Origin of the sequence: Acinetobacter higginsii (genome assembly GCF_000369525.1) — a bacterium.
Taxonomy (GTDB): domain Bacteria; phylum Pseudomonadota; class Gammaproteobacteria; order Pseudomonadales; family Moraxellaceae; genus Acinetobacter; species Acinetobacter higginsii.
Genome location: NZ_KB850072.1, coordinates 672,102 through 729,772, shown reverse-complemented (window position 1 = coordinate 729,772; position 57,671 = coordinate 672,102). Strand labels below are relative to the sequence as shown.

Below are 57,671 nucleotides of genomic sequence, written 5' to 3'. Positions count from 1 at the left end.
TCATGTGCACGCTCTGGTGCTAAAGTAAACAACAAAGGGCGAGCCAATGAATATAACATACCAATCACAGTCTACTGATTTTCAAGTAGGCACATTATAGGCATAGGCGTATCAAAACGCCATGCCTGACATAGGGTTTTTAATTGCTTACTGTACTGTTGCAGTTAATTTAATCTGATTATTGTTAGAGACCATATCCATTTTTTGGATACTGATACCCATTTGAGACAACTGCATCAAAAAGTTAGCCAACACAGCATAATTCTGGTGTTCTGCAACAAGCTGAATCTGCTCACCATTTTGCTGTGAAGAAACAGCCAAACCTTGTTGTTGGGCCGTTCGTTGTATTTTATCTGCTGCAGTCAATCCCACATCATTTGCAGGCTTCATTGTCGCCGCATTACTCTGCATCCACACGGTTAGATCTTTTAATTCATTTAACCGTTTTTGTTGTTGGTCTGCCAATGCATGCGTTTTCCACAAAGCAAAACCAATCACGGTCACAATGACAAAAATGGTGGTAAAAATCACCATTACCCGTTCACGGACAGATAAGCCTTGTAGATATTCATTTAACGCTTCAATTTTCTGATCAAAGCTATTTTGTAATCGTGTTAATGCTTTCATTATTTTACTTTTACCACCCCAATTGCACCAACTGTATCCGCCTGAATATTGCCTAATTCAGCTTGGAAACCTTGCTGGTTTAATTGTTGAGTTAATCCTTGTAAATCATCCGCAGATTTTGCTTTGAGTGACATAGCCAAAGTTGAGGCATCATAACTCACCTGCTGAGCAACGATTTGTTTTTGCATCAAAATTGGTCCAACGCGGCTTAACAGCGAAAGTGCTTGCGTATCACCAAGTTGACTCATACGCAATTGGCTTTCAAACTGGCTTTTAATATTTTGTTCGGTGACACGGCTATTCTCACCAAACCAATATTTATATTGCTCAATCGCTTGGCTTGCGGTTTGATCCGCAACTTTTTTCAGCTTCGACCAACGCAAGGCATCATAACCAAGCTGTACAACAATCACAGCCAACAATACGGCAGCCGCAGCTTTCCAATATCCTGACCATTGTGTTTCAGCATTTTTAGCTTTAGGTAAAACATTGAAAGGATGCTGTTTAGGTCTTAATAGTTGTTCAAATTGATAACTAAATTCGGTCCGCTGATCTTTACTAGATGCGGTAGCTAAACTTTCCAGTTGGCTGGCATTAAGATTGGCAAATTTATATTGTGTTTCTGCAGTTTGAAATTCAAGGTATAACGCGAGGTCATCGACTGAGTTTCCAAACCAAGTATTTTCTCTCACCAGCAAATGATCATAAAGATTGAGTAGTACCACTTGATCCTGTTCTGGTTCAGGTGCAATCAAAAAGTCAGGCAAGAATGCTGTAATCTGGATCGGCAAAAGACTCAGTGCATGTTGCCATGTTTCAATCGAATATTGCGCCACCCCCAAGATATTAAGCTGATCATTTTGAAAATGATGAACTACTTTCATTTGATCAATTGGCAAGGTGACAAACTCTTCCAAGAGGTATTTAACGCCCTCCTGTCCCAATTGTTTGTAATGTGCCTTGGTCATTGGTTGCTGTAATAATTGCGCATTTCGGCTTGGAAAATAAACCACAGCCTCTTTTCCATGATGCTCTTGCAAGTCCTGAATCAACTGTTCAAGACTTTGTGCCTGCAACCAATTTTCCCCTGCCGACCAATACCATGTTCCATTGGTTTCGGGCATCCATATATACAGCATCGGTGTTCAGTACCCTTATCCTATTGCGGATATATAAAAATTATAATGTTGGTGTAAAACGATTCTTTTGTGTCGACAAACCATTCGCGATCACAGCTTGATCATAAATACGTGCTTCTGCCAATGCAAATGGATTAAAGCCTTCATGCGTCAATTGTTCTTCAATATGTGCCACAACATTCATATGACACACCACTGCAATTGACTCATACGGTAATTTTGACAACCATTCAATTGCATCCTTGGCATCATCATCTGGCTTAATCTTATCGCAAATTAACACAGGAATGCCGTGAAAATGTGCCTTGATATGCGCCAAAGTTTCTTGAGCACGTAACAGTGGACTCACCACAAAAATCTCAGGTTGAATCACATCTTTTAAGAAATGTCCTGTTTGCTCAGCTTGTTGATGTCCACGTGGTGTAAGTGGACGCAGTATATCATTTCCATTGATGGCTGGAGATGCTTCACCGTGACGAACTAAAGTTAACTGCATAAAACGACCTTATTTTTTATAGCTGCATCATAACGCGAATAGATGACAGTTTTTTGATTAGACTTCATGATGAGGTAAAACAAATTCCACATCACTGCGATGACCATTTTTCATCAAAGACAACGCAATGGTCATTGGTGGCGCACCTTCAAAAATCACATCATACAGTGCATTGGTAATTGGCATATATACATCCAGCTCCTCCGCTTTGGTTCGAACTTGTACGATGGTATTAATCCCTTCCGCAGTTTGACCCAACTCTTTAGTCGCTTGGTCCAAGGTTTTCCCAGAACCTAATGCGAAACCGATTTGATAGTTACGACTTAATGGACTGTTACAGGTGGCGAATAAATCACCAACACCTGACAATCCCAAGAAGGTCAATGGATTGGCACCCTGCTTCACTGCAAAACGGCTCATCTCTGCCAACGCACGCGTTAGAATCATACTTTTGGTGTTTTCACCAATCTTATAAGCCCCACCCATACCCATGGCAACTGCATAAATATTTTTTAACGCGCCACCCAATTCAACACCGTGTACATCATCACTACCAAACACGCGGAATAAAGCACTATGTAAAGCATGTTGCACCGCATAACGAACTAGTTCTGACTCACTGGCGATAACCGTTCCTGAAGGCATACCCGCCATGATTTCTTTGGCAAGATTTGGACCAGATAAAACACCGTACGGCACTTCTGGTAATTCTTTGCGAATAATATCACTCATAAAACTAAAGGTTTTTGCTTCAATGCCTTTGGTCAATGAAACCACAGCCTGAGAAGTAATAAACGGCGCAATCTGTTTGAGCACATCACGGAATGAATGACTTGGAATGGCGACCAGAATAATGTCACGATCGCGTACAGCAAGCTCTAAGTCAGCCACTGCACGCAAAGCAGGTTCCAATGGATAATCAGGTAAATAGCGTTTATTGATATGCGTTTGATTAATTTCTTCCGCAACAGCAGCATCACGAATCCAAATCATGGTATCGCAACCATTTCTGGTCGCTAAATTTGCCATCGCTGTACCAAAACTACCACCGCCCAAGACCGTAATTCTTAATGCTGTTTTCTGATCTACGGCAACTGGTTCAACTAAATCACTAAAATTTAACTCTGTCATTTTTTATCCTGAAACGAATTTCTTTCTTTAATCATGCAAAACAAAGCTTAGGTTACTTGCCATACTTTTACAAAATCTTGACTATCTATTTCTGCTCTTGGCGCAATCGCTTTCGCTGCTGTTCCGATATAAATAATTCCAGAAATAAGATCCTGTTGTTTTAATCCCAATTGCTGTTTCAACCAATTTGATTCAACCACAGCCCCAGAACGCCACATGGTTGCAAAGCCTTGTGCTTGTAATGACAACAAGAAGTTTTGAATTGCAGCACCTGTACTTAAAATCTGTTCAAAGTGTGGAACTTTAGGATGATCTTGAATCGTGGTTAAGGCTAAAACCAACAGAGGCGCACGAAACGGATGCTGTTTCACTCGATCAAGTTGTGCAGGATCTGTTTCACCTAAATCTGCTAAAGCACTCGCTAATTGCTCACCAAAAGCCGCACGTAGTTCAGGAGTCACAATCACAAAACGAGTTGGTTTTAAACGATGATGATCAGGTGCAGTCAATGCAGCTTGCACTGCTTTTTCGAGTTGTTCTGTATTTGGTGCAGGCTCAATCAGTTGCCCAATAGATTGACGTTGATGAATATTTTGATGAATTGTCTCTATATTTGAGTCCGTCATTGAAATGAATCTAACTAACACAAGGATGGCGCTAGATTAGCATAATCTGAATGATTTCCACTATGCTTAATTCTTGCTTGTCACAGATGTCTATAATTGAATTTCGTTGGTAAATAACAAATATCATCATCGCTAAACTCATCATTCATTTGAGAAAATTTACAGAGTGTCTGCACAAACTGTACATAACCTGCAAAAGCACTCAGAAATTCTATGTTCCAATAATACAATTATGTAACGACTTGAGAACAAGTAATGAAAAAAACCTTAATCATGAGTTTAGTTGGTGGCTTGGCACTCGGATTGACAGCGTGTGCATCTACACCAACCAACACGTTGGCGATTCAAAAAGAAAATAATCAATACGAAGTCACAGGTATTGGTAAAACCAACCTGATTGCAAAAAACAATGCAGTAACTGCCGCTCAAAAAACCTGTACCCGTAACACAGCCCCAGTTGTTGTTGACGAAAAAACCGCGTACCAAGGTGTATTAAAAGGTGTGGTCAATGAACAAACAGGTAAAATGGTTGAAGCTGCAGCAGGTGTACTCGGCACACTTACGGGCAAGAATGCCTCTTTAGCTCGAGATGATGATTATCAAACCACGCTTACCTTCTACTGCAAAGCTAATTCATAAATACAAAAAAAGCCGATGTTTGAAACATCGGCTTTTTTCTGCGTTGTCACTTAGTGCGCTTCGCTCGTAGCGACTTCAGATGCTGCACCTTGTTCAGCAACATCAGTATTATTTTCATCTAAATTCGGTTTATCAATCGCATCAATTGCAGCTTGTTGCTCTGGGGATGTCTGTGTTGATACAGCAGCAGCTGTTTGGTCTTGCTGTTCAGCATTTTTCGCTTCTTCTTTCTTTGCACATGCAGTCAGCATGATTGGAGCAATAATTAGAGCGGCAAGGGTTAATTTAAATTTCATCACGGCTTTCCACAGTTACTTGGTTAAGTTATGACAAGCATATTTCAGATATATGACATTTTAATGACGATAACGTTGTACAAAAGTAAAAAGAGCCGATAAATATCGACTCTTTTTAAATTATCTTATTATTAATCAATAAATTAAAACTTGATTAAGCACGCTCAAGTAAAACAGCAACAGCAGGTAAAGTTTTGCCTTCTACGAACTCTAAGAATGCACCGCCACCTGTTGAGATATAGCCAATTTGATCAGCAACTTGATATTTATCAATCGCAGCAAGCGTATCACCACCACCTGCAATCGAGAAACCAGCAGATTCAGCAATCGCCAATGAAAGTGTTTTAGTGCCTTCACCGAATTGATCGACTTCGAAAACACCCACTGGGCCATTCCAAAGAATTGTTTTAGACGATTTTAAGATGTCTGCAAATGCTTTAGCCGTTTCAGGACCAACATCCAAAATCATATCGGTATCAGTGACATCAGCCACGTTTTTCACAACAGCTTGTGCACTTGCCAATGAACCAAGGAAATCTTCAAAGTTGATTTGGCTTGCATCTGCAACCACAACATCTGTAGGTAATGGAACACTCACTTTTGCCGCAATTTGTTTTGCCGTTTCAACCAAATCCGCTTCGTAAAGTGATTTACCCACATTAAAACCAGCTGCAGCCAAGAAGGTATTGGCAATACCACCACCCACGATCAATTGATCACAGATGGTAGACAATGAAGTCAACACATCAAGTTTAGTTGATACTTTAGAGCCTGCAACAATCGCAACCATTGGTTTTTCTGGTGTTTGCATTGCACGGCCAAGCGCATCTAACTCAGCTGCCAATAAAGGACCCGCAGCTGCGATTGGCGCAAAACGTGCTGCACCTTCAGTTGATGCTTCTGCACGGTGCGCTGTACCGAATGCATCCATAACAAATACATCGCATAACGCAGCGTATTTCTTCGCAAGCTCTTGGTTATTTTTCTTTTCGCCGTGGTTGAAACGAACGTTTTCAAGTAACACAACTTGACCCGCAGCCACTTCAACGCCATCTAAATAATCTGTGAATAATTTAACATCTTGACCCAACGCTTTGCTTAAGTAAGCAGCAACTGGTGCAAGTGATTGTTCTGGTTTTGGCTCACCTTCTACAGGACGACCAAGATGAGAAAATACCATCACTGCCGCGCCTTTTTCTAAAGCAGCTTTAATTGTTGGCAATGCAGCACGTAAACGTGCATCACTGGTAATTTCCCCATTTTTTACAGGAACGTTTAAGTCTTCACGAATAAGAACTCGTTTACCTGCTAAATCAAGATCAGTCATGCGCTGAAAATTCATGGATGGCTCTCTAGTTGATTTTAAAAACGGCGTAATTTTAAATGATTCTCTGAAATAAAGGTGAGTTTTTTTGCAGAAAAGCTGCCGAAAGCTTCAGTTTTGATTATGATAATCACCGTCACTAAATCTTTCTATTATTATGTCAATTCATCCAGATCCAAAAATTAATCGTTTAAACGTGCTTGGCGAACCTTTAGCCAGTTGTTGTTATGACCCAATCACTGGGTATTTTCGTAATGGCTTTTGCCACACGGCGGTCACCGATTTAGGTCAGCATACAATGTGTGCACAAATGACTTCTGAATTTCTAAATTTCTCGCAAAAAGTCGGCAATGACCTCATTACACCGTTACCCGAAGTTGGCTTTCCTGGGCTTAAACCCGGAGACTTCTGGTGTATCTGTGTAACGCGTTGGGTCGAAGCTTATCAAGCAGGACAAGCACCACCGATTAAGTTGAATGCTTGCCATAATGCCGTACTGCATTATGTTCCCTTGAATATCCTTGTGGAATACGCTGTCTAATGCTTCAACATCAACTGATTTTAGCCTCAGGCAGTCAAACCCGTAAAGATCTGATGGATCGTTTAAGGCTGGATTATCGTTGTATTTCCCCTGATATTGATGAATCTGCATCAGGTGAAATACATGCCGATGATTTGGCCAAACGTCTTGCTTTTGAGAAAGCAGGTGTGATTGCTCAGCAACATCCTGATGCAATTGTGATTGGTTCAGATCAAGTGGCTTGGCGCGAACATGCTCCGTATGACTTTATTGGCAAACCACTGAGTGTTCAAAATGCCATTCAACAATTGCAGGCAAACTCGGGTCAAACCGTGTTTTTCAGTACCGCGCTCAGCGTCCAACATTTGCAATCTGGCTTTGAAACCACACTGGTCGAACATTACCAAGTCAAATTTCGCCAGCTGACATTGCCAGAAATTGAGCGTTATATTGAAATTGACCAACCCTTGCATTGTGCGGGTAGTTTTAAATGTGAAAGTTTGGGGATTAGCTTATTTGAAAAAATGGTGGGTGATGATCAAACCACCTTGATGGGCTTACCCATGATTCAATTGTGTAAGATCTTACGTGAATTTGGGATAACTATTCCTTAAAAAATGCCCTGACCTAAACTCAATTTAGATCAGGGTCAATCATTATTCCTCGACCACAGTGACTCTCTTTGGTAAAGCAAACCAGATAAAGATCGACAAGATCAAGAATAATAAGGCTGCTACATTCAACACCGAACGATGCGACTGGCTAAAGGCCTGCTTCGCAGCTGCAATGACATGTTCAGCAATCATTGGCTGTAATTGCTTAGCGGCTTGAACGGCCTCACCAATCGAACTACTCACCTGTTCAATGATGTTATGTGGTACATCGGCTGGAACCACAATCGAGTTAGCATAAAACCATGACAACATCAGACCGAAAAAGGCAATTCCTAGACCCGCCCCCAGTTCATAGGCCATCCCTTCAATTGCCCCTGCTGCGGTCGCCTTACTTGGCGGTACTGAAGACATAATTGCAGAGGTTGACGCCAGTAAAGCAATTTCCACACTTAAACCTAAAACAACCATCCAGCTCCAGACCTGCATCTTCGCCTGCATAAAATCAGTATTTGCCAATCCCCATAAGCTTAAAGCACTCATCAACATACCAAGCGATGCAACTGAGCGCAGACCGAAACGATTGACCAGCATACTGGCAATTGGACCACCTAAACTGATCGCAATCATAAACGGTAAAATAAATGCGCCCGCAGCCAACGGTGAGAGTTGGTAAACAAATTGTAGTTCCTGAGAAATCAGCAACTCGAATCCGACTAAGGCCATCATTGATACAATTGCCATCACAACACCTGTCGCAATCACAGGATGTTTGAATAATTGAATATCAATCATTGGAGACGTTGATGTGAGCTGTGTACGAATAAAGCCAATCAATAAACTAAAACCAACTGCAAATATCAGAACTGACCAGATACTAAAACCGTGCATCACAGTCTTAATCGCATAGATCATACTCAGGATTGCAACCACCAATACAATGGCCTGTAATAAGTTAAGATTTTGCTTTGGTTGCCCTGCCTGCTTTGGAATCACAAAGACCGTTAAAGCAAGTACAGCAATCATAATCGGAACATTGATCAGGAACACTGAGCCCCAATGAAAATGCTCAAGCAAAAAACCACCAAGCAATGGGCCAAAGGCTGCACCACCACCACCGACAGTTGCCCAAACACCTAAAGCAAAGTTACGCTGTTTTTCATCAAGGAAAGTATTACGAACCGCAGATAAAGTGGCAGGCAAAATCATGGCTGCACCAACAGCCAATAAAGCACGAGAACCAATTAATGCATATGCAGTAGAAGAAAAGGCTGCGGCCAATGATGCTAGACCAAATAAGATACCACCAATAATCATCAGCTTTTTAAAGCCAATACGGTCTCCCAAGGCACCCATTGGCAGAATCAGACCTGCCATGACCAAGGAATAAATATCAATAATCCACAGCAATTCATTTGCGGATAATGAAAGTGACTCACTCAATGTCGGTGTTGCCACATGTAAAACGGTTGCATCAATTGATACAGGAAGATAAATCAGTACAACGATTGCAAGAATTAACCACTTGCGTGACATAAATGCCTCTAAATTGGACAATTGTTCAAGTTGGCGTTATTATAACCATAATTGAACGCTTGTCCAACTTTTAAAGTTGAGTTAATTTGTCTCTGATTTGTATGTACTCATAGGTGCTAAAAAAGAATGGCTTATTTAAACCGCGAACAACGTCGTGAAATGATTTTACAAGCTGCGATGCAGGTCGCATTAAACGAAGGTTTTTCTGCAATGACAGTTCGTCGTATCGCCACTGAAGCCCAAACCTCGACAGGACAAGTACACCACCACTTTGCTTCCAGCTCGCATTTAAAAGCAGAAGCCTTTATCAAATTGATGCAACAATTAGACGAAATTGAAAATCAGGTCAGCACAGCCAACGCTTTACAGCGCCTCTCCCTGCTACTCGGTTGCGAAAATATTGAGCAAATCCAGCCTTATTTAAGATTATGGAATGAAGCTGAAGTCCTTATTGATCAAGATCAGGAAATAAAACGGGCCTATAATATTGCCATGCAAGACTGGCATCGTTCAATTGTACGGATGATTGATGAAGGCCAAGCATTAGGTGAATTTCATTTTGAGACCAATAGCGATGACATCGCATGGCGACTAATTTCATTTGTCTGTGGCTTGGAAGGGATTTACAAACTGGGGTTGATTGGCTTAAATGAAAACGATTTTAAACGCCACACCGAAGCCATTATTCAAGCAGAATTATTTAAGAAATCAAAATGAGTAAACAATGAAACGAGCACTCTTACAAACGGCAAGACTCGATTTATTTGTATTTAAAATGGATGATCTTGTTGATATCTACCCTTGTGTGACAACAACATTAACCCGTTATATGGCTTGGGAACCTGCTCAAAACTTCGCAGCTCAAGAAAAAATTGGGCAACAATGGCTGATCGCCGAAACAAACCATACCGATCGCCATTTTGTGTTACGTCGTAAACTAGATCAGCTGTTTATTGGTCTCATCGGTGTGCATCGAATGCAGACATCAACACCTGAACTGGGATTATGGATTCGGGAAGATTGCCACAATCAAGGTTTTGCCAAAGAAGCGATTTTAGAAGTATTTCGTTGGGCTTCTACTCACATATCCGCCCAATATTTCCTATACCCTGTTGCAGTGGATAATCAGCCAAGTCGTAAACTGGCTGAATTTTTAGGTGGAACTATTGCTGCATACAAGACTGAAAGCAAATATGAAGCAGTGATTTACCACATTCCACCCTATCAAATTAAGGCAAATTAAAACCAGCCTTTTCGACCTGTTAATATTTCATCTGCACAGCGGAGCGTTTCTTGGCTCAAGCCCCATAGACGATAGTCCCCTGTTGCCGAGGTAATATTAAAATTATGGGTATAAGCAAAACTGAGTTCACGATCAAAATCACACCATGCTCCTGAGCCATTAAAGCCAACATGTCCAAAACCATGCGGTGCACGCTTACCCATCGTTAAAATACGGTGATAACCTAAACGCCAATGCATTGGAATCGGCATCACGCGATCACGTACTTTGCTTTGTACCGTACTGAGTTGCTTAAACACTTCTGGGCGAATCAGTTGTTGCCCCTGCCATTGCCCTTGATTGGCTAGCATTGCATAAACTTTTGCCAAACTATCGGCAGTAAATACGCCATTGGCCGCAGGAATAACAGCTTGCAAACCTTCATTACTATAGAAGCTAAAATGACGCATGCCTTTTGGAATCATGGCATCTTGGAAATCTTGTGGATTTTGCCCAGAAAACTCCAATAAGCGTTCTGATAAGGATACTTTACGTGGTTGACTGTTTTTCTTTGGCTGCGGTTTAGCTTGAGATGCCGTTTTCGGTTTTTCCAATAGCCGTGCAACACGATTTAATTCTGCTGTTGGTGTCCCAAAATATGTGCCATCCAGTTCAAGCGGTTGTACCAGATAACGTTGCATCAGCCAACTCAGAGGTTGTTTGGCTGCTTTCTCAAGTACACCACCCAAAATCCAGCCATAGGTCAAAGGCTGATAAGCAAAACTTTGTCCAGCTGCAAAACGTGGTGTCGCTGCGGCAATCACATCCAGCATATGCGACCAATCCAGCATTTCTGTTGCGGTTTCAATAGTATTGCGAATGTCAAATAAACCGCTTTGATGTGATAAAACATGACGTAAAGTAATATTGGCTTTACCATTCTGAGCGAACTCAGGCCAATAATGTGCAATCGGTTGCTCATAATCCAGCACACCTTCACTCACCAAAATATGGGCAAGTGTCGCTAGAATGCCTTTCCCCGTTGAATAACACATGGCTAAAGTATTGGATTGCCAATCTTCTTCTTGAGATTTCTTACCCGTATAAATATCAACAACTTTTTGACCTTGGAAATACACCACCAATGCTGCACCACCTTGCTGGGTTCGTGCATCTTGCAGACGGCTAAATTGGCTCGCCAAATCTATAAAGCGTTCATCAACACTGCCGTGATAATGATGTGTATCAGCAAATAAAAGTTCTTTAATCAAAGCTCAAATCCTTATGATATTTATACTTGTTAGAAGATCCCTGTTGCGAACAACAGGGATTATTTACATTATATGATAGTACTAAAGGGCTTTTACTGTACCGGCAACATGTGGCTTTTTAGATTTCACATTACGAATTAAGAAATCTGTTTGTTTTGGCTCGGCTGCAGTTAAAAACTCCACCGTAGATGGTAAGAACATCGGTAGTTTAAACCAAACATCTGCCTCATAAGCCGCAGGTAATTCGATACTTGCCAAAGCTTTAGCTTTGCTCCACATCCCATGTGCAATCGCCTGTTTAAAGCCAAACGCTTTTGCAGTCACAGCATGGATATGAATCAAGTTAAAGTCACCCGAAATCACGGCATAACGACGGCCGGTATTTTCAGAAATATTCCATTCTGCTTGTGGTTGGTAAGCAGGTTCTTTCACTTCTTTGGCTTTTTCAACTGCTTTTTTCTCAGTTTTTTGGCGTGATAAATAAGTGGTTAAACTTTCCATCACCACTTCACCACCGACTTTCGCAGTCGTGATGAAATCAAACTGTAAACCTTTGTCATGCGGTTTTAGCTCACCAAACTTGCACGATAAAGTAATTTGCTCATTCACAGCAATTTTGCGAGTTTGTTTGATCTGATTACGAATATGCACCAAACCCAAGATCGGGAATGGAAATGCTTCACTGGTCATCATGTGCATTTGCAGACTTTGCGACAAAACTGCCAAATAGATTGCTGGCACGAAACCATCATTTTTAAAACCACAAATCTCGTTATAGCTTTCTAAATGTTTGCTATCAATCTTAAGTGTATCCACCACATACTCAACTTGTGGCAGAACCTTTTCACCTTTTGGTTTTTTGAAAATGAGACCTTGAATGACTTTTGGATAAGCTAAATAAGGTTTTGGCAACTGACTAAAATGACGTGTATTCATAATAAACCTTTCAATATTTTTATAAAAAAGGGATGCACAAGCACCCCTCTTCAAAACCCTAATGCTTAGGCACCTAACAAGCTTTGACCGCAGACGCGAACAACGTTGCCTGTTACACCTGTTGAACCAGTAGATGCATACCACGCAATTGCTTCAGCCACATCTACAGGTAAGCCACCTTGGTTCATTGAGTTCATACGGCGACCTGCTTCACGAATCGCGAATGGAATCGCGGCAGTCATTTGTGTTTCGATAAAACCTGGTGCAACTGCATTGATGGTAATACCATTTTTCAATGTCGGCGCAGTAAATTTAACCAGACCAATCACACCTGCTTTAGATACTGCATAGTTAGTTTGACCGAGGTTACCCGCGATACCACTGATTGATGATACACAAACGATACGACCATTGGCATTTAAACCATCATGAGAAAGTAAGTAATCATTAACACGCTCAATTGCAGACAAGTTAATATTGATTACTAGATCCCAAAGCTCAGGCTTCATATTCGCCAAAGTTTTGTCACGGGTAATTCCAGCGTTATGTACGATCACATCTACGCCGCCTTGTTTTGCAGCAGCAGTTTTGATTTTCTCACCCGCATCAGCAGCAGTGATGTCGATTGCCAATACTGAACCACCAATTGAACCAGCAACACGCTCAAGATCAGCTTGTTGTTGTGGAACGTCTAAACAAATGACATGTGCACCATCACGCGCCAATACATGTGCAATCGCTTCGCCAATACCACGACTCGCACCAGTCACTAATGCTGTTTTACCTGCAAGTGGCTTCGCCCAATCTAAATCAACCACATCTGCTTTAGACACACGGATCACTTGACCAGAGACATAAGCAGAACGTGGTGAAATCAAGAAACGTAAAGTTGATTCAAGATTTGCTTCTGCACCTTGGTCCACATAAACCACTTGAGCAGTAATACCTTTTTTGAATTCTTTACCAACAGATTTGATAAAACCTTCAAGCGCACGTTGTGCAATCGCTTGTTTGACTGTTTTTGCAGTTTCAGGTGTAGTACCAATCACGATCACACGACCTGAACTTGAGATTTGACGCGCGATTGGATTGAAGAAGTCGTATAACGCTTTTAATTGTTCAGAATCTTGAATGCCAGACGCATCAAATACAACCGCTTTAAACTTAGATTCTTTATCATCTGCGTTAAGAGGACGAAGATTTAAACCGACCTTTGCAGCCGTTTGTTGTAATTCAACATTATTACCGACATAGCTATCTGCATGAATATTGCTAAGAACTTGAGCAATCGCAGCAGAAATTGTGCTTGATGGTGCTGCGCCAAGCAATACTGCACCATTTACAACTGGTTGAGCACTTTCAAAACGATCTAGTGCTACTGGTGATGGTAAACCTAGATTTTTTACGACAAACTTACCTAAAGGTGATTGTGTAAATGCTTGGTACTGATCAGTCATGGTTATTATCTCTCATACAAATGAATTTGTTACAAACACATGAATCATGTTGGGATATGGCATGAAATCAATGTCTGATTGACTCATAGCAAATCATACTTGAGTTCATGTCTAGATGTCTTGACCTGAATGTGGTCTCAAGCGTCATTCTAGTCAATACAGCACTATTGGAAATATGGTATGTTTGTAGCAAGAATTTCGCAATTATGCTTGGAAAAGCCTTATGAGCAAAACAACTCAAGAAAATCCAGCAGTCGAGACTTCCGCTCAAGAGACTGTGTCAAATACATCAAAAGCAGCTTCAACTTCACGTAAAACTGCAAGCACAACATCGAAAGCGGCAACGACGACACCTAAAACAACGCGTGCTCGCTCTACAACACGTAGTGCGGGGACTACAAAAAGCACTGCTGCATCATCTACTACGACGAAAGCAGCTACAGCTAAAACAACCAAACCTTCTGTTCAACAGGATAAAACCATGAGCCAAAACACTGTGCGCCGTGTTGCCATTATCGGCGGTAACCGTATTCCTTTCGCTCGCTCTAACGGCGCTTATTTCACAGCTTCTAACATCGACATGTTTACAGCTGCGTTAAACGGTTTGGTTGAGCGCTTCAACCTACAAGGTCAACGTCTAGGTGAAGTGGTTGCTGGTGCAGTATTAAAGCACAGCCGTGATTTCAACATGACTCGTGAGTGTGTTTTAAATACTCAACTTGCGCCAGAAACCCCTGCATATGACATTCAACAAGCATGTGGTACTGGCTTACAAGCAGCCTTCCTGGTAGCAAACAAAATTGCTTTAGGTCAAATCGAAGTAGGTATCGCAGGCGGTGTTGATACCACTTCTGATGCACCAATCGCTTTCGGTGACGGCTTACGTAAAGCCCTGCTTGAGCTTAACATTGCTAAAACAGGTAAAGACCGTTTAAAAGCTTTAGCAAAAATTAATGTTAAAGATCTTATGGATGCACCTAAAAATGGTGAGCCACGTACAGGTTTATCTATGGGCGACCATCAAGCAATCACTGCGCTTGAGTGGGGTATTCCACGTGAAGAGCAAGATATTCTTGCTGCTTCTTCTCACCAAAAAATGGCAAAAGCATATGAAGAAGGTTTCTTCGATGACTTAATTACACCATTCTTGGGTTTAAATCGTGACAACAACTTACGTGCTGACTCGACTGCTGAGAAATTAGCAAAATTAAAACCAGTCTTTGGTAAAGGCGAAGCTGCAACCATGACAGCGGGTAACTCGACTCCACTGACTGATGGTGCTTCATGTGTACTTTTAGCGTCTGAAGAATGGGCTAAAGCAAATGGTCACGAAGTACTTGCTTACTTAACTTTCTCTGAAACTGCTGCGGTTGATTTCGTTGGTAAGAAAGAAGGCTTATTGATGGCACCTGCGTATGCAGTTCCACGTATGCTTGAGCGTGCTGGTCTTAAACTTCAAGATTTCGACTACTATGAAATCCACGAAGCATTTGCATCACAAGTTCTTTCTACATTGAAAGCATGGGAAGACGAGAAATTCTGTAAAGAGCGTTTAGGTTTAGATGCACCTTTAGGTTCAATTGATCGTAGCAAGCTCAACATCAAAGGTTCTTCTTTAGCTGCGGGTCACCCATTCGCTGCTACAGGTGGTCGTATCATCGCGACTGCTGCGAAAATCTTAAATGAAAAAGGTTCAGGTCGTATCCTTGTTTCGATCTGTGCTGCTGGTGGTCAAGGTGTAACGGCGATTATTGAAAAATAATCTCTAACCTGATCAAAAAAAGGGATTAAATCTTTGGATTTAGTCCCTTTTTTTATTATTATTTTGGTTATATAAACAACAACTCAAAATAACACTTATCCTATGCAGTCATTCTTATTCTATCAACTTTTTTATATAGGTGCTTGGCATCCAGTTTTACTGGTTCTATTATTTTTATTTGGGTTTTATCTTGCGGAATTATCTTTTAAAAAAGCTTTAGCTAAATATCCAGTGGAAAGCCTACAAGGCTATAAAAGGACAATCAACAGCATATTTTTTAGTACTCTATTTTTTGCGATGAGCTATGTCTTTAATTTTAATTTTATCTTTTTCATTTCTTCATGCATTGCTCTACCCTATATGACAACTCGAAAAATAAACTATCAAATTACCAATGGGTATTAGAGATGTGGTTATTCATAATAAATATCTTCCTATTTTTAGAGCTATGCTTTGTACTACTTCACTTTTTAGCAGGTGAAGAAAGGCATTTATCTATTATTATATTTTTCGCTTCTTGTCTTTGGTTTATGAGCTTTATAGTTTGGATGTTATACTTTAAAGACCATCTTCCCACTTAGGCTATTTAGCTCGCTTAAACTTCACATAATAGTCGTTTAACACTTTAATCACTTGCTTCAACTCTTTTAGATTTTCTTCTGTATTTCCTAATCGCTCAACAAAGTGTTGTGAATGAATTTCCAAGTCAATCTTTTCATTGATTTGTGGTGCAATCCGAAATAGCTTTTCTAAATCATCAAATCGATCTAATTTTCGATTAGAAAAATATTCCAAACGAACGCTCAAGCCATTCAACACCACGCCATTTAGAATCGCGCCCTGCTCTGTATCAAATACTAAAGCATGTTCTTTTAAAAATAACTGCTCAGGCGTTTCTTTGGAACTTTTGAATAGGTTGCTCAGCTGGCTTAACATCGATCAATCACATCACTCTACTTTTCACTATATTAAACCGCTAAAACGACCAATCAAGCAACACTCACATCACACAACCACCTATAAAAAAGCATCTTCTACAAGATGCTTTCTCAACATTTATTTTCCGTACTGCGTTTTTAAATATTCAACAATTTTAGCCGACTCAAACATTTTCACGCCTGTGTTCGGATCAAGCAAATACGGAACTTGAATATCTCTCCCCATCACCTCAACCACCTTTTCGCGTTTGCCATTGGGCAATGGAATATACTTGCCTGGTTTTAAACGTAAAGCTGCAGGCCCCATATCCTGCCAACGTTCTTTAGGCACATTATGCAGAATGTATGGCAGCTCTAATTCTGTCAAGACTTCACGAACCAACCGTGTATAAGGACTCGCCTCAAAGCTCCATAACTCCAATAACTGTGCTGGTGCAGGACGATCAACAATCTGCTGGTTAATCCATACACCACGCGCTGAATTGGCAACTGTTGCTAAAGTAGAGACATAAGGGAGTTTTGGGTAATGACTAAATTTCTTCGGTGTCTTCCCACTGTTCCCATAATGTTTAAACAAGTGATGAATAATTTGTTGTGACTCATATAATTGGTCACCTGTATTTTCATCAATCAAGAATGGAAATTGGCGTTTCCCACCTTTTGCTTTGACGATTTGGCGGTACTTTTGACCACCTTTAGGACATGGATAAATTTCTACATCCAAATTCAACAAAGTGATGACTTCGCGGACACGACGACAAAATGGAGAACCTTCGAATTCATAGAGCTTAAGTGCTTTTGCAGGTTGATTTGGAAATGGTGTACCAGAAACACCTCTCCCACCTTCAATCACACTTGCCACCACAGATTGTAAAACCTTGAATTGATGGTTCACCATTTTCAACATAACGCTATCCTTTTAGCAATCGACTAATTTTTCTTTTGCAATCACAATACCGTTATTATCTGCATAGAGATAATCACCAGAATTGATCGTCACACTGCCAAAATACAATGTGATATCAACTTCACCTATGCCTTTACGATTACTTTTTTGCGGGATTGCAGCCAATGCATGTACGCCTAAATCCAATTCTGCAATCGCATCGACATCACGTACGCAACCATAGATCACCACGCCATTCCAGTGATGCTTTACCGCAGACTCCGCAATCAAATCTCCCATCAATGCACAACGCATTGAAGCACCACCATCAACAACCAAGACTTTGCCAGTACCATCAGTTGCCAAAAGTTCTTTCACACGGGAGTTATCTTCAAAACACTTTACAGTAACCACTTGCCCACCAAAGGTCTTACGCGCACCATAACTTTTAAAGAATTTACCATCGAGTGAGGGTATTACCACTTGTAGGTCTTTTTCAGGATTATCATCTAACAAATCACACGTTACGAAAGGGATCGTTGTCACTGAAATTCTCCATTATTTGCTTTGTTGTATGCTTAAATTGTCATAGAGTTTGAATGCAGCTGTCTGCGTTTGTGCCGCAAGCAACATAGTATGCGCCAATTGCTCAGCCGTTACAGGTTTAAGTTTAAACGGTCTGGTCCATGTCTTTTCAACGAGCTTAAAAATCGTTTGAGCCATATCTTCCAAGACCCGCACTTCACTTCGTTTACCAATTAATAGTGACGGCTGGAAGATCGATAGCTTATAAATTGACAGGCTTTTGAGGTAGTTTTCCAGCTCACCTTTTACTTTATTATAGAAAACTGGTGAATTAGCATTCGCTCCCAACGCACTGACCACTAATAAATGAATATTTTTATCCTGAACTAAATCAGCAAAATGGGCATTGATTTCATAATCAATCGCGTAAAATGCCGCTTTCGATCCTGCTTGTTTTATGGTGCTTCCCAAGCAGCTGAATGCATGTGTATAAGCACTCACATCTTCATCATTGAGTAATAAGAAATCTTCTAAAACAAGCTGATTAACTTTACTGTAAGTTTTTAATGTATCTGATTTTTTTCTGACAACAACGGTAATCGCATTGAAGTCATCCGAATGTTGTAACTCATCAATGAGTGCTTGACCAACCAAACCTGTAGCACCAATGACGATTGCCTTTTTATCACCTATTTTCATTTTTATTTATTCCAATCAATATCTAAGGCTAATGTAACGTTTTCTTGCACAGTTTTCACCTGTTAAATGTACTTAAAAGTATCACAAGACTTGACTTCGCGGCTTAGTTTCCTCAAAATATGGCACTTGTTTACGGGCTGGTGAATGTTGCTAATGTTTTATTGGTTTTAACTTCAGCCCGCCCAGACCAACTTATTTTCAAGGAGTGCACGAGTGGCAAACTCTGCTCAAGCTAAAAAACGTGCTCGTCAAAACGTTAAAGCACGTAAACACAACGCAAGCTTACGTTCTATGGTTCGTACTTACATCAAACGTACTGTAAATGCGATCGCTGCTGGTGATTATGCTGTTGCTACAGAAGCTTATAAAACAGCTGTACCTGTAATCGACCGTATGGCTGATAAAGGCATCATCCACAAAAATAAAGCTGCTCGTCATAAGAGCCGCTTGAACGCTCAAGTTAAAGCATTAGCTAACTAATTTGATGCACATAAAAAAGCCCGAATTTTTCGGGCTTTTTTATTGCCATTAATTTTTCACATAAGGCTGTAAGCCCGTTCCCGCCTCTGTCACGATCTTGAGCAGCTTTTGGCATAATATATAACTCTCCTCCAACAAACCCAAATCGCTCGCTCGGGCATTGCTCTGCATCAACAAAGCCTTATGCTGTTGATAGCGTTCTTGCAAATACAACTGATCTTGGCTTAATGCAATCATCATCAACTCAAAGCGAAAATCCAAATCGATTTTAATATCTACAGGCATATCACCGTAAGCCCATGCCTGTAATACTTCTAACCGACCTTGCCCTAGATTTGAAAAAATAAAATTGATATAAGCATCTAAGTTAGTAAAGAAATCCTGAATATCTGTTTGTGTATCCCAGCGCCCCATCAACGCAAAACTCGGTTCTACATTATTTTTTTGCCCCGTATTTTTATGCACATCCATTGAACGTAGACGAAAAATCAGGCGTTCAGGCAACTGCTCTTGCAATTGATCAGGAATAAAACGATCCGTAAAATCCATCGCAAAAGACAGCATTGGACTGACTGTTAATTTCCTAAGCACCATTTTCAACTGATAGAAAATACCAAGCTGCTTTTGGGTCAGTAAAAAGCATCGATATCCTGCATCCAACGCCAATTCAGGCCGTCCAATATTGCCCCAATTTGAAATAAAATCATGTGCAACATTAAATACATCCAACTTTAAATGCTGGGCATAACTTTGCTGCTCAAACCATTGACTAATCAATTGTTCCGCTTCAGGCATGCTTTGTGGTATTTGAAAATAATTTAATTGCTTTTTAGGCTCAGAAATTGGTTCAGTCACTTTGATTTTTAAAGGTTCTAACAAATATGGCTGCAACATATTTGAAACCGCATTTTCAGGGGATTGTAACTCACCAACTCCCCACACATTATAATTTGACTCATAGAAGCCAATTCCTGTTTCATGCGCGGCCTCATAAAAGACCCGATAGACCGCATCATTTTGTGCTTCATTTGCTAGAACATCTACTTGCACACTGGCACACAATCCTTGAGCGAACTTAGTCTTAATCCCTTGCACCCATTGTTGCGTCTGTTCAGAAAAATAAGATTGGTATTGCGGATCACAAATCTTGTTGCTAAATAAGTTCAACCATGCTTGCAAAGTTCTACCATGACTAGAGATATGGCAATATTGTTGATGCAGTTCAAAAGCAACTTGATGTGAATCATCTTCCGAAGGGACTTTACCTGTAAAAACCTCAGGCTCCCATAAGTAAATCGTGTTTAATAACATCTTTTTATCCAATTATGCGTCAAGTTTCTCTTTTTATAAGCCTATCATGACGAAAATTTCTACATTTTAAAAGTGCACTTTTATTATTTTTTTCAACTTTCTAAGAAAATACTCTGCATAAAAAAATATGAAGTCCCGAAGGACTTCATATCATCAACTTATGACGTTGAGATAAACTACCCAAATCATTAAGGACTAGATTGTAAAAGCTTAGTCGCCAATACCAGATTCTTTGCAGACAAACCAGCAAGAACGAGGCTGTTATTTACGACTGGAATCGTCCATTTTTGATTGGCACCACTGGTACAACGATAGCGAATTAGACGTGCACGATTATTGGTTAAGTAGCCACCCTCCAAATCGAAGCACTGATTCGATTGCTTAATCGCCAGCGCAGTTGTATCAAGCTCCCACACTTGACTACTTGCACTGCTACAAGGTGTGAGATTGATAACATTACCAGCTGTAGTCGTTAAACACTGATCTATATATTGCTTATTATGGATTTTACCCAATGCATCATAAATCCATTTCTCAGAGTCATCACCGACACAGCCTGTTGATCCACTAATAAATGCATTTAAATCACCATTCGCCAACTTCTCAGCTTTTAAACAATTGGTTCTGTTTAATAAACTGGTGCTTGATGCAAAATTCAAATCACCTTTGAGTTCTAACTTTTCAACAAAAGCATGGAATGCAGTTAATGCATCGGAATTTAAATTGGTCAAATCCGAACGATATACATTGATCCAGCGATTGAGTCGATAAAGCTTAATTTGCTGCTGGGTATAACGTACCATCTCATTCTGAGCATCAGGTGATAGTTGATCTTTAAAGGTTCTATATGAATCAAATAGTAACTTTGCATCCGTCGAAAGATTTACAACTGGCTTGTTTTTATTCTCGACTAAGGCCTGCTCTAATTGAGGCAACTCAATCGCTCTAAGAGCTGAGTATTCTGCTTCTTTACCAATTTCAACTGCAGGTGCTAGAGCCACTGTACTCGCAGGAATAGATGTACTTGAAAGTAGCACAGCTGCTTGATTGGCCTTTTTACAATACAAATTCACTTGCTGCGGTGCTTCACTTTGCGCAAGGTTGACATGGAATTTATTGGCGTTGCTATTCGAGTTCATTCGTTGTGGTGCTAAAGCAATATTTTGACTCGTACTGGCAAACTGCACATTCAGCCAACAACTTGCTGTTACTGAATTTGGATTGGCTTGTGGTAGATCAAATACATTACCCCAATTCCCTTTTGCAGCAGGATAAACCAAGCCAACCTGCGCCTCTGGATCATACCCCCCCAAAATCGTATAGACTGGCACACCAAACATTTTTGGTTTCAAGTAATTACCATCAGCACGGTTATACCAAACATTACTTGAGTTTGGTGTTTTAGGCTGAGCAACCTCCATCATCCGAGTTGTGGCATTCCATTTTTTATAACCCGTTGGAGAAGTTGCATCCCAAACATAACGATCAAATGCAGGCTGAATTTTTAAATAGGTACTATAGCCGGTGTAATGAGTATATTTAGAAATGCTACTTGCCGTCGCACCACCAGACATCGCATCCCAACCATAGGCATATTTATTCAGAAAATTCGGTACACCATTTGCACCATCACCTAAATTAGTGGTAGTCCAATTGAGATTACCGCGCATTTTATTTCTAAACGCAATATAGCCCCAGCCACTATCAGCATGATGCGCTGCCCAGAACATATTATCCCCGACAGAACCAGGATAATGCCCCAATCCATAATGATGACCAATTTCATGACTAAACTCATTACCTACAGAGTCAATCAAGGTCAGCATACCATTCCCACCACTGAGGCCATGAGTTGCCTCACCGTTGCTGTATTTGCCGCGCGCATAATGGGCCACAACACTTTGCGTAATTTGTGGCTGTTCTTGGCTCGCCATTGAAGCACTGGTGATCCCCCAATTGGCCAAGTTAATCCCCACACCAAAAGTCGATTTAGCCGTGTTTTCACGCATATCACCACTATAAACATCACCCGTGGTTGCACTTGCCGAGTCGTAGATCACACCACTTGCGACCATGACTTTATTCAGCTTTAAATCCTCATATTTGGTCACGATCATACGTGCAGCAGGAATGGTCTGAAAATAATCTGTCCCCGCTTTGGCAGGTTCAAGCAACATATAGTGGCCTGTTGACTTCGGAGGGTCCGTTAATAAGCCCAAACGGATATTTTGCACCACCAATTCACCTGGTGCAGCCAAATCAATATTTTCGGAAGTTAAATCACCGCTACGATTATTCAGTGGATCAACCACGCGGAGATGTAAACCGGCACGAATTTCATTCCATTTTAAGGCAACCGTCCATGCTCTTTTAGAGTAACTCACAGGCGGACGCCCATCAGTATTGGATTGATCAGAGGCTGCAATTCTTGACGGCTCTTTCAATTTAACCGTTCTGAGTAGTTGATTGCCTTGATAAATTTCGACTTGTAGCTTCTGTAAATCACCCATTTCTGCCAATGGTGTCACCAACAACAAGGCATCTTTTTCTGTGGTTAGACGCGGCATTGAGTCTTTTTCATTATTCTTAGGATTGACCACATGATTTTGTGCAAATTGCAACATCGCAGCAAAACTGCCATTTAGATCATTACGCAGTAGACGTGGCAGTCCAAGCTTATCGTAATCATAAAAACCAAGTACCGATTCATCTATTATATTTTTACGAGGTTCTGGATACTTTTCTACCACAGGTGGAATGGACGGTGTTTCTGTATTTCCTCCTCCACCTTGGCTCGGTGTTTCTGGTGTCGTGTTCCCCGAACCATTATTGCCATTATTCGGTGTTTCAGGTTTTGTATTTCCTGAACCATTATTGCCAGTATTAGGCACTTCTGGTGTTACACCACCTGAACCAGTATTACCGCCATTTGGCGTTTCAGGTGTTGTCGTTCCTGAATTGTTATTACCATTATTCGGTGTTTCAGGTGTTGTCGTTCCCGAACCATTATTGCCAGTATTCGGAACTTCTGGTGTGACACCACCTGAACCAATATTACCGCCGCCATTTGGTAGTTCTGGCACAGTAGTTCCTGAGCCATTATTTGGTGTCTCAGGCGTCCCATCACCCGGTAACTCATTGGTTCCATCACCTGGCGTAGGATTGGTATTCCCTCCAGTACCATGATCATTTTTTGGCGGCTCGGTATTATTTGTTGCATTTGAATGATCTGCACCACCACCACCGCAAGCGACGAGCATGGCCGATAACAAACAAACCGTTAAATGTTTAAGTTGTAATTGCATCACACTTCCCCAAGAAAAACTTGATAAATTATCGTTAATGATAAATTAAGTTAATTAGTTAAAGTTAATATAAATCATGTATTTATATATACTATCAACTTAAATAGCAGGAAGGGAAATTAATTTATCGTAAAAACAAGAAATACTGGATTTATTACACTTTTAATCTAATTCAATTTTATTTACATTTCCAAATTGAACATAACTCCACCAACAGCACTACACTTCCCTCACTCAAACTACCTATTTCAGGCATATAGAATTCATTTAAATTTAAGTTTTGAGCAACAATCAATCTACAAAAACTGGAGAGCCAAATGAATAAGAATAGGAAGGTTATCATCGCAGTCGCACTTTTTTCATGCAGTAGTCTCAGTTTTGCTGCAAGCTGCACAAATACGATCGAGAACAATACGGTCAGTACTCTCACTGTTCCCTCAGGTGCAAATTGCACACTCAACAATTCGTCAATTGAAGGCGATGTAAATATCGGGAAAGGTGGCAGTTTGATTTTAAATAGCTCGTCTATCCAAGGCAGCATTCAAGCTAACCAAGCAAAAGCAATCAAATTAATTAACTCAAGTGTCAGTGGTGATATACATATTGCACAAGCTGCGACAATATTAAGTTTAGATAAGTCAATAATTTCAGGGAATATTCACTGTTCAGCTTCAACCAAGTTGCAAGCAAACCTCAGCAATATCGAAGGACAAAAAATTGGAAAATGTGGTTAATCAGACTTTAATTCAATCATGTTGATATTTGAATCCAAATGATCGGTTTGGATTCACATCAACAGCAGTCTAATGCTCTTGATTAGTGAGTTATTATCCGATTTGATTTTAATATTTCAAAGCAACATTTTTATTATCAATTAGAACTAGCGATTCAAAAACTGCTTTATTTCTAACGCTTGCCGCTCACCACGCCAAATCCATTTTAATTGACTTTCCGCAAAGTCCTCGCCCTCAAACCATACAAACAAACCCTCCATCATGTCTGGCCAATCCGTTTGTTCAATTTGATTTTTACCAGAAATCACCGCAACAATGGCAGCAAGAATCGTGTCATGACTTACAGCCAAGCTTAAACCATTCTGTTGTGTAGGATGGGTATGATAAAGCAATTCCAATACATCAAATACGCCTGTAATGGGATGTTTCATCCCAGGTAAAGCATTATTGACAAAACTATTAATAAAACCTAAAGCACCTTGTTTACGAAAATAAGGTGCAGCCTGCTGTATATCCAACACGAAGCTACCCGGTTCAACCAACAAACGCTGCTCAACAATTTCAATTTGATGGGTATTAACGACTTTACGTGTTTCATCAGCGCCTTCAATCATCAAAGCAGCAGTATCCACACAGCGCTGAATCGGGCTGGAAATACAATGTTGAATTGCCCGATCCGTATTTTGAATTAAATATTGCCCCCAAGCATACGCCAAATCCCGACCTTGCTCAGTCAACTGCAAATCATAACCTGCCAAACCTTGCCCATTCACCAACTCACGTAAAGAGTGGCGCGTAAACAAAGTTACAGGCGTTGAAGCATCTGGCAGTAAATCAATTGCTTCAAACATACTTTTAGGCAATAAATGCAGAGTCATATTCACATACAGGCTTTAATTTAACTCACTATAGCATGAGCCAGATAACACTCAATCTAAAATGCCAGAACGACTGAGCGCATCGTATGCAATATTTTTGCAATGCTGATCACGATAAGCGATAAAGCCACCGTTCAACACAGTCTCGCGCTGATTATAGAGGAAGGGCTTTTGATCCAAGGTCATCAAGCCACCACCAATACTTTCTAACAATGCTTGTCCTGAACTCGTATCCCATTCTGAGGTTGGATGGAACCGAGGATAAATGTCAATTTCACCTTCAAGCATCATACAAAACTTGTAAGCACTGCCTGCTTCACGACGCTCCACCTTACGATTTTGTAAGATTGGCTCGATAAAGTTTTTATATTTTGGATTTTTACTGTTATGGCTCAAACCGATTTGTAACGGAGCCACCATATCATGCTCTTCAAGCTGATATTGGAACCACTCTTGTCGACTAAAACTATATTTATACGGTAATTGCGAGGTATGTCCGATGTACATCACCTGCTCGCATGGCACAGCAATAATCGCAAATATGGTCTGGTGACCGTCAATCAAACTCAGATTAATCGTGAACTCGTCACGCTCATGAATAAACTCTTTAGTCCCATCCAGTGGATCTAGCATCCAACAACGCTGCCATGCCGTTCGAGCAGAGTAATCACTTTCTTCAGACAATACGGGTAATTCAGGCGTCACTGTCGCTAAGTGCTTTAATAAGAAGTGATTTACCTTTAAATCCGCTTGCGTTACAGGCGAATCATCGCTTTTTTCCTGAATATTAAACTCGCAACCAGCACAATAACTTTGGTATTCTTCCAACAATATTTGACTTGCCTGCGCCATGATCGGAACAAGTTGTGAAATTAACTGATCTTGTGGAGCAAGCGTTTTAATAAACATAGACCAACCTTATGTCATATTCAGATTTACAGCAGCAACCAATCGCCATGTTTGACATGGATGGCACCTTACTCGATTTAGCCTTTGATGATTTTATTTGGAATCATTGTTTGCCTGAACGACACGCTCAAGTACATCAATGTACGCTGGAGCAAAGCCAACAAACACTGTTTCAATTCTACCAACAACACAAGCATACACTATCTTGGTATTCTTCGGCGTACTGGACAGCTAAAGTTGGAGTTGATGTATTACAACTGCAATACGAGCATCGCGAAAAAATTCGTGCTCGCGTCGGCTGCCATCAACTCCTGCAGCAACTCAATGCCCAAGGTTATCGCTGTTGGTTACTGACCAATGCAGATCGTGCAGGCTTACAACTCAAACTTGAAAATGTAGAACTAAGCCCCTACTTTGAACTTATGATCAGTAGCGAAGAACTCGGGCATGCCAAAGAAGAAGTTGCTTTTTGGCAAAAACTACAACAATTTCACCCATTTGATCCCGCACAAGCAGTATTTATTGACGATACAGTTGCCGTGCTCAAAGGTGCAGAAGACTTTGGTATCTGCCAGTTATTCAGTATTCTACAGCCGTCTAGTAGCAAAGCTGCGAAAGCCGCAACTGAGCTGCCATACCCTGCACTTGATCATTTAACCGAACTTTTTGATTATCTTGAAACCAACCAACAGGTAACAGATGCCAAAACAGCATGAAGCAGAAAGCATGGATGCCATGCGCATTGATAAATGGCTTTGGGCGGCTCGTTTTTTTAAAACACGCTCAATTGCCAAAGCTGCGATTGAAGGTGGCAAAGTCCATCACAACAATGATCGCGTCAAAGTTTCTAGAGATGTACGTGTAGGAATGGAACTCACCATTCAACAGGGTCTCGATAAAAAAACTGTAATTGTGAAAGCACTTTCCGCTATCCGTGGTGGTGCACCAATGGCGCAACTGCTTTATGAAGAAACAGCAGAAAGTATTACCCGCAGAGAGTTGCATGCCTCACAACGAAAATTGCATAATCTAGCCCGACCCGATCATCGACCAAGTAAAAAAGATCGTCGTGATATCAATCGTTTTAAACAAGAAAATGTAGAATCCTGGTCTTATCATGATGAATAGACGGGATGAATATTTTCTATTTTTGGATGCGTCATCTCGTGTCGCTTAGACACAGATCAGATGTAGAATAAACAACTAGAATCTGCCACTATACTCAAGTCCCAACAAGTTGAGATTCAATACATCCACTTGGGTTAGTCGTTAAGAAATAAAGTTTTGAGGTTTTGAGATGGATGATAATAAAAGTAAGGCGTTACAAGCTGCGTTGAGCCAGATTGAAAAACAATTTGGTAAAAATACCGTGATGCGCTTAGGTGATAACACCGTACAAGCAGTTGAAGCTGTTTCTACAGGTTCTTTAACACTCGATATCGCATTAGGGATTGGCGGATTACCTAAAGGCCGTATCATTGAAATTTACGGCCCTGAATCATCAGGTAAAACGACCATGACATTGCAGGCCATTGCTCAATGTCAAAAGAATGGCGGTACCTGTGCCTTTATCGATGCCGAACATGCATTAGACCCTGAATACGCACGTAAGCTCGGTGTAGATATTGATAACCTTTTGGTTTCACAACCTGACCACGGTGAGCAAGCACTCGAAATTGCGGATATGTTGGTACGCTCAGGCGCAATCGACTTAATCGTTGTCGACTCTGTTGCCGCATTAACGCCTAAAGCTGAAATTGAAGGCGAAATGGGTGATTCACACATGGGCTTACAAGCACGTTTGATGAGTCAGGCACTGCGTAAAATCACAGGTAATGCAAAACGTTCGAACTGTATGGTGATCTTCATTAACCAAATCCGTATGAAGATTGGTGTCATGTTTGGTAGCCCAGAAACAACGACTGGTGGTAATGCGCTTAAATTCTACGCTTCAGTTCGTTTAGATATTCGTCGTATCGGTGCAGTAAAAGAAGGCGATGAAATTACAGGTAACGAAACACGCGTTAAAGTTGTTAAAAACAAGATGGCACCTCCGTTCAAAGAAGCGGTCTTCCAGATCATGTATGGTCGAGGTACCAACCAGTTGGGCGAACTCGTTGACTTAGCCGTTCAACAAGATATCGTTCAAAAAGCAGGTGCTTGGTATTCATACCAAGGTAACAAAATTGGGCAGGGTAAAAATAATGTGATTCGTCATTTTGAAGAGAATCCATTGATGGCTCAAGAAATTGAAAAAATCATTCGTGAACAGCTTCTCACCAAGAATAAAAACGAAGCAGCTCAAAATGAGATTGAAGAAGAACCAGATTTACTAGAAATCTAAACTGAAACGCCCTTCGGGGCGTTTTTTAATGAGGAAGGCATGTTTAATTCAGATCAAACCGAGAAACCTAAAACGCTCACTGGGCAACGATTACGCTCCTATGCTTTTGCCCTGCTCACGCGTCGTGATTATTCAAAAGCTGAATTAATCAGCAAACTAAATCTCTATGCAATCAATCCAGATGAAGTGGCCAACCTTGTCGAAGAATTAGCACAACAGAACTATCAAAGTGATCAACGTGTCGCTGAGCTGACGCTCGCCAGCCAAATTAGAAAAGGTAAAGGCTTACAACGAATCAAACAGGCATTAAAAGCAAAACAACTGGATGCAGAGCTGATTACTGAGGAACTTCAAGAAGTAGACTGGGTTGATCAAGCCTATCAGCTTAAGGTCAAAAAATTTGGAGAAGAAGTCGCAACTGACCCTAAAATCAAAGCGAAACAAGTTCGATTTTTGCAATATCGTGGTTTTGATATGGGGGTAATTATGAAAGCGATTGCTCGAACGAGCGAAGAGGAATAAATGGTGGCAGCCCTACCAGCATGACTTCGGCACATCATAGTTCTACTACCGTTGCTACCTTCCGGTCCTGGCGGGGTTCGTAGAGTACAATTGCGAAGCTACCAGCAGGGCTACCATTGCCTGACAAAGTATAGAGATTTTTATCCGAGTTGCAAGCCTTGTCTCTGTTTTTCAGTGAGTTTTCAACTCAACTGCCTAATTCCTCATCAATCTCTATATATTTGTTATCTATTTATTTTAATTATGTTTAAACATTAAACAATAACCAACCAATTCCCTTCAAAAGTGCTTGAAGATTGTAAATGCTTATTGCATTTAAATGAGTTGCTGTTTTAATGGCTTAATCAAAAATCTATATCTGGTGTGTTGCAAGTAAAAGGTGAAGACTTGTTCGACCACAGCTTTATATTTCAACTTATGGATGAATTTTTATGCTAAAAAAGCATTCCGTACTTTTTATTGCCCTGCTCAGCAGTGCACATTTATATGCCAATGTTCCTATTGAATCGCGCTCTTTAAGCCAACAACAGGCCAATAATGTTGTTGCAGGTTCTCCAAGCTTGAACTGGGAAATCATGCAAAAGAACCAAAAACTTGAAGAAGAAATTCGTAAGTTACGTGGTCAACTTGAAGAACATGACAATGCGATAGAGCAATTAAAGAAAGAGCTCACCAATCGCTATACTGATCTTGATCAACGCTTAGAACTGCTTTCGCAAAAAATTGATCCACCAGAAGATAACCCTGAAGCTCAAGATGGAGCTACGGCAGGCGCGGCCACAGATACGGCTGCACCTGTTATTGCACCGACAGCACCCGCAGCACAGCAACAGACACCACCTGTGAAACCACAAGCACCAGCCGCCGAGCAACCACCACAGCCCAATACAGCAACAACCAGCAATACCACCAATCAAATCGAGTTAGAAAAAGCAGCCTATACTGTTGCACTTGATGCCTATAAACAAGGTGGTGCAAAAAAAGCCATTCAACCAATGCAAAACTTCATTAAAAACCATCCGAATGGTATTTATGTTGGTAATGCATATTTTTGGTTAGCTGAATTTTACTTGGCCGTTGAGCCTGTAGACTATAAAGCTGCCAAACAGAACTATAATATTGTAGCAACACGCTATCCAAATTCTGCTAAAGCATCTCGTGCAGTTTATCAGTTATATAGTATTGCCAAAGAAGTAGACAAAAACACTGCTTTAGCAAATCAATATAAAAGCAAGCTGCTCAGCCAATACCCACAATCTGAAGAAGCTAAATTTATTCAGAAAAAATAGTTTATCGCCTCCAATAAAAAAGCCAGTTTGTTTAAACTGGCTTTTTTATGCTTAGAACAAACTTATTTGATCTTTGCTTGTGATTTCAAGTATTCAGTATAGTCTTCCAAGACCTGCTGACCACGGAACTGTTGATAAAGCTTATTCAACTCTTGTAACTGTTCTGCGGGTAAAGTGCTTGCTACACTGCTATTTACATTTGAAACAGCAACGATCACTAATTCATTTGGCAACTTGGCAGTCGTTGCAGACCATAAACCATCTTTGCTTGGTGCAGGAATACTGAATGCTGCACGTTCAATAGGACGTTTTAAACCTTGTGAACGAGCGAATGTGCCTGCATTTTCAAAAGTGACTTGAGATTTAGCAACCACCTGAGCAGCTGGCTGAGTTTTAAAGTCAGCAAGGATTGTTGCAATTTTCGCTTGAGCAGCTTTATATGCTTTTGCTTCAATGACTTTCGCTTTGACATCAGCAGTTGCCTCGTTTAAAGGTTTTACACCTGCTGCATGGTAATTACGTACTTTGATCCAAATCGTATCACCATTCGCCATTTGAATATTTGAAGATGCATTACGATCACCGTTTTTCACATCATCATTGAACAATTTTGCTTTAACGCTCAAATCACTTAAATATGGATTATCGGTTGTTAAGGTCACAGCATTAGCAGATTCAATACGTGCACCTTTTACTTCTTGCGCAACAACATCAAGTGAATCACCACCAACAACCATTTCGTTTAAATTATTCACTGTATCACTGAATAAATTCGCAGCTTTCGATTTTTCAACCTCAGCCGTTAAACGTGCTTTTTCAGCCTCAAATGAAGGAATATTGGCAACTGGTGCATTGGCTTCAATGATGTGATAACCATATTGTGTTTTAACAGGCTTAGAAATCTGGCCATTTTTCAATGCAGTAACCGCATTATCAAAGTCAGCTGAGAATACCCCAGGTGCGTAGGCTTCAACTAAACCGCCATTCGCTTTAGAGCTTGGGTCTTCAGAGTACTGAGCTGCTGCTTGAGCAAATGACTCACCTGCTTGAATTTTAGCGTAAACTTCATTGGCAAGTTTCTGAGCAGCCGCGTCATCACGCGCATCTGTGGTAATTAAGATATGCTTAACTTCACGCTTTACATCTTTTTGTTGCTTGTCCACAAATGCAGTATAAGCTTGCTGTAAATCAGCTTCAGTTACCGCAAGGTTTGCTTTCGGCAATAATGCTGGTGTAAGTACAACATAATCAACATCAACACTGGCAACTTGCTTAAACTCGTTTTTATGCTTGTTGTAATAGTCAGCAATTTCTTGATTCGATACAGTCACGCCTTTTTTATAATCATCTAGCTTAATACTTGCCAAATGCAAAGTACGTTGTTCCGTTTGCAAATTAGCTAACTGCTGTACATCAGACTTGCTCACCAATGCATAATCCATCAATGATGTTGAAATCATTTTAAGCGCATGGTCTTGACGCAAGCTAGCAATCAACGCCTGATTCGTCATCCCTACAGAACGCAAATAGTTTTCATATAATTTTTGTGAAAACTGTCCATTTTCTTGGAAGCTTGGCTGCTGAGCTAACATTTGCTCAAGCTGTACATCACTTAAAGTCATACCTAACTTTTCAGCTTGCTGTTGCAACAAACTGCGTGCAACAAGTGCATCCAATGCTTTTTCCTGAATGACAGGTAAATTTAAAAGAGACTCATCACCTTTGACCAATGACAAATACTGGTCTTTATAGTTCTTGGTTGCACTTTCTAATTCTTTATTAGAAATATCTTGACCGTTTACCGATTTCGCAACGTCTGCTTTATTGCTACCACTAAAATATCCTTCAATCCCTACAAGTGCTAAAGGGGTCAAAAACAAAACGAGCAGGACTTTACCCAACCAACCCTTAATGAGAGTACGAAACGATTCCATAAGAATTCCAATATTTTATTTCGGGGCAATTTTAACTGAAAAACAAAGACGAATGAATGCAGAATAAAGATCAAATTAACTTTTTCATTCAATAAATAAAAAACGCACCCTGAATGGTGCGTTTATTGATTTAAAAAGATTACGCAACCGAATCTTTTAAACCCTTACCAGCTTTGAAGCTAGGTACTTTGCTTGCTTTGATTTGAAGTTCTTCACCAGTCTTAGGGTTACGACCAGTACGAGCAGCACGTTCTTTCACGCTGAAAGTACCGAAACCAACTAAAGTAACCGTGTCACCTTTTTTAAGTGCTTCAGTGATTGATGCAATTGTCGCATCGAGTGCCTTACCAGCATCCGATTTAGACACTCCCCCTTTTTCAGCAATCGCATCAATTAATTCTGATTTATTCATGATAAAAAATATCCTCTTAATATCGTTTGTTAAGATCCAAGGCTATAGTTTAAAAGGCCATGACGCCTTTATAGCAATGCTTTGGGGGAGAACGCAATACTAGAAAGACCTTTTAATTAAAATAAATACTGAAAAACGACATAAACGGACCAGTTACCAGCATTTTTTTTACTTTTTATTCAATTTAGCCTTCAATTGGTTATTTTCTTCAATCAAAGCATCCACTTTGATATGCAACTGCACAAGAAGCTGTTCGATATGCTGAAGATCCTTCGGCGTCACCAAGCCAATACGATTCAAAGAGTGATTTACGCCCGTATCTAAAATCTTTTCAACTTTGTCTTTGGTATCTGTTACAGACTCTTTGGCTTTCTCTGTGACCTTGCCAACCGTATTGTCTGCGAAATCGACTGTTTTCGACTCAAGCTCTTCACCGACCTTGACCAGTGAGTCAAACAATTTATTTCCTTCTTCTTCAGCACGTGAAAAAGCACCCAAACCAGCAAGCCAAATTTGTTGTGTATATTTTTTGAAATCCAGTGCAGATTTTTTAGAACTCTTTGATTTTGGCTTAGTTTTTACTTCAGCTTCTTCGTTAGGATTTTCTATGTTTGAGTTATCCATTGACCATTACTCCTAAGCTCTTTACAAACAGTATGTCGTATTTAACCATAAAAATGTTTTTATAATATCAAAGTTAAGACTTGATCGTTTTAAAAAACTGTTCTACAAAGCAATAAAGTCATGTAAATTATTTTTAACAATTGAGTAAGGATACTCAAAGTTTACAGATTTTATTGTTTTAACGTTATTGGCAAGGAAAAAGAGATCTATGAGTGATACGCAACAAAGACATAAACACCCCCATTTGTTGCTAAACATTGTCATCATTGTTTTAGAAACTTTTTTCTCCTTCGTCCTTACGCATGATGCGGGATTGCGCTTGCAAGCAAAAAAGCTCATCGATAAAAAGATGACGATTCGCATCAATAGCTACATTCCGTTCTTTGACTTTTATATCCAATTTACCGAAAAAGGTTTGTTGTTCGATATGAAAGCACTGGATCGTAACATCGATTTAGAGATTAATAGCACACTCATCGATCTGATTAAGATTTTTGTGTTTAACAATCAGCGCAGCATTACCAATATGCGTATCCTTGGTGATGCCGTTCTCGCTGAAGAATTTTTAGATTTACTTCCACACCTTACGCTCTCCAGCATTCTGGCAAACTGGAAACAATGGTTAAATCTATTTAATGATGAAGCTGAAGCCGTTGCATCTCAGCAACGCATTGCCCCACTCTTAGATAAAATTGATCAGCAGCGCTCTGAAATCAACACGTTGTTGGTTGAAGTAAAACAATATCAAAACCGTATTCACCGCCTGCAAAAACGTCAGCGCTTGATTAATATCAGCTTTGCGGTATTGAGCTTTATTTTCATTGCTTTTTTTGTTTATAATACGTGGATACAATAATTCCAATATATTTTACTTTTCACACTGATAATGACAATTTAAAACTTGACTATTTTAGTCGGAATTCATAAAATTTACCTATCTAGTCTAACCATGTGTACCGAATCATGCGTCTTACAACTCGCGGTCGTTACGCAGTGACTGCTCTACTTGATTTAGCTTTGCAGCCAACTGAACAAACGATCACGCTTGCGGAAATAGCAGCACGCCAATCCATTTCAGTCGCTTATTTAGAACAGTTATTCGCAAAACTTAAACGTCATGGGTTAGTTTCAAGCGTTCGTGGTGCAAATGGTGGCTATCACCTTGCGCGCACTGCAAGTGAAATCACCGTGCTAGAAATTATCGAAGCTGTAAATGAAACTGTTGATGCAACCCGTTGTGACCACAAAGGCAACTGCCAGAATGGTGCAATGTGTTTAACGCACGACTTATGGCAAGAACTCTCCCACCATATTGCCGATTATCTCGCAAAAATCACGCTTGCTGATTTAATTGCGCGTGACAACGTTCAAACTGTTGCTCTACGCCAAAATTCACCAAGTTTAGATTCAGCCCTTCTATCGGTTACAGGTATTTGACATGAAACGTCCAATTTATCTTGATTACGCAGCAACCACTCCTGTACTGCCTGAAGTTGCAGAACGTATGGTGGAGTGTTTAACGTTCGAAGGGACTTTTGGTAACCCTGCGTCACGTTCACATGCTTATGGTTGGCAAGCCGAAGAAAAAGCTGAGTATGCGCGTGAGCAAGTTGCAAATTTAATCAAAGCAGACCCTCGTGAAATCGTGTGGACTTCAGGTGCGACTGAATCTGACAACCTTGCATTAAAAGGGATTGCTCAATTCTACGGCTCAAAAGGCAAACACATCATTACAAGTAAAATCGAACACAAAGCTGTGTTAGATCCTTGCCGTGAGCTTGAAGAACAAGGTTTCGAAATTACATATTTAGAACCAGAACCACGTACAGGTTTAATTACACCTGAAATGGTTAAAGCAGCTTTACGCCCTGATACCATTCTTGTATCACTCATGATGGTGAACAATGAAATCGGTACCGTAACAGACGTTGCTGCAATTGGTGAATTAACTCGTGCCAATAAAACATTCTTCCATGTCGATGCCGCTCAAGCAGCTGGTAAAGTTGAAATTGATCTTTCAACCATGAAAGTCGACTTGATGAGTTTCTCTGGTCACAAAATTTATGGCCCTAAAGGTATTGGTGCACTTTTTGTTCGCCGTAGCCCACGTGTTCGCTTAAAAGCACAAATGCACGGTGGTGGTCATGAGCGTGGTATGCGTTCTGGTACTTTAGCGACACACCAAATTGTTGGTATGGGTGAGGCTTTTGAAATTGCTGGCAAAACGATGCAAGCAGAGCAAGAGCGTATCCGTAAATTACGCGACAAGCTTTGGAATGGTTTACAAGACCTTGAACAAGTGTTCTTGAATGGCCACCCAACACAAAACGTTGCAAACTATCTAAATGTCAGCTTCAACTTTGTTGAAGGTGAATCACTGATGATGGCACTGAAAGATGTTGCTGTTTCAAGCGGTTCAGCATGTACATCTGCAACTTTAGAGCCTTCATACGTTTTACGTGCTTTAGGTTTATCTGATGAGTTAGCACACAGTTCAATCCGTTTCAGTTTTGGTAAATACACAACTGAAGCAGATATTGATCACGTGTTAACAATTACCAAAGCTGCAGTTGAGAAATTGCGTGAACTTTCTCCGCTTTGGGATATGTACAAAGAAGGTATCGACCTTTCAACAGTTGAATGGGCTGAACACTAATTCATTGAACCCTCAATTGAAAAACGTGTTTTTACCCTCATATTAATATTAGGCTGACCCCGAGGTTTGGAGAAGCAACATGGCTTATAGCGAAAAAGTAATTGATCATTACGAAAATCCTCGTAATGTTGGCGTTTTAGACAAAAATGCAGAAAACGTAGGTACAGGTATGGTCGGTGCACCAGCGTGTGGCGACGTAATGCGTCTACAAATTCAAGTCGATGACAATGGCGTAATTGAAGAAGCTCGCTTCAAAACTTACGGCTGTGGTTCTGCAATTGCATCAAGTTCTCTTGTAACCGAGTGGTTAAAAGGTAAAACGCTTGATGAAGCTCAATCAATCAAGAATATTGATATTGCGACTGAGCTTGCACTTCCACCAGTAAAAGTACACTGCTCTGTATTGGCTGAAGATGCAATTAAAGCTGCGATTGAAGACTATCGTGGCAAGAAAGCGAAAGCTTAATTGATGAACGAAATAACATTGGAGTTTTCATGATCCATTTAACTGAAAATGCTGCGAGTCACATCAGCAATTACCTGCAAAACCGCGGTAAGGGCGAAGGCATTCGTATTGGCGTGAAAACTTCGGGTTGTTCTGGGTTGGCTTATGTACTTGAGTTTGTCGATGATGTCGATACGCATGATCAAGTATTTGAACAACTTGGCGTTAAAGTTTTTGTTGACCCGAAAAGCTTAGTTTATCTCAATGGTTTAGAGATGGACTATGTCAAAAATGGTCTGAATGAAGGCTTTGAATTTAACAACCCAAATCAAAAAGGTGAATGTGGTTGCGGTGAATCATTTACTGTTTAACTGGCAACACCCCTCTTTCTTTTCGTCAAAACAGTGTGTTCCGCACTGTTTTAACGTATTTATCAATAGCGGAATTCATCTCCCATGAATCATTTTGAGTTGTTCCAATTACCCGAAGCACTCGATATAGATTTAGCAGCTTTAAAAAAACAGTTTTTAAGTTTGCAACAGCAATATCACCCAGATAAAGCCACTGACAAAGATCAGGCATTGATCAAGTCAAGCGAAATCAACCAAGCGTATAAAGTACTCTCACAAGTTGATAGTCGTGCGGCATATCTACTTGCCTTAAAAAAACAAGATCATCATCTGGATCAATCCATTAGTGATTTTGAATTTTTGCAATCTGCACTCGAAATGCGTGAACAATTAGATGAAGCAACATCTACAGAGCAACTAAATACGTTAAAAGTTGAAATTCAACAGTGGATCGATGGTCTAGTTCGCGAATTTAAAATTGATTTTGCTGACGAAGATTGGGCAGAAGCACGTGATACTGTTCGTAAATTACGTTTTTTCCAACGTGTTATGAATGATATTGATAAAGCTGAAGATCGCATGTTGGACGAAGAAGAAAGCTTCGACCTCGATGATGATTTTTAATCCGCTGTTACCGATTATTTTCAAGGGATACCGCACGCATGGCGCTTTTGCAAATTGCTGAACCAGGTCAAGCTACTGCCCCGCATCAACATCGTATTGCGATCGGCATTGACTTAGGGACAACCCACTCTTTAGTGGCGACAGTGCTATCGGGAAAACCGAAAGTTCTACAAGATGACAAAGACCAAGTATTACTGCCGTCTATTGTTCACTATGCAAAGGATGCAACGACGTTTGGCTATGAAGCTAAACCTTTTATGCTGACTGATCCTAAAAATACAGTTGTTTCAGTAAAACGCTTTATGGGTCGCTCACAAGCAGATATCAAATTCCAGCATCCTTACACACTCGTAGGTGCAGAAAATGAAATGCCTGCATTTGAAACCGCTGCTGGTCGTAAAACACCAGTCGAAATTTCTGCTGAAATTTTAAAACAGTTAAAAGATCGTGCTGAAGCAAGCCTGAGTAATCCGGTAAATGGTGCGGTGATTACCGTTCCTGCTTATTTTGATGAAGCACAACGTCAAGCCACGCGTGATGCTGCTCAGCTTGCAGGTTTGAATGTTTTACGTTTATTGAATGAACCTACCGCTGCTGCTGTAGCTTATGGATTAGATCAAGACACCAATCTGAGTACTGACCGTAACTACGTCATTTACGATCTAGGTGGTGGTACTTTCGACGTATCGATTTTACGTTTTTCACAAGGCGTATTTGAAGTTCTTGCAACAGGTGGACACACTGCCCTTGGTGGTGATGATCTTGATCGCTTAATCGTAAAATGGGCGAAAAAACAGCTCAATATCGAAACTTTAAGTGATGAAGAATATGCTGTATTCGTTATTGCTGCACGTCAAGCCAAAGAACATTTAACAGAGCATGATTCTGCTGAATTAAAACTATTGGATGATCGTCTGACTTTAGATCGTTCAACTTTTGAATCGATTATTCAAGTTGCACTCGATAAAACCATGAGCGTGTGCAAACGTGTATTACGTGATGCTAAACTTGAACTCGATGACATTGAACATGTCGTTCTTGTCGGCGGCTCTACCCGCTCTTACGCAGTACAAAAAGCGGTACATGAATTATTTAAACGTGAACCTCTTTGCACCATCAACCCAGATGAAGTGGTTGCGATTGGTGCATCAATCACTGCAAACCAGCTCATTGGTAATAGCCAAGATGGCTCATTATTACTTGATGTGACCCCGCTCTCTCTTGGTCTTGAAACCATGGGCGGTTTGGTTGAACGTCTGATTTCACGTAATACAGCGATTCCTGTGGCACGTCGTCAGGAATTTACCACCTATCAAGATGGTCAAACCGCGATGTTGATTCATGTGGTGCAAGGTGAACGTGATCTGGTTGAGCATTGCCGTTCATTGGGCCGCTTTGTATTACATGGCATCCCACCAATGACTGCTGGTCAAGCGCGTATTGAAGTAACGTTCCAAGTCGATGCCGATGGCTTACTCACAGTATCTGCGAAAGAAACAACGTCTGGTGTTCAAGCACAAATCGATATCAAACCATCTTATGGTCTATCTTCGGCAGACACTGAGCGCTTACTGGTTGAAGGTTTCCAATATGCAGAGGAAGATAAACATCTTCGTCACTTGCAAGAAACCAAAGTTGAAGCACAACGTGAGTTGGAGGCTTTAGAGCAAGCGTTAAAAGCAGATACTGATTTGCTCTCTCAGCAACAGGCTCGTGACTTAATTCTTGCTGCTGAAGCGTTAAGAGCCCGTCTTAAGACAGATGAGCTGGCAGCGATTGAACACGCCGTTCAACAACTTAAAATTCATAGCGATGCCTTTGCTGCGCTTCGTATGAACCGACATATTGACCATGCCTTAAAAGGTACGAAACTTGAAGATTGGTCAAACTCAAACTAAAGGTATAGGTGATCAATATGCCACGTATTAAAGTTCTTCCTCATGCACAAATTTGCCCTGAAGGTGCAGAATTTGAAGTCGAACATAACGCCAATTTATGCCAAAGCTTATTAAAAAATGGCATTAAAATTGAACATGCTTGTGACATGTCTGCAGCCTGCACCACGTGTCACGTGGTTGTGCGTAAAGGCTTTGACAGCCTTGAAGAGATGAATGATGTAGAAGCCGACTTACTTGACCGCGCATGGGGCCTAGAACCAGATTCTCGCCTGTCTTGCCAAGTAGAGATCGTTGATGAAGATTTAGAAATCGAGATTCCTAAATACACCATCAACCATGCTTCGGAAAATCATTAAAGATATCTAAATCGATTAATTTCCAAAGTTCAAATAAAAACTCTTCGTTCACGAGGAGTTTTTTATTTATTAAGAAAAATAAATAAACACAGCAAAATCACGGCTAAAAAGGGCAAGAAAAACCAACTAAGTTTAGTTTTTGATGAACTTGTAACAGCAGATTCTCGCGGTATTTGTTCTTCAAAAATTTGAGGTAATTTAGGTTGAAGTAGAATTTCTTCTAAATATACTTTATTCGTAATCTTATTAAGTACCTCTTTCTCCACATCATATAAACCACCACCATTTTCTCGTGCAGCCAGTTCCAGCCACTTATCTTTAAAGAAGTTATTTGGCCAAAAATAAGATGGTAAAGGCATAATATAATTGGGGTTTTGCTCTGACACAATGATTGGAAAAACCTTCATTGCAAGAAGCCCACCAGGTAAATGTCGATACTCAAACCACATGGAAGACATCTTTAAGGGTAAAGTCGCTAAACTTTGTGGAAAAGGATAATTAAATACTCGGGTAAATTCATTGGTCAAATGCGCTGCATAATTCTGTTGATCCAAGACATTTGGAGTAGTTCCCTTTAGGGAAAACAATTGCTCTGCCGCTTCCACAAGTTGAACAGGCTGCATTTTCCCCGATGGATCAAATACAACCTCTCCAGCACACGATATCCACTCAGGTTCAAATAAATTCCTATTCGCTTGTACCAATGATGCCCAGACAATTTTACCCGTCGTATATAACATAGGCATTGCTTTGATTTGACCATAAAGCGGATCATCATACATCCACATAGAAGGTACTACCTGTAAATATGGTCTTAATGGTTTTGGTAATTTTAAGATTAAATCCTTAATATCCAAATTATCCAGCATCGCCGTATTTAGGTTTTCTATCACTTGCTGCATTTTTTATTTATTCTCTTTATTAGAATTAAGATATCAACAAAACTTCGGTGCAATTGTTTCCCAAAAACCATACAACGATTGTTTCACTAGAAATAACAGCTTGAATTAAAAAAATTATACTGAAGATTATCTAACTTCATCATCCAAAGTCAGTTTTGGGATACCCTGTGCATTGGTAATTTTTTGCTGGGTCTTGATCCGCTGAACCATGTTTTCCAATATCTCTACCAGTTCAGGATATTCATAGTTCTGCACTTCTTCCAGATTTAAGACCAAATGGAAGCCTTTATAATCGAAATCAAACCATTTTTGCGTATCTGATTTCTTACCTGTAAATTTCTCCATCACCTGCCAAGTTTTAACTGGCCCTTGAATCCCTTTTAAATAAATTGGCACTTTAGGTACACATAAAAACTCATTCTTAATCAGTTGATGGGTATCATCTGCAATCAGAATTTCATCAACTTCAGCCGCAGACTGCAAACGTGCTGCCAAGTTTACATCACGACCAACAATGGTATAGGCCATACGATGAGAAGCACCATAGTTCCCGACGTGGCAATAACCTGTACTGATGCCCATACGAATATGCAAAGCGGGATAACCCATTTTCTTCCAGCGTTCACGCAACAGTTTCATTTGCTGACGCATTGCAATGGCCATTTCGACACAAGATTTTGCATCCTGTTCGACACCCTGCGAGTTTGGATCACCAAAGAAAATAAGAATCGCATCGCCCATAAACTTATCGACAGTTGCTTCATACTGCTTGGCAATTTCAGTCATATGACTCAAATAATCATTGAGCAAGAAGGCTAAATCGTCTGGGATTAAGGTTTCAGAAAGTTCAGTAAAACCTTGAATATCCGAGAAGAAAATGGTTAGTTTTTTACGCTTATATTCAATTTTTGCCTCTGCCTCACCACGCATGATTGACTGCCATAACTGCAATGGCGCATAACGGCTAAGCTGATTGGCAAAAGCGATATAACGCGTCATTTGATTATGATAATGCTGGCGTTGTTGACCCAGAATATTTAAACGACGGTGCTGATAATAGTTACCAATCACGATAAACATCATCAAACCAAGCAAACTAACGACTGTTAATTCAGGATTGGTTGGTTCGAAATATTCTTCCGCGCCAAAAATCACAAAAGTACTGAAATAGAAAACAATGACGCCAATCAAACCGATTAAACAAGAGACTGGCAGAGAAATTTTATTGTTCAATCCGACATACAGCAATCCAAATAGGATCGTAAAGGTGGGAACTAAACTGAGATGCAATGCGGCAAGAACCAGCGCAATGATCACAGCCTCGTTGCCGAAAAGAACATTTTTTTCTATTTTTTTATCAAATTTATATTGCAGCCATTTTTCTAAACGGGGACAAAACAGAAAATAAATGAGTAATAAAGGAAGAAGGTAGAGTTGATAGCTAGCACTAGTTGAGGTAAATGTATAAATTACCAGAATTAGTGACAGAATCGAATATCCCATCAAACGATGAAAATAAGCAAACTGTCTAGGTTCTTTATCAATCAACCTATCTAGTGGCACTCTATCCTCCTTTTTTTATTATAGAATACTGTATTTATTCTATTTTCTGGATCAGTCCATACGCCAATCAAATGGCATATCACCCTGTCCACGCAATGCCAGCATTAACGTTTGACGCATGTGCGCAAGTACTTCATTGCTATAAGGCACCGCTGGTGTTCCCCACACTGGCTTAGGCCATGCAACATCATTTTGATAACGTACTACATGATGAAAATGAAGCTGAGGAACAACGTTTCCTAAAGCTGCTACATTCATCTTGTCTGCACGGAATACACGTGACAATTGGCTTGATAACCAGCTCGATTCACGTAAAAACTGTTCTTGGTCTGCTTGGCTTAATTCATATAATTCTGTGACACCTGGAACACGCGGAATCAGGATCAACCAAGGAAATTGCATATCATTCATTAAACGACATGTTGAAAGCGGGAAGTCGCCTACAAAAAATGTATCTTGAGCAAGTTGTGGATGCAAACTAAACATATCTTTATAAATGATGCAGAATAATGATGATCAATACTATCACATCAGTTTTGATGTGAATATTATTAGTAACCCGTTTGATTACAAATAACAATGATTTTCCTCATTTATTGCATGAACATCTGATCAAAAACAGAAATGCTTTTGCTAAAAAACAGAACTTGCTCAATTAACCATCAAATCAAGTGCTTAAAAGCCTCAATTTAACTCACTCAATAACTTATTCAACAAGTCCACAATAAACTGAATCCGTTTGTCGTACTCTGCTAGTTGCACCATAACTTTCAAGCGTTGACCGCCTTCCATTCGGTAATAGGTCGGATTTTTCTGCATTAGTTGAATGATACTGATCGCCTGTACAGGGGTATCAGGTGCAAACTCGATATATCCCCCATTACTATTGATGTCGATTTTGGTAATACCCAACTGCTCTGCACGCAAACGCAGCTGATGCACACTAAACAATTGCTTCACAGGTTGCGGAGGAATACCAAAACGATCAATCAACTCCATACGGATATTGTCGAGCTTCTCTTGGCTATCAGTATTACTGATACGTTTATAGAACAACAAACGTTGATGTACATCACCCAAGTAGTCATCTGGAATCAACGCAGGCATATGCAAATTAATTTCAGCGGTTAAGGACAACGGCGCATCAAAATTAGGTGTTTTGCCTTTTTGAATGGCTTTGGTCGCTTTTTCGAGCATTTCCATATACAGGCTATAACCAATCGCCTGCATTGAACCACTTTGCTGCTCACCAAGTAACTCACCCGCGCCACGAATCTCCAAATCTTCAGTTGCTAACATAAAACCAGCACCCAAAGTTGAAGCACGTTGAATGGCATCTAAACGTTTTTCGGCATCACCTTTCAGGTGCTTGATCGATGGAACCAATAAATAGGCATAGGCTTGATGATGCGAACGTCCGACACGACCACGCAATTGATGCAGTTGTGCCAGACCTAGTTTATCGGCACGTTCAATGATAATAGTATTGGCATTCGGCACATCAATACCCGTTTCAATAATGGTTGAACACACCAACACGTTATATTCTTTGTGATAGAACTGCTGCATCACTTGTTCTAGTTCACGCTCTCGCATTTGCCCGTGCGCTACAGCGACCCGTGCTTCTGGCACTAAATTACGAATGGTTTCAGCAGCACGCTCAATGGTATCCACCTCATTGTGCAACAAGTACACCTGACCGCCACGTAGTAACTCACGTAGAATCGCCTCTTTAACCGAATCATCAGTGTGTTCTTGCACAAAGGTTTTCACGGCTAAACGACGTGCGGGTGGTGTTGCAATAATCGAGAGATCGCGCATCCCTGAGAATGCCATATTCAAGGTACGTGGAATCGGGGTCGCCGTTAAGGTCAACATATCCACATCAGCACGTAAAGCCTTGATACGTTCTTTATCACGGACACCAAAACGATGCTCTTCATCGACAATCATGAGTCCAAGATTCTTGAATTGAATGTTTTCTTGCAGAATTTTATGCGTGCCGACCACAATATCGACTTTGCCATCTGCAAGATCTTCAATGATTTTTAAGTGGGTTTTATTGCTGCCAAAACGCGACAATACTTCAATGCGTACCGCTGTATCGGCAAAACGGTCTTTAAAAGATTCATAATGTTGTTGTGCTAACAATGTCGTGGGTACTAGAACTGCAACTTGCTTATTATTTTGTACCGCAACGAATGCTGCACGCATTGCCACTTCGGTTTTACCAAAGCCCACATCACCACAAACCAAACGATCCATCGGTTTGGCCAGCTGCATATCATGGATGGTTGCTTCAATTGCGTTAGCTTGGTCTAAAGTTTCTTCATAGGCAAAGCCACTGGAGAATTGCATATATCCCGTATGATCCAGCTCAAAAGCAAAACCAGGTTTGGATTGACGACGGGCCTGAATATGTAATAACTCTGCGGCAACATCATGGATTTGTTCCAAAGCTTTGCGCTTCGCTTTGCTCCAAGTATCCGTACCCAATTTATGCAATGGGGCTAAATCAGGATCACCCCCACTATAGCGGCTAATCAGATGTAAATTGGTTACCGGCACATAGACTTTCGCACCATCTGCATAATCAAGCTGCAAGAATTCATGATCCTGCTCATCGATTTCTAGCGTAATTAAACCTGCATAACGCCCTACACCATGATCGATATGCACCACAGGTGCACCAATACTCAGCTCGGTTAAACTACGAATCAAGAACTCTTCAGATACTTCTTGCTGACGCTTACGACGGCGCTGCACCACACGGTGTTCATAAAGTTGATTTTCCGAAATCACCGACAGCTGATTACTCAGCAACAGCCCTCGATCTAGTGGCGCACTGGTAATCGCAACCTGCAACTTATCTTTTTGGAACTGAGCAAAACTGTCTACGTTTTGAATTTCACCCAATACACCACGCAACGCATCTTTTAAGGTCTCACGGCGACCAGCACTCTCAGCGACCAATAAAACAGGATGCTTGGCTTGGTCGATATAATGTTTTACTGCCTCAAACGGTTGTTCTTTTTTCGGATCAACTGCTAGTTTAGGTGGTTGTTCAGCCGCGACATTGAGTACACCCGCCTTGGTCTCGAAAGCTTCTGCTGAAGCCAAAATTCGAGGGAGTTGATTTAATGCCTGTAAAACATGGTTAGGCATTAAAAATAATTCTTCTGGCGGTAGGATTGGTTGATCAATGTTATGACGTCGATCTTCATAACGACGCATCACTTCTTTCCAGAAGTTCATTAAATCATCTTCAATTTCACTATTTGTAATGACAACGCAATTATCTGGTAAGTATGTCGTCAACATACTCTGCGCTTCCATCAGCTTCTTATCAAAAAATAATGGCAAATAAAACTCTAAACCGGGCGTTGCAATTCCCTCTAATACATCCTGATAAATCGGATTTTTCTTTGGATTTGCAGTTGGGAAGCTTTCTGCATAGCGATCTCTAAAGGTAGAGCGCCCTTCTTTGAGTGGAAACTCTTTTGCAGGTAATACCGTAAAGTTCTTTAAGGATTCCGTCGTTCTTTGAGTTTCTGGATCAAAGAACTTTAGACTTTCAATTTCATCATCAAATAAATCAATTCGAATCGGTTCATCTTGTCCAGATGCAAAAATATCCATGATGCTACCGCGAACTGCAAATTCACCATGATCATAAACCGTGTCAACTAAACGATAGCCTGCTTGAACCAATTGTTTCTTTTGTGCTTCGAGGTCTAACTTCTGCCCGACTTTGATATCAAAGTGCTCACCCACGACCCACGAATAAGGGGCAACACGTTGCGCCAAGGTGCTGGCAGAAACCAGTAAAATACCCTTTTGTGGCATATTCGATAAAATTGCTAAACGTTCAGAAACAATATCTTGGTGCGGAGACAAGCGGTCATAAGGCAAAATTTCCCAATCAGGGAAAATAACAGGCGTTATGCCATAAAACTCAAGCTCACTTTCAAGCTGGGCAAGATGTTGATTATTCCTTGCAATAATCACATAAAGATTCGAATTTTGAGTGGCAATTTCTTTAAATAATAATGCAGCTGATGATCCAAGTAAGGAACCGACCCAGCGTTTTTCACCCGCTTTGAATTGTTGTAAGTTTAATTGAGAGATTTCTTGTTGAAACATAGAGAAAATCATGCAATCTAAAAAGATAAGTTCCCTATTTTAGCATGATGTTTTTTGAGGAGTGTGAGTTTTTCTACGACTGATTTGAGCTTCCGCTTCTTATAAATTACCGTCTAATTATTTCCTCAGGCGTGATATAAATTTCAGCATCGTCACCTTGTACTGTTGCATGAAGTTTGTTTGCAATCTCAATCATTTTCCTAATCGCTTCAGGACTTGGATTTTTAATCGATAAACTACAAGAATCATGACTATATATTAGTGGAATTTCTTGCTTATCAATAAGAATCAGAAAGTCTTGTGCTGAATTCTGGAGATCACTTTTTAATGATGGATCTAGCATCATATAAGCGTGCCATTCTGCAGGAGTAATACATTCCCCTTCATTAAAATAAAATTCTTTTTTTGTGATATGTAAATCATAGCCCGCATAGCTGACTTGGCAAACAATAGATAGAATGAGTAAAATTAATTTAAACATCTTTTTATTTATCTCATCTTTTAAAATTACTTAGGCTATTTTCCTATTTAAATAAAAGAAAGCCCTGATAGAGCTTTCCTCTTTAACACTTTGATCTAAACATCAATTTTAAAACCTAAATTAACATCACAAGCTGCCTGACCACCACGAACACCAAAATTTTCTGAAGGCAGTTCACGAAGCATAATTTTTACATGATCTTTGGGAATGCCTATCGGCTCAAGATTATGCACAATCAATTTATACAGCTGACGCTTGGCATCTAAAGAGCGTCCAAGAAATGCATCAATACTAATCAAGGTATAACATTCTGGTTTTGCCTTTTCAGGCGGGCATTGAAAGCGATGTGCTTCATGCACAATTAAACGTACATTCCGATCACTGGCCATGATTTTAAAAGCATCTCTCAGTGCCGTATGCACTGCCTCCATGATCTCCAGTTCAACTGCGACTGGATATTGTTGCCTAACTTCAATAAGCACACTTGGCATATTTTTATTCTCCTACGACCTAGCGTCATTAAATTTTGGTATTGTTTCTTATATTATTTAAAACTTGCTCTGACGATATTAAATAAACTTGAGCAATCTGACTTTATCAATACTGTAATCAAATCATGCTGAGCTGCAGACAATAAAAAAGCACTCTTCAGTCAATCCCGAAGAATGCTTTTCATCAAATAATTATGATGATGCAAGTTTTGCATTTGGGAAGAAACGATCTTCTACCACGTCATAACACCACTGGAAGATGAATGTATAGACCAAGATACACATGGTCAAACCGAAATCTAAGATGATTGCTTCAATGATGGTCATCTTCATCAAATACGCAATAATTGGAATTGTTGCAAGCATCAAGCCGCCCTCAAATCCAATCGCATGCATAATACGCACTGGGATTGTTCTTTCCCATTGATATTTATGTTCCACTTTTTCAAAGTAATGGTTAAAGATCATATTCCAGAATACGGAAATAACCGCCATGATCGTACCTAAAATACCAGTTACTTCTAGTGGCATACTAAAAATAAAACTTAAAGCAATCGCGATGATGACCAATAAAATCACTTCATAGCTAATTGCATGAATGAGTCTTCTTTTGGAAATCAACATTTCATAACACTCTCTTGTTTGGATAAGTGCCATTTTATTTTTATAATACTGATCAATCCAATCAGGTTCTTTCAGTTTTTTTGACAGATGAATATTAATCAAGAACAACTCATCATGTTTCAAACCGTTATTGAAACAGGTTCATTTTCGGCTGCGGCACGTAAATTAGGCAAAGTCCCTTCTGCTGTAAGTATGTCGATTGCCAATTTAGAAATTGATCTCAATCTCAATCTATTTGAACGGGTTGGACGTGAACCCATCCCGACAGCAGAAGCCACTGTGCTTTATGAGAAAACACAACAATTATTGATTGAAATGAATCAATGGAAGCAGCATGCGCATGCATTGAGCACGGGCTTAGAGTCGACCTTAAATATTGTGGTGGTTTCAGAACTGCTCTATACCAACTGGACCGACTATATCACCCTGCTAGAACAGCAATTCCCTAGTCTGGCGATTAATATCTTTTCAGCACCACAAGAAGATGCTTTACAGATGTTACTTGATCAATCTGCACAACTTGCATTGATGTTTGAGCGAGAACAACTGGATAGTCGTGAACAGTTTGTAGAACTTAAACGGGAAGCGCTTGTGCCTGTGATTGCAAAAAATCATCCATTGGCGCTCCTCGACAAAGTTTCTTTTGAGCAAGCAGTACAAATACGTCAAATTGTAGTTGCAAGCCGAGATCATAGCATCAAGCCCGAATTGCTTTATTCAAAGGACTATTGGCGTACCGACAATCATCATTCAGCGTGTATGATGATTATTCGTAATTTAGGTTGGGGTGTGTTGCCCTTGCAAATGTTCAATGAAAATCCAGAACTCAAAAAGAAACTCAAGATTTTGGATATGTATGATTTCACCCCTAAATTTGAATACTATGTTGATCTGGTCTGGAGCCGTGAAAGTGAATTAGGGGTCGCTGCCAAATACTTAATCGATCATATCCGACAGCAACGTAAACACAATGAGGAGTAAGCGGTCGCCAGATAAACAATTCTGCAAACAAATGCAGGGCTTTGCTTTCATGTAGATTGTGTTATAACAGAAGTTACCAATAATATTGTTTAAGTAAGAACGCTATATCAATGACTCAGACCGCATTACACCAATTAAAAAATTTAACCACCGTTGTTGCTGATAGTAGTGATCTAGAAGCGATTGAAAAATTTCGCCCACTCGATGCAACGACCAACCCATCACTCATTACCGCTGCGGCTGAACAACCAGAAAGCCGCGAGCTGATAGAAGATGCTTATACTCAAGCTAAGCAGGAAGGCTATCAACGTGATGAACTGATTGAACGTACCATTGATATTTTGACTGTGAAGTTTGGTGTCGAAATTTTAAAATTGATCGATGGTCGTGTTTCTACCGAAGTTGATGCTTCTCTTTCTTACAACACTGAAGCGACAATTGCCAAAGCACGTGAGTTATCTCAGCTCTATCGAGGATACGGCATTGAACAATCCCGTATCCTAATTAAGATCGCATCCACATGGGAAGGCATCCAAGCTGCAAAAGTGCTTGAAGCTGAAGGTATTCCATGTAATCTCACTTTGTTATTCGGTTTACATCAAGCTCAGGCTTGTGCTGATGCGAAAGTCACGCTGATCTCACCTTTCGTAGGTCGTATTTTAGATTGGTATAAAAAAGCTGAAGGTGTTGAGCAATATCCAATTGCCAAAGACCCAGGCGTGCTGTCTGTGAAGAAAATTTATAATTACTACAAACAGAATGCCATTCCGACTCAAGTAATGGGTGCAAGTTTCCGCAGTACTGCACAAGTGCTTGGTTTAGCAGGTTGTGACTTACTTACGATTGCCCCAAATCTTTTGGCGCAGTTGGAACAAGACCAACAGCTTGTTGAACCTCAACTGAGTGCTGAATTTGCGCAACAAGCAGAAAAAATTGAACGTGCAGCACAAAGCAAAGAGAGTTTTAAAGCTGAACTTGAGCAAGATTTGATGGCTTTCCAATTACTACAAGGGGGTATTGATGGCTTTATCAAGGCCCGTGATCAGCTTAGTTTATTGTTACGTCAGTCTTTTGGTATTGATGCTGAAATCAAACCCTAATTAGTCGATTTTTCACCAATAAAAACCGATTTTTGTTATATTAGCGAAAATCGGTTTTTTAATGAGTTCATTGTGTTCGGTATAACAGATTTAACCACTTATATTATTGGTACAATCTTAATTGTGTTATTACCTGGCCCTAACTCTCTTTATGTCATGTCCGTAGCTTCTCGTTATGGCATTCGTACTGGTTACGCGGCAGCTTGTGGTGTATTTACAGGAGATTCCATTCTAATCCTGTGTACAGTATTAGGTGCAGCATCCTTACTCAAAGCCTTCCCGATCCTGTTTATTATTCTTAAATTAACAGGGGCTTGTTATCTCGCATACTTAGGTTTTAAATTATTACAAGGTGCTTATCAAACTTGGAATAAACCGCCTCATCATGCCGAGCTTGCTGATTTACCTAAACTTGATCAAGTTCATCCTTATCGAACAGCACTCAGTATCAGCTTACTGAATCCCAAAGCAATTCTATTTTTCCTGTCTTTCTTTGTACAGTTTGTAGAACCTGACTATGCCTATCCTGCATTAAGCTTTTTAGTATTGGCATTGATTGTCCAAATTGTAAGTTTTAGCTATTTAACCGCCTTGATTTTCTCTGGAATTAAACTGGCCAGTTTTTTCAAACATAATTATAAATTGGCAGCCGCGGGTATTTGTTTGGTCGGCATCTTATTCTTTGGTTTCGGTTTAAGATTGGCAACTTCGACGCTCACCTAAGCATAAATTTGATTGAATGATCAATTTATTCAATCATTTTAGAACTACGATTTAAGACGCATTAACGATATACTTTTCAACAAATTTTAAACAAGTATAGATGCATAGATGCAACGTCTCCTCCAAGATTTTTCTATTCCAGCAGTTTTTGCTGGCTTTATTACGTTCTTAATCGGGATTAGTGTTTCCGCAATCCTCGTCATCCAAGGTGCACAGTCTTTAGGTGCCAATACCGCACAAATCAGCTCTTGGTTTTGGGCATTGGGACTTGCGATTGGTCTCTCGGGCTTGATTCTATCTTGGAAATATAAATATCCAGTTGCTACCGCATGGTCAACTCCGGGAATTGCACTAATCATTGCATCAACCGGACATTATGATTTGTATGAAGCGATTGGTGCTTTCTTGGTCTGTGGTATTGCCATTGCAATTGTTGGTTTTTCAGGAATCTTCCAAAAACTATTGGCCCATATTCCACAAAGTCTGACCTGTGCCATGCTGGCAGGCATTTTATTAAAATTTGGTATTCAGATTTTTAGCAGCTTAGAAAGTCATCTTGGCTTTATTCTCAGTATGCTTGTGATCTATTTGGTTTCAAAACGCTTATTCCCACGTTATAGCATTGTACTGACGGTGATTTTAGGCGCAGCAATTTGCCCACTATTTATCGACTTTAAACTCCAGTCGATTACATGGTCACTGACCCAACCGGTATGGATGCAGCCCTCTTTTTCTTGGTCTGCGATCTTAGGCCTAGCTTTGCCACTGTTTGTGATTAATATGACTTCACAGAACTTACCAGGGATTGCCATGATTAAAAGCTATGGCTACCACCCGCATGTGAATCAATTGGTCGGTTGGACAGGTGTTGCACATACTGTTTTTGCGCCTTTCGGCTGTTTCTCAATAAACTTAGCGGCAATTAGTGCAGCGGTAAGTTTAGATGATCAAGTCCATCCCGACCCAAGCAAGCGTTATATTGCAGGCATTAGCTGTGGTCTGTTCTATATCTTAATGGGGCTGTTTGCAGCAACGCTCGTCAGCCTACTGATGTCATTCCCGCAAATCTTTATTGTGGCGCTTGCAGGGATTGCCCTATTTGCGACGATTAGCCATAACATTGCAGTTGCTTTTTCAAATGTAGAAGAACGTGAAGCTGCGCTACTCACCTTTTTATGCAGTGCTTCTGGTGTCCAATTCTGGGGCATTGGCTCAGCATTTTGGGGTTTGTTATTGGGTATCTTCGTATTGCTGCTATTTAGATTTAAAGCAAAAAATAAGCCCTAGTTGAACTAAGGCTTATTCAAAGCATGCTTGGAAAGCATTGCAGATTACTTTTCCTCTAAATCCTTTTGCGCTTCCTCATCATTTAAAATACGTGCTGCTTTTTTAGGACGAATTAATGGCGCTGTTGGACGCGGATGTGAATGTGTATATTGTAAGCCTACACCTGCATAGACATCATCCGCAGCGATTTCTGTTTCAAAACGCTCATCATCACGATCACGAATTTCATCCGTAATGCGTTGTACTTCGTCTTCATCAACGCCTAATTCTTGCAAGATCACGCCGCCAAATTTGATCGCAGACTCGAAGGTTTCTCGAATCATATAATCCACTTTATGCTTCACTAAATAGAGTGAATGCTCACGGTCATAAGAACGAACTAGCAACTTGGCCAATGGAAATTCATGCGTGACCAATTCCACGATACGATTAGTTGTTTCTTTACTATCAACACAAACCACAATGGCTTGAGCGGTAGATGCACCCGAAGCATGCAGAATATCTAAACGACAGCCATCGCCATAATAGATTTTAAAACCAAACTTTTCCGCGTTTTGAATCATGTCGATGTCATTGTCAATAATGGTGACATCCACCCCTCTTGCCAATAGTAATTGACTGGTCACTTGACCAAAACGACCAAAACCAATCATTAGCACACTGCCACTCAAGCCTTCAGCAATATTGACATTGTCTAAATTGATCTGATCTTTGGTTTCGGTAAAACGTTTAAACACAATGCCTAAAATCGGAGTCAATACCATTGATAACACCACAATCGCCGTCAAATTCGACTTGACTGAATTATCAATGACCTGGGCACTAACTGCCGCTGCAAACAGGACAAAAGCAAACTCACCACCTTGTGCCATCAGCAATGCACGGTCCAGTGCCTCGGTATGAGAGCTTTTGGTGACTCGTGCCACGATATAAATCATCAGAGCCTTGGCAAACATCATGGCTAAAACACCACTGATGATGAGCTTCCAGTTCTGTGCAACGACGGATAAATCCAGTGACATTCCAACACCGAGGAAGAAAAGTCCCAGTAACAGGCCACGGAAGGGTTCAATATCCGCTTCTATTTGATGTCTAAAGGTCGATTCAGACAACAATACCCCTGCCAAGAAAGCACCCATCGCCATCGATAAACCGCTGACTTGCATCAACAATGCTGCACCTAAAACAACCAGCAGCGCAGCAGCCGTCATCACTTCACGGGCTTTTGCTGCGGCAAGCAATCTAAATAATGGATTCAGCAACCAATATCCTGCAGCAATGAGACCTGCAATCGCAATCAAACCAATTCCGATACTTTCCAAGCGTGTCGAAGTACTTTCCACTACATGATTTGGCGCCATAAAAGCAACAATTGCCAGTAACGGCACAATCAATAAATCTTCGAATAATAAAATTGCGACAATCTTTTGGCCTTGCGGCTGAGCAATATCACCGCGATCTCCCAACAGCTGCATCACAATGGCCGTGGAAGTCAGGACAAAACCAGCAGCACCGATAAAGGCAACTTGCCAAGTAAAACCAAACAGTAAGCCGACGCCAGTCAATGCCAAAGCACAAGCAACAATTTGCAAGGTACCTAGCCCAAAGATTTCACGCCTTAAACTCCATAAATGTGAGGGCTGCATCTCCAGACCAATCACAAATAAGTACATCACAATCCCAAGTTCTGCAATGTGTAAGATCGAAGCCGAATCATGAAAAAATGCAAAACCAAATGGGCCAATAATCAGACCTGCAATTAAATAACCAAGGACGGAACCTAAGCCAATACGTTTAAAAATTGGAACGGCAATTACAGCAGCGGCAAGCAAGACCACTGGCGCAATTAAACTGATTGAATGTGCTTCTGAACTCATACTGTTCTCATTGTTATCAAGCTGGCGTCATTTTATGTGAAACAATAGACATTTTATATATCATTAATGAGACAATGTATCCCAATGCCATGATATAGAAACAATTTCTAATGGCTTAATTAATCGTATTTTTATCCCAAAATGCCTGTCGAATTTGCGGCATGGCATTCAGATGATTAGTAATATGCTGCGCTTCTTCTGCATCAATTGATGTAGCAATTAAAGTGACTTCAATTTCGACCTCTTTGTCACCAAAAGGGGTTACTTCAATATCTTTGGCAGGATAATTATGGTGTTGCAAGGTTAAATTCAATTCATCCATCACCACCTTACTCTGACTACGGTCACAAATAATATAGATGACATGTAAAACCTCGGTATCGTCATCAATTGGACGACGATCAATGGCATGAACAATCGGTCTTAACAGCGTATTGGCTGCCAAGATAAAAGCCGTTGCCAGTATTGCTTCAATAATAAGGTCTGAACCCGCAGAAGCACCCACGGCGGCTGAGCACCAGAGAGTTGCCGCCGTGTTTAAACCATGAATATTGCCTTCTTGGCGCATAATCACACCCGCACCCAAGAAACCAATACCTGAAACCACATAGGCAATCACGCGGACTGCACCTTCTGCACCCGTTAAATTGGTAGCAATATCGACAAAAATTGCAGCACCGACAGCTACCAAAACATTGGTTCTGAGTCCTGCCGTACGTTGTCGATACTGACGTTCAAAGCCAATTAATGCGCCGAGAATAAAAGCAACGGACAGGCTGATCAACGTGTCAGCAATATTTGATAAATCAATATTTTGTAAAAACTTTAATTGCATCTTACACCTATGTTCTTATCAATGATTCAATGATGGATCAACTGAATTTAAACTGATTATGATGACGGCGTATAACTTAAACCGAGTCCAAACCAATGTTGTTTTAAACGATGTAGACGATCGCCGAAGGAAGCTTCTAAAGTAAGTACATTGGGAATCAAACTATATTGCAACGCTGTCTGGAAAAATGGCGCTTGGCGATCTTGATTATATGTTTCAACTGTTACACCGACATGCTCGGTCAGCGTATAGGTTGAAGCAATTCCCCAGCGAACGAGGCGCTCATCGGTCTGTTGATAACCGAGATTGGTATCCAATGCTAAACGTTGATCTAAAAGTTGAAAACTGACAGGAACATTCAAAAACCAGTTTAAATCCCCATGATGAGCAACATCATCACGGGATAGCTGTAAACTACTGGCAACGCCCCAGTCATTCTCCATTGGCTTTAAAATGCTTTTCGCTTGAACCGAAAAGCCATGAATCTGATCTTGATCTTTACTTGAGTGATAGCCCAAAGATACTTCTAAATTTTGATTGAGATTACAGGCAGGTACAACTTGATAAGACCACGTGCCGTCTTTGTTATAGCTATAAGTACTTTCTAGCTGACACTGCTGCGCTGCTGTAATAGAGACATCATCGGTGTTGATGAGTGGACCCGCCTTACTCTTTTGAGTCAGCAATAATCCACATAAAATAAATACGTTAACAATAGCAAGCCATTGAATGGAAGCGTGAAAAAACATAGGCTTCTCCCCATTTTAGGTGAGAAACTAAACAGGATGCAGTCAATACAATAAATTTTGTGGATACAGCAAAATTTTATAGGAGGGTTTAGATAATTTTTAGCAAAGCTATCTCATTGCAAGATAGCCGACCTAAATAGCTCGCTTGCTCAGTATTCGCTTTGGCTTAATCCTTTATTAAACCCGAACCTCGAACAACTTCCCATTTAGGATCTCCGTGAATAAACTCAACGGCATTATAGGACATGCGAATTGATTCACAAGCCCTATCGTATGAATTTTTTATTACATGATAAAATTTCGCTCTAAATTAAAGCTCTCTTACCACTACAGTTTTTGCCATTTTGTCGTGCCAGCCTTGTTTCTTCGCATCAAAAGCCACCCAGATTAAACCAATAAAAAAGACTAATGTTGCTGGGATATAACCAATGTATCGAATGATAGCCTGCCCGACAGTCACATTTTCACCCGTTTTTTCATCCAACACTTTTAATCGAAGCAGACGCTTACCCGGTGTTCCTGCAAATTTAATCCAGCAAAAAATATAAAAGACTGCGGCGAGAATTTGCCAAATCCAATCTGCCGTAGACATAAATTGGAATGATGAAAAACCATCAGAAGCGACTGTGGTATTGCCACCACCAAAAATCATGGTTAATGGAATCATGGCAACCATCACAATGATTGAATCAATAATCGCGGCACCGAAACGTATCCAGAAGCCCGCGTATGCGTATTGCTGAGACATATATTCCCCTCACTTTTTTATTTCTATAAATGAATTTCAGTAAATAATAACCTGTTGTTCCAATGATTTATATTGTGTTTTGTTTTAATTCTTGCTCAAAGAAATCCACAGTCCGCTGCCATACCACTTGTGCTTCTGGCAAACCTCGACTCACGCTACGAAAGCCATGTGGCATATTATAAGTATAAGCTTCAACCCGATCACCCAATTGCTGGATCAATTTATTACGCTTGGTTGCTGGGCAAAATGGATCTACGGTAGACCAATGACCCTGTAGAATGCGAACTTCATCCAGAGACTCTTTGTTTGGAACACCCGCCCCTTGAATCCCCAGAGAATGATGATAAACCACAGGTGCTAACATATCTTCGCGCTTGGCCATCTGAATCACATAACCGCCGGTTAAACACTGCCCTAACATGCCTAAACGACCATTGGATCGAGGATCTGCCTTTAAGGCATCGAGCAAGACATGAATTTCTTGATTGACTTCACTATCCGCAGCATTGATACGGCCAGCCTTACTCACCATGGCACGAATACAATATTTGACTGCACCACCACTAAATAAATTAGGCACATAGACCAAATAACCTCGATCTGCCAAGTCTTGAGCATCATCACGGTAAACATCGAGAATGCCGAATAACTCATGCAGCAATAATATGGCTGGTGCTTTTTCCGAGCTTGATGCAGGTGCATACACTTCAACTTCAATTTGACGTGTCGGTAATGTGATTGTTTTTATTTCCATTGCAGTCATCCGTTACATTCGAATGATTTCCATACTATTTCTGACAATATAAATTGTCAAATAAAAAAGGATGTCTGACGACATCCTTTTTCTATCCATTCAATCAGTAAATTAAATACTGAGTAAACTATTCAATGTTTCTGCTACATTTTTCGATTTTACTTTAGGTTGCAATGCCTTAAGTGCTTGTTGCACCTGACTACGTTGCGGTTCAGCCAAGGTGTACCAGCGTGATAGGACTTGTAATAATCGAGAACCTAAAATTGGGTTTTTCTCATCCAAATAAGCGGCAAGCTCAATGAAATGATCGACACCAAAGCCCCACGTATTGACTGGATTTGCCGCTAGCCCACCACTTACGGCACGGATACGGTTCGGCGTTCCCAAATCATAATCCGCATGTTTGGTCAGATACTCAATTGTTTCCGCTGTCGCACATGGATTCGATGCTTGGATGCTAAACCACTGATCTAAAGACAAGGCTTCATCTTTAAAACGGTTATAGAAATCTGCGAGTGCAGCCTGTGCTTGCGGTGCATCATTCCAGACTAGAACTCGTAATGCCCCTAATCGTTCAGACATATTGCCTGTTTGTTGATATTGCGTATAAGCCAAATCAAACACAGACTCATCGCCTTGACGCGCCAACATATTCAGGGTGATATTTTTCAATGAACGCACGCCCATTGCCAAAGAGAACT

The 57,671-nt window shown here is 40.4% G+C and carries 61 protein-coding genes and 1 other RNA gene (2 of these 62 cut by a window edge); 25 read left to right on the top strand and 37 right to left on the bottom strand.

Features of this window, described 5'->3' with window-relative positions; all coding sequences use genetic code 11:
- The 6 genes from F902_RS09415 to F902_RS09390 all read right to left on the bottom strand — a co-directional run.
- Nucleotides 1-59, bottom strand: the 5' portion of a protein-coding gene (locus tag F902_RS09415; protein ID WP_005202924.1) for a quinone-dependent dihydroorotate dehydrogenase. Its footprint begins 949 nt before the window's first position; the window shows 59 of its 1,008 coding nt (coding positions 1-59); the start codon lies at nucleotides 57-59; the stop codon falls past the left edge of the window.
- Between the two features lie 88 nt (nucleotides 60-147).
- A complete protein-coding gene (gene gspM / locus F902_RS09410; protein ID WP_005189530.1) occupies nucleotides 148-627 on the bottom strand; it encodes a type II secretion system protein GspM in 480 nt (159 codons plus the stop codon).
- The gene (gspL, locus tag F902_RS09405; RefSeq protein ID WP_005202915.1) at nucleotides 627-1,766 is read right to left on the bottom strand and encodes a type II secretion system protein GspL; all 1,140 of its coding nucleotides are present in this window, start codon (nucleotides 1,764-1,766) and stop codon (nucleotides 627-629) included. The genes gspM and gspL overlap by 1 nt, the downstream gene beginning before the upstream one ends.
- A gap of 40 nt (nucleotides 1,767-1,806) precedes the next feature.
- On the bottom strand, nucleotides 1,807-2,262 hold the full coding sequence (locus F902_RS09400; RefSeq protein ID WP_005202913.1) for a SixA phosphatase family protein: 456 nt from the start codon (nucleotides 2,260-2,262) through the stop codon (nucleotides 1,807-1,809).
- Nucleotides 2,263-2,319: 57 nt separating this feature from the next.
- Entirely contained in the window at nucleotides 2,320-3,393 is a 1,074-nt protein-coding gene (locus F902_RS09395; protein ID WP_005202911.1) for an NAD(P)H-dependent glycerol-3-phosphate dehydrogenase, read from the bottom strand.
- A gap of 47 nt (nucleotides 3,394-3,440) precedes the next feature.
- Nucleotides 3,441-4,019: a nitroreductase family protein gene (locus F902_RS09390; protein ID WP_005202906.1), complete on the bottom strand. Its 579-nt coding sequence runs from the start codon at nucleotides 4,017-4,019 to the stop codon at nucleotides 3,441-3,443.
- 255 nt (nucleotides 4,020-4,274) lie between these two features.
- Between F902_RS09390 and F902_RS09385 the strand changes: the two genes are divergently transcribed.
- Complete coding sequence (locus F902_RS09385; protein WP_005202905.1) at nucleotides 4,275-4,658, top strand: hypothetical protein; 384 nt, start codon at nucleotides 4,275-4,277, stop codon at nucleotides 4,656-4,658.
- Between the two features lie 50 nt (nucleotides 4,659-4,708).
- Here the strand turns inward: F902_RS09385 and F902_RS09380 are convergent, their stop codons facing one another.
- Entirely contained in the window at nucleotides 4,709-4,954 is a 246-nt protein-coding gene (locus F902_RS09380) for a hypothetical protein (RefSeq protein ID WP_005202902.1), read from the bottom strand.
- Nucleotides 4,955-5,108: 154 nt separating this feature from the next.
- Entirely contained in the window at nucleotides 5,109-6,296 is a 1,188-nt protein-coding gene (locus F902_RS09375; RefSeq protein WP_005202901.1) for a phosphoglycerate kinase, read from the bottom strand.
- A 139-nt stretch (nucleotides 6,297-6,435) separates the two neighbouring features.
- Here F902_RS09375 and F902_RS09370 point away from each other — a divergent pair, with 139 nt between their 5' ends.
- Both F902_RS09370 and F902_RS09365 read left to right on the top strand, forming a co-directional pair.
- Nucleotides 6,436-6,819 (top strand): DUF2237 family protein, encoded by a 384-nt coding sequence (locus F902_RS09370; protein WP_004653014.1) that lies wholly within the window; start codon nucleotides 6,436-6,438, stop codon nucleotides 6,817-6,819.
- Entirely contained in the window at nucleotides 6,819-7,412 is a 594-nt protein-coding gene (locus F902_RS09365; RefSeq protein ID WP_005202899.1) for a Maf family protein, read from the top strand. The genes F902_RS09370 and F902_RS09365 overlap by 1 nt, the downstream gene beginning before the upstream one ends.
- Before the next feature lie 42 nt (nucleotides 7,413-7,454).
- Here the strand turns inward: F902_RS09365 and F902_RS09360 are convergent, their stop codons facing one another.
- Nucleotides 7,455-8,945 (bottom strand): MFS transporter, encoded by a 1,491-nt coding sequence (locus F902_RS09360; RefSeq protein WP_005202896.1) that lies wholly within the window; start codon nucleotides 8,943-8,945, stop codon nucleotides 7,455-7,457.
- Nucleotides 8,946-9,071: 126 nt separating this feature from the next.
- Between F902_RS09360 and F902_RS09355 the strand changes: the two genes are divergently transcribed.
- Together F902_RS09355 and F902_RS09350 are read left to right on the top strand one after the other, a co-directional pair.
- Nucleotides 9,072-9,662, top strand: a complete 591-nt coding sequence (locus tag F902_RS09355; protein WP_005202894.1) for a TetR family transcriptional regulator — start codon at nucleotides 9,072-9,074, stop codon at nucleotides 9,660-9,662.
- A gap of 7 nt (nucleotides 9,663-9,669) precedes the next feature.
- Complete coding sequence (locus F902_RS09350; protein ID WP_005202893.1) at nucleotides 9,670-10,188, top strand: GNAT family N-acetyltransferase; 519 nt, start codon at nucleotides 9,670-9,672, stop codon at nucleotides 10,186-10,188.
- Here F902_RS09350 and F902_RS09345 read toward each other — a convergent pair.
- The 3 genes from F902_RS09345 to F902_RS09335 all read right to left on the bottom strand — a co-directional run bounded on the left by F902_RS09345 (nucleotide 10,185) and on the right by F902_RS09335 (nucleotide 13,831).
- Nucleotides 10,185-11,438, bottom strand: coding sequence for a serine hydrolase domain-containing protein (locus F902_RS09345; protein ID WP_005202892.1), 1,254 nt, complete (start codon nucleotides 11,436-11,438; stop codon nucleotides 10,185-10,187). The two genes, F902_RS09350 and F902_RS09345, sit on opposite strands and share 4 nt — an antisense overlap.
- Nucleotides 11,439-11,519: 81 nt before the next feature.
- Nucleotides 11,520-12,374, bottom strand: coding sequence for a MaoC family dehydratase (locus F902_RS09340; RefSeq protein WP_005202891.1), 855 nt, complete (start codon nucleotides 12,372-12,374; stop codon nucleotides 11,520-11,522).
- A gap of 65 nt (nucleotides 12,375-12,439) precedes the next feature.
- A complete protein-coding gene (locus F902_RS09335) occupies nucleotides 12,440-13,831 on the bottom strand; it encodes a 3-oxoacyl-ACP reductase (protein WP_004807931.1) in 1,392 nt (463 codons plus the stop codon).
- A 223-nt stretch (nucleotides 13,832-14,054) separates the two neighbouring features.
- Here F902_RS09335 and F902_RS09330 point away from each other — a divergent pair, with 223 nt between their 5' ends.
- A complete protein-coding gene (locus tag F902_RS09330; protein ID WP_005202890.1) occupies nucleotides 14,055-15,593 on the top strand; it encodes an acetyl-CoA C-acetyltransferase in 1,539 nt (512 codons plus the stop codon).
- Between the two features lie 582 nt (nucleotides 15,594-16,175).
- On the opposite strand, the gene F902_RS09320 is transcribed toward F902_RS09330, so the two are convergent.
- The 4 genes from F902_RS09320 to F902_RS09305 form a co-directional block, all read right to left on the bottom strand.
- Nucleotides 16,176-16,529, bottom strand: a complete 354-nt coding sequence (locus tag F902_RS09320; RefSeq protein WP_005202888.1) for a hypothetical protein — start codon at nucleotides 16,527-16,529, stop codon at nucleotides 16,176-16,178.
- A 120-nt stretch (nucleotides 16,530-16,649) separates the two neighbouring features.
- Nucleotides 16,650-17,438 carry a glutathione S-transferase N-terminal domain-containing protein gene (locus F902_RS09315; protein ID WP_005202887.1) on the bottom strand — a complete coding sequence of 263 codons (789 nt, stop codon included), beginning with the start codon at nucleotides 17,436-17,438 and terminating at the stop codon, nucleotides 16,650-16,652.
- 12 nt (nucleotides 17,439-17,450) lie between these two features.
- On the bottom strand, nucleotides 17,451-17,963 hold the full coding sequence (rraA, locus tag F902_RS09310; RefSeq protein ID WP_005189586.1) for a ribonuclease E activity regulator RraA: 513 nt from the start codon (nucleotides 17,961-17,963) through the stop codon (nucleotides 17,451-17,453).
- 12 nt (nucleotides 17,964-17,975) lie between these two features.
- Entirely contained in the window at nucleotides 17,976-18,641 is a 666-nt protein-coding gene (locus F902_RS09305; RefSeq protein WP_005202885.1) for a Rossmann-fold NAD(P)-binding domain-containing protein, read from the bottom strand.
- A gap of 213 nt (nucleotides 18,642-18,854) precedes the next feature.
- Here F902_RS09305 and rpsT point away from each other — a divergent pair, with 213 nt between their 5' ends.
- Nucleotides 18,855-19,121 carry a 30S ribosomal protein S20 gene (gene rpsT / locus F902_RS09300; RefSeq protein WP_004807943.1) on the top strand — a complete coding sequence of 89 codons (267 nt, stop codon included), beginning with the start codon at nucleotides 18,855-18,857 and terminating at the stop codon, nucleotides 19,119-19,121.
- Between the two features lie 48 nt (nucleotides 19,122-19,169).
- On the opposite strand, the gene F902_RS09295 is transcribed toward rpsT, so the two are convergent.
- The gene (locus F902_RS09295) at nucleotides 19,170-20,432 is read right to left on the bottom strand and encodes a hypothetical protein (RefSeq protein WP_005202883.1); all 1,263 of its coding nucleotides are present in this window, start codon (nucleotides 20,430-20,432) and stop codon (nucleotides 19,170-19,172) included.
- A gap of 188 nt (nucleotides 20,433-20,620) precedes the next feature.
- Nucleotides 20,621-23,737 carry a M66 family metalloprotease gene (locus tag F902_RS09290; protein WP_005202875.1) on the bottom strand — a complete coding sequence of 1,039 codons (3,117 nt, stop codon included), beginning with the start codon at nucleotides 23,735-23,737 and terminating at the stop codon, nucleotides 20,621-20,623.
- Nucleotides 23,738-24,054: 317 nt separating this feature from the next.
- On the opposite strand from F902_RS09290, the gene F902_RS09285 reads away from it, so the two are divergent.
- Entirely contained in the window at nucleotides 24,055-24,471 is a 417-nt protein-coding gene (locus tag F902_RS09285; protein ID WP_005202873.1) for a hypothetical protein, read from the top strand.
- A 146-nt stretch (nucleotides 24,472-24,617) separates the two neighbouring features.
- Here the strand turns inward: F902_RS09285 and F902_RS09280 are convergent, their stop codons facing one another.
- Nucleotides 24,618-25,349, bottom strand: a complete 732-nt coding sequence (locus tag F902_RS09280) for a histidine phosphatase family protein (RefSeq protein WP_005202872.1) — start codon at nucleotides 25,347-25,349, stop codon at nucleotides 24,618-24,620.
- 51 nt (nucleotides 25,350-25,400) lie between these two features.
- A complete protein-coding gene (locus F902_RS09275; RefSeq protein WP_005202870.1) occupies nucleotides 25,401-26,258 on the bottom strand; it encodes a 3'(2'),5'-bisphosphate nucleotidase CysQ family protein in 858 nt (285 codons plus the stop codon).
- A gap of 11 nt (nucleotides 26,259-26,269) precedes the next feature.
- On the opposite strand from F902_RS09275, the gene F902_RS09270 reads away from it, so the two are divergent.
- The 4 genes from F902_RS09270 (at nucleotide 26,270) to F902_RS09255 (ending at nucleotide 29,124) form a co-directional block, all read left to right on the top strand.
- Nucleotides 26,270-26,974, top strand: coding sequence for an HAD-IA family hydrolase (locus tag F902_RS09270; protein ID WP_005202868.1), 705 nt, complete (start codon nucleotides 26,270-26,272; stop codon nucleotides 26,972-26,974).
- The gene (locus F902_RS09265) at nucleotides 26,958-27,386 is read left to right on the top strand and encodes an RNA-binding S4 domain-containing protein (protein ID WP_005202861.1); all 429 of its coding nucleotides are present in this window, start codon (nucleotides 26,958-26,960) and stop codon (nucleotides 27,384-27,386) included. Before F902_RS09270 ends, F902_RS09265 begins: the two co-directional genes overlap by 17 nt.
- Before the next feature lie 169 nt (nucleotides 27,387-27,555).
- Nucleotides 27,556-28,602 (top strand): recombinase RecA, encoded by a 1,047-nt coding sequence (gene recA / locus F902_RS09260; protein ID WP_005202860.1) that lies wholly within the window; start codon nucleotides 27,556-27,558, stop codon nucleotides 28,600-28,602.
- Nucleotides 28,603-28,641: 39 nt separating this feature from the next.
- Nucleotides 28,642-29,124, top strand: coding sequence for a regulatory protein RecX (locus tag F902_RS09255; RefSeq protein ID WP_005202859.1), 483 nt, complete (start codon nucleotides 28,642-28,644; stop codon nucleotides 29,122-29,124).
- A 10-nt stretch (nucleotides 29,125-29,134) separates the two neighbouring features.
- Here the strand turns inward: F902_RS09255 and ffs are convergent.
- Nucleotides 29,135-29,231: signal recognition particle sRNA small type (gene ffs / locus F902_RS22090), an RNA gene on the bottom strand.
- Nucleotides 29,232-29,555: 324 nt separating this feature from the next.
- Between ffs and F902_RS09250 the strand changes: the two genes are divergently transcribed.
- Nucleotides 29,556-30,413 (top strand): YbgF trimerization domain-containing protein, encoded by an 858-nt coding sequence (locus F902_RS09250; protein ID WP_004807964.1) that lies wholly within the window; start codon nucleotides 29,556-29,558, stop codon nucleotides 30,411-30,413.
- 62 nt (nucleotides 30,414-30,475) lie between these two features.
- Here F902_RS09250 and F902_RS09245 read toward each other — a convergent pair whose 3' ends face one another.
- The 3 genes from F902_RS09245 to F902_RS09235 form a co-directional block, all read right to left on the bottom strand.
- Nucleotides 30,476-32,347 (bottom strand): SurA N-terminal domain-containing protein, encoded by a 1,872-nt coding sequence (locus tag F902_RS09245; protein WP_005202858.1) that lies wholly within the window; start codon nucleotides 32,345-32,347, stop codon nucleotides 30,476-30,478.
- A gap of 139 nt (nucleotides 32,348-32,486) precedes the next feature.
- Nucleotides 32,487-32,759 (bottom strand): HU family DNA-binding protein, encoded by a 273-nt coding sequence (locus F902_RS09240; RefSeq protein ID WP_004639426.1) that lies wholly within the window; start codon nucleotides 32,757-32,759, stop codon nucleotides 32,487-32,489.
- Between the two features lie 168 nt (nucleotides 32,760-32,927).
- Nucleotides 32,928-33,383 carry a phasin family protein gene (locus tag F902_RS09235; RefSeq protein ID WP_004807968.1) on the bottom strand — a complete coding sequence of 152 codons (456 nt, stop codon included), beginning with the start codon at nucleotides 33,381-33,383 and terminating at the stop codon, nucleotides 32,928-32,930.
- Between the two features lie 208 nt (nucleotides 33,384-33,591).
- Between F902_RS09235 and F902_RS09230 the strand changes: the two genes are divergently transcribed.
- The 8 genes from F902_RS09230 (at nucleotide 33,592) to fdx (ending at nucleotide 39,712) form a co-directional block, all read left to right on the top strand.
- A complete protein-coding gene (locus F902_RS09230) occupies nucleotides 33,592-34,239 on the top strand; it encodes a hypothetical protein (protein WP_004807970.1) in 648 nt (215 codons plus the stop codon).
- A 107-nt stretch (nucleotides 34,240-34,346) separates the two neighbouring features.
- Complete coding sequence (locus F902_RS09225; RefSeq protein ID WP_004807972.1) at nucleotides 34,347-34,820, top strand: Rrf2 family transcriptional regulator; 474 nt, start codon at nucleotides 34,347-34,349, stop codon at nucleotides 34,818-34,820.
- 1 nt (nucleotide 34,821) lies between these two features.
- Nucleotides 34,822-36,039: an IscS subfamily cysteine desulfurase gene (locus F902_RS09220; protein WP_004807975.1), complete on the top strand. Its 1,218-nt coding sequence runs from the start codon at nucleotides 34,822-34,824 to the stop codon at nucleotides 36,037-36,039.
- 79 nt (nucleotides 36,040-36,118) lie between these two features.
- Nucleotides 36,119-36,505: a Fe-S cluster assembly scaffold IscU gene (iscU, locus tag F902_RS09215; RefSeq protein ID WP_004652980.1), complete on the top strand. Its 387-nt coding sequence runs from the start codon at nucleotides 36,119-36,121 to the stop codon at nucleotides 36,503-36,505.
- A 29-nt stretch (nucleotides 36,506-36,534) separates the two neighbouring features.
- Nucleotides 36,535-36,855 carry an iron-sulfur cluster assembly protein IscA gene (gene iscA / locus F902_RS09210; protein ID WP_004807977.1) on the top strand — a complete coding sequence of 107 codons (321 nt, stop codon included), beginning with the start codon at nucleotides 36,535-36,537 and terminating at the stop codon, nucleotides 36,853-36,855.
- 84 nt (nucleotides 36,856-36,939) lie between these two features.
- Nucleotides 36,940-37,458, top strand: coding sequence for a Fe-S protein assembly co-chaperone HscB (gene hscB / locus F902_RS09205; RefSeq protein ID WP_005202854.1), 519 nt, complete (start codon nucleotides 36,940-36,942; stop codon nucleotides 37,456-37,458).
- A gap of 38 nt (nucleotides 37,459-37,496) precedes the next feature.
- Complete coding sequence (gene hscA, locus F902_RS09200; protein WP_005202852.1) at nucleotides 37,497-39,356, top strand: Fe-S protein assembly chaperone HscA; 1,860 nt, start codon at nucleotides 37,497-37,499, stop codon at nucleotides 39,354-39,356.
- A 17-nt stretch (nucleotides 39,357-39,373) separates the two neighbouring features.
- Complete coding sequence (fdx, locus tag F902_RS09195; RefSeq protein ID WP_004652975.1) at nucleotides 39,374-39,712, top strand: ISC system 2Fe-2S type ferredoxin; 339 nt, start codon at nucleotides 39,374-39,376, stop codon at nucleotides 39,710-39,712.
- 62 nt (nucleotides 39,713-39,774) lie between these two features.
- Here the strand turns inward: fdx and F902_RS09190 are convergent, their stop codons facing one another.
- The 7 genes from F902_RS09190 to aceI form a co-directional block, all read right to left on the bottom strand.
- Nucleotides 39,775-40,614: a hypothetical protein gene (locus F902_RS09190; RefSeq protein WP_005202849.1), complete on the bottom strand. Its 840-nt coding sequence runs from the start codon at nucleotides 40,612-40,614 to the stop codon at nucleotides 39,775-39,777.
- Between the two features lie 126 nt (nucleotides 40,615-40,740).
- On the bottom strand, nucleotides 40,741-42,177 hold the full coding sequence (locus F902_RS09185; RefSeq protein ID WP_004807987.1) for an adenylate/guanylate cyclase domain-containing protein: 1,437 nt from the start codon (nucleotides 42,175-42,177) through the stop codon (nucleotides 40,741-40,743).
- Nucleotides 42,178-42,228: 51 nt separating this feature from the next.
- Nucleotides 42,229-42,663: an HIT domain-containing protein gene (locus F902_RS09180; RefSeq protein WP_004807988.1), complete on the bottom strand. Its 435-nt coding sequence runs from the start codon at nucleotides 42,661-42,663 to the stop codon at nucleotides 42,229-42,231.
- A 198-nt stretch (nucleotides 42,664-42,861) separates the two neighbouring features.
- Nucleotides 42,862-46,320, bottom strand: coding sequence for a transcription-repair coupling factor (gene mfd / locus F902_RS09175; RefSeq protein ID WP_017402225.1), 3,459 nt, complete (start codon nucleotides 46,318-46,320; stop codon nucleotides 42,862-42,864).
- Between the two features lie 106 nt (nucleotides 46,321-46,426).
- On the bottom strand, nucleotides 46,427-46,801 hold the full coding sequence (locus F902_RS09170; protein ID WP_005202846.1) for a hypothetical protein: 375 nt from the start codon (nucleotides 46,799-46,801) through the stop codon (nucleotides 46,427-46,429).
- 95 nt (nucleotides 46,802-46,896) lie between these two features.
- Entirely contained in the window at nucleotides 46,897-47,292 is a 396-nt protein-coding gene (locus tag F902_RS09165) for a tautomerase family protein (RefSeq protein ID WP_004652967.1), read from the bottom strand.
- Between the two features lie 192 nt (nucleotides 47,293-47,484).
- A complete protein-coding gene (gene aceI, locus F902_RS09160) occupies nucleotides 47,485-47,916 on the bottom strand; it encodes a chlorhexidine efflux PACE transporter AceI (RefSeq protein ID WP_005202843.1) in 432 nt (143 codons plus the stop codon).
- An 87-nt stretch (nucleotides 47,917-48,003) separates the two neighbouring features.
- Between aceI and aceR the strand changes: the two genes are divergently transcribed.
- From aceR to F902_RS09140, 4 genes are all read left to right on the top strand, one after another.
- Nucleotides 48,004-48,897 carry an HTH-type transcriptional regulator AceR gene (gene aceR / locus F902_RS09155; RefSeq protein WP_005202841.1) on the top strand — a complete coding sequence of 298 codons (894 nt, stop codon included), beginning with the start codon at nucleotides 48,004-48,006 and terminating at the stop codon, nucleotides 48,895-48,897.
- A 110-nt stretch (nucleotides 48,898-49,007) separates the two neighbouring features.
- On the top strand, nucleotides 49,008-49,997 hold the full coding sequence (gene tal, locus F902_RS09150) for a transaldolase (RefSeq protein WP_005202839.1): 990 nt from the start codon (nucleotides 49,008-49,010) through the stop codon (nucleotides 49,995-49,997).
- Nucleotides 49,998-50,069: 72 nt separating this feature from the next.
- The gene (leuE, locus tag F902_RS09145) at nucleotides 50,070-50,720 is read left to right on the top strand and encodes a leucine efflux protein LeuE (RefSeq protein ID WP_004807998.1); all 651 of its coding nucleotides are present in this window, start codon (nucleotides 50,070-50,072) and stop codon (nucleotides 50,718-50,720) included.
- A gap of 108 nt (nucleotides 50,721-50,828) precedes the next feature.
- Nucleotides 50,829-52,007 (top strand): benzoate/H(+) symporter BenE family transporter, encoded by a 1,179-nt coding sequence (locus F902_RS09140; RefSeq protein ID WP_005202837.1) that lies wholly within the window; start codon nucleotides 50,829-50,831, stop codon nucleotides 52,005-52,007.
- 44 nt (nucleotides 52,008-52,051) lie between these two features.
- Here the strand turns inward: F902_RS09140 and F902_RS09135 are convergent, their stop codons facing one another.
- The 6 genes from F902_RS09135 to pepN form a co-directional block, all read right to left on the bottom strand.
- Entirely contained in the window at nucleotides 52,052-53,884 is a 1,833-nt protein-coding gene (locus F902_RS09135; protein WP_005202836.1) for a monovalent cation:proton antiporter-2 (CPA2) family protein, read from the bottom strand.
- A gap of 115 nt (nucleotides 53,885-53,999) precedes the next feature.
- Nucleotides 54,000-54,719: an MgtC/SapB family protein gene (locus F902_RS09130; protein WP_004769219.1), complete on the bottom strand. Its 720-nt coding sequence runs from the start codon at nucleotides 54,717-54,719 to the stop codon at nucleotides 54,000-54,002.
- 56 nt (nucleotides 54,720-54,775) lie between these two features.
- Nucleotides 54,776-55,468, bottom strand: coding sequence for a hypothetical protein (locus tag F902_RS09125; protein WP_005202833.1), 693 nt, complete (start codon nucleotides 55,466-55,468; stop codon nucleotides 54,776-54,778).
- A gap of 310 nt (nucleotides 55,469-55,778) precedes the next feature.
- Nucleotides 55,779-56,216, bottom strand: a complete 438-nt coding sequence (locus tag F902_RS09120; protein WP_004808009.1) for an RDD family protein — start codon at nucleotides 56,214-56,216, stop codon at nucleotides 55,779-55,781.
- A 67-nt stretch (nucleotides 56,217-56,283) separates the two neighbouring features.
- Entirely contained in the window at nucleotides 56,284-56,970 is a 687-nt protein-coding gene (locus F902_RS09115; RefSeq protein ID WP_005202830.1) for a dienelactone hydrolase family protein, read from the bottom strand.
- Between the two features lie 111 nt (nucleotides 56,971-57,081).
- Nucleotides 57,082-57,671: the end of an aminopeptidase N gene (gene pepN, locus F902_RS09110; protein ID WP_005202828.1), read on the bottom strand. The gene runs 2,017 nt beyond the window's last position; 590 of the gene's 2,607 nt are visible here — the last part of the coding sequence; its start codon lies beyond the right edge, outside the window — the gene reads right to left on this strand; the stop codon is at nucleotides 57,082-57,084.

Excerpts from the sequence above, each read along its gene's own strand:
- F902_RS09135 (WP_005202836.1), bottom strand. The coding sequence starts at position 53,884 with ATGAGTTCAGAAGCACATTCAATCAGTTTAATTGCGCCAGTGGTCTTG.
- F902_RS09240 (WP_004639426.1), bottom strand. The coding sequence starts at position 32,759 with ATGAATAAATCAGAATTAATTGATGCGATTGCTGAAAAAGGGGGAGTG.
- F902_RS09380 (WP_005202902.1), bottom strand. The coding sequence starts at position 4,954 with ATGAAATTTAAATTAACCCTTGCCGCTCTAATTATTGCTCCAATCATG.
- F902_RS09365 (WP_005202899.1), top strand. The coding sequence starts at position 6,819 with ATGCTTCAACATCAACTGATTTTAGCCTCAGGCAGTCAAACCCGTAAA.
- F902_RS09295 (WP_005202883.1), bottom strand. The coding sequence starts at position 20,432 with ATGTTATTAAACACGATTTACTTATGGGAGCCTGAGGTTTTTACAGGT.
- F902_RS09115 (WP_005202830.1), bottom strand. The coding sequence starts at position 56,970 with ATGGAAATAAAAACAATCACATTACCGACACGTCAAATTGAAGTTGAA.
- F902_RS09190 (WP_005202849.1), bottom strand. The coding sequence starts at position 40,614 with ATGCAGCAAGTGATAGAAAACCTAAATACGGCGATGCTGGATAATTTG.
- F902_RS09165 (WP_004652967.1), bottom strand. The coding sequence starts at position 47,292 with ATGCCAAGTGTGCTTATTGAAGTTAGGCAACAATATCCAGTCGCAGTT.
- hscA (WP_005202852.1), top strand. The coding sequence starts at position 37,497 with ATGGCGCTTTTGCAAATTGCTGAACCAGGTCAAGCTACTGCCCCGCAT.
- gspL (WP_005202915.1), bottom strand. The coding sequence starts at position 1,766 with ATGCTGTATATATGGATGCCCGAAACCAATGGAACATGGTATTGGTCG.
- F902_RS09235 (WP_004807968.1), bottom strand. The coding sequence starts at position 33,383 with ATGGATAACTCAAACATAGAAAATCCTAACGAAGAAGCTGAAGTAAAA.
- fdx (WP_004652975.1), top strand. The coding sequence starts at position 39,374 with ATGCCACGTATTAAAGTTCTTCCTCATGCACAAATTTGCCCTGAAGGT.
- gspM (WP_005189530.1), bottom strand. The coding sequence starts at position 627 with ATGAAAGCATTAACACGATTACAAAATAGCTTTGATCAGAAAATTGAA.
- F902_RS09245 (WP_005202858.1), bottom strand. The coding sequence starts at position 32,347 with ATGGAATCGTTTCGTACTCTCATTAAGGGTTGGTTGGGTAAAGTCCTG.
- F902_RS09265 (WP_005202861.1), top strand. The coding sequence starts at position 26,958 with ATGCCAAAACAGCATGAAGCAGAAAGCATGGATGCCATGCGCATTGAT.
- F902_RS09270 (WP_005202868.1), top strand. The coding sequence starts at position 26,270 with ATGTCATATTCAGATTTACAGCAGCAACCAATCGCCATGTTTGACATG.
- F902_RS09305 (WP_005202885.1), bottom strand. The coding sequence starts at position 18,641 with ATGAAAATAGGTGATAAAAAGGCAATCGTCATTGGTGCTACAGGTTTG.
- iscA (WP_004807977.1), top strand. The coding sequence starts at position 36,535 with ATGATCCATTTAACTGAAAATGCTGCGAGTCACATCAGCAATTACCTG.
- F902_RS09350 (WP_005202893.1), top strand. The coding sequence starts at position 9,670 with ATGAAACGAGCACTCTTACAAACGGCAAGACTCGATTTATTTGTATTT.
- F902_RS09120 (WP_004808009.1), bottom strand. The coding sequence starts at position 56,216 with ATGTCTCAGCAATACGCATACGCGGGCTTCTGGATACGTTTCGGTGCC.
- F902_RS09375 (WP_005202901.1), bottom strand. The coding sequence starts at position 6,296 with ATGAATTTTCAGCGCATGACTGATCTTGATTTAGCAGGTAAACGAGTT.
- F902_RS09220 (WP_004807975.1), top strand. The coding sequence starts at position 34,822 with ATGAAACGTCCAATTTATCTTGATTACGCAGCAACCACTCCTGTACTG.
- hscB (WP_005202854.1), top strand. The coding sequence starts at position 36,940 with ATGAATCATTTTGAGTTGTTCCAATTACCCGAAGCACTCGATATAGAT.
- F902_RS09395 (WP_005202911.1), bottom strand. The coding sequence starts at position 3,393 with ATGACAGAGTTAAATTTTAGTGATTTAGTTGAACCAGTTGCCGTAGAT.
- F902_RS09280 (WP_005202872.1), bottom strand. The coding sequence starts at position 25,349 with ATGACTCTGCATTTATTGCCTAAAAGTATGTTTGAAGCAATTGATTTA.
- iscU (WP_004652980.1), top strand. The coding sequence starts at position 36,119 with ATGGCTTATAGCGAAAAAGTAATTGATCATTACGAAAATCCTCGTAAT.
- F902_RS09385 (WP_005202905.1), top strand. The coding sequence starts at position 4,275 with ATGAAAAAAACCTTAATCATGAGTTTAGTTGGTGGCTTGGCACTCGGA.
- F902_RS09390 (WP_005202906.1), bottom strand. The coding sequence starts at position 4,019 with ATGACGGACTCAAATATAGAGACAATTCATCAAAATATTCATCAACGT.
- recA (WP_005202860.1), top strand. The coding sequence starts at position 27,556 with ATGGATGATAATAAAAGTAAGGCGTTACAAGCTGCGTTGAGCCAGATT.
- F902_RS09225 (WP_004807972.1), top strand. The coding sequence starts at position 34,347 with ATGCGTCTTACAACTCGCGGTCGTTACGCAGTGACTGCTCTACTTGAT.
- F902_RS09285 (WP_005202873.1), top strand. The coding sequence starts at position 24,055 with ATGAATAAGAATAGGAAGGTTATCATCGCAGTCGCACTTTTTTCATGC.
- F902_RS09340 (WP_005202891.1), bottom strand. The coding sequence starts at position 12,374 with ATGAATACACGTCATTTTAGTCAGTTGCCAAAACCTTATTTAGCTTAT.
- tal (WP_005202839.1), top strand. The coding sequence starts at position 49,008 with ATGACTCAGACCGCATTACACCAATTAAAAAATTTAACCACCGTTGTT.
- F902_RS09355 (WP_005202894.1), top strand. The coding sequence starts at position 9,072 with ATGGCTTATTTAAACCGCGAACAACGTCGTGAAATGATTTTACAAGCT.
- F902_RS09140 (WP_005202837.1), top strand. The coding sequence starts at position 50,829 with ATGCAACGTCTCCTCCAAGATTTTTCTATTCCAGCAGTTTTTGCTGGC.
- F902_RS09170 (WP_005202846.1), bottom strand. The coding sequence starts at position 46,801 with ATGTTTAAATTAATTTTACTCATTCTATCTATTGTTTGCCAAGTCAGC.
- F902_RS09360 (WP_005202896.1), bottom strand. The coding sequence starts at position 8,945 with ATGTCACGCAAGTGGTTAATTCTTGCAATCGTTGTACTGATTTATCTT.
- F902_RS09320 (WP_005202888.1), bottom strand. The coding sequence starts at position 16,529 with ATGTTAAGCCAGCTGAGCAACCTATTCAAAAGTTCCAAAGAAACGCCT.
- F902_RS09290 (WP_005202875.1), bottom strand. The coding sequence starts at position 23,737 with ATGCAATTACAACTTAAACATTTAACGGTTTGTTTGTTATCGGCCATG.
- F902_RS09315 (WP_005202887.1), bottom strand. The coding sequence starts at position 17,438 with ATGTTGAAAATGGTGAACCATCAATTCAAGGTTTTACAATCTGTGGTG.
- F902_RS09250 (WP_004807964.1), top strand. The coding sequence starts at position 29,556 with ATGCTAAAAAAGCATTCCGTACTTTTTATTGCCCTGCTCAGCAGTGCA.
- mfd (WP_017402225.1), bottom strand. The coding sequence starts at position 46,320 with ATGTTTCAACAAGAAATCTCTCAATTAAACTTACAACAATTCAAAGCG.
- F902_RS09330 (WP_005202890.1), top strand. The coding sequence starts at position 14,055 with ATGAGCAAAACAACTCAAGAAAATCCAGCAGTCGAGACTTCCGCTCAA.
- aceR (WP_005202841.1), top strand. The coding sequence starts at position 48,004 with ATGAATATTAATCAAGAACAACTCATCATGTTTCAAACCGTTATTGAA.
- F902_RS09230 (WP_004807970.1), top strand. The coding sequence starts at position 33,592 with ATGAGTGATACGCAACAAAGACATAAACACCCCCATTTGTTGCTAAAC.
- F902_RS09370 (WP_004653014.1), top strand. The coding sequence starts at position 6,436 with ATGTCAATTCATCCAGATCCAAAAATTAATCGTTTAAACGTGCTTGGC.
- F902_RS09130 (WP_004769219.1), bottom strand. The coding sequence starts at position 54,719 with ATGCAATTAAAGTTTTTACAAAATATTGATTTATCAAATATTGCTGAC.
- F902_RS09275 (WP_005202870.1), bottom strand. The coding sequence starts at position 26,258 with ATGTTTATTAAAACGCTTGCTCCACAAGATCAGTTAATTTCACAACTT.
- F902_RS09255 (WP_005202859.1), top strand. The coding sequence starts at position 28,642 with ATGTTTAATTCAGATCAAACCGAGAAACCTAAAACGCTCACTGGGCAA.
- F902_RS09335 (WP_004807931.1), bottom strand. The coding sequence starts at position 13,831 with ATGACTGATCAGTACCAAGCATTTACACAATCACCTTTAGGTAAGTTT.
- F902_RS09125 (WP_005202833.1), bottom strand. The coding sequence starts at position 55,468 with ATGTTTTTTCACGCTTCCATTCAATGGCTTGCTATTGTTAACGTATTT.
- F902_RS09180 (WP_004807988.1), bottom strand. The coding sequence starts at position 42,663 with ATGTTTAGTTTGCATCCACAACTTGCTCAAGATACATTTTTTGTAGGC.
- F902_RS09400 (WP_005202913.1), bottom strand. The coding sequence starts at position 2,262 with ATGCAGTTAACTTTAGTTCGTCACGGTGAAGCATCTCCAGCCATCAAT.
- aceI (WP_005202843.1), bottom strand. The coding sequence starts at position 47,916 with ATGTTGATTTCCAAAAGAAGACTCATTCATGCAATTAGCTATGAAGTG.